We start from the raw sequence: 55467 nt of genomic DNA on the forward strand, positions 1-55467 counted from the left end.
CAGGATGACCGGGCGGGAGGTAGGGTGTGATTCTGAGCCTGACCCTCTTCGCCCTCGTCGTGCTGGCCGCGCTGTGGCTGGTCTTGCTGCCGCTCCGGGGTGGCGTGCCCGCCGACCCCGACGCCCCAGAGCGGGAACGGCTCACCGCCGAGCGCGACCGCCTGTACGCGGAGCTGGCGAACCTGACCGACGAGGCCCGGCGCCCCGACCTCGAACGCCGGGCAGCACTCACCCTGCGGGCCCTCGACGCCCTGCCGCCCGCTCCTCCTCCCCGGGAACGCGGGAAGCGGACGCGCACCGTCGCACTTGTGGGACTCGCAGTGGCTGCGCTCGTCACGGTCGCCGGGGCGGTGACCTTCGTGCCGCGCTGGCAGCTCGCCTCGCTGGGGGCGGGGGAGGCGCAGGACGTGCGCGACGTGCTCGCGTTGCCGGGCCTGCGGAAGAGGGCCGAGACGACCGGGGAGGGGGCCGCGTACCTCGCCTGGGGCCGGGCCGCCTTCGACTCCGCCCGGTACGCGCAGGCGGTGATCGCGTACGGGAACACCCTGAAGCTCGACCCCCGGCAGCCCGAGGCCCTGCGGCGGCTGGGCATCCTGCTCCTGACCCGGCCCGACCAGCAAGGAGCGCAGGCCCAGCAGCCCTCGCCCGAGGAGGCGCGGCAGGCCTTCCGCCTGATCCAGGCGGCGGCGCAGCTTGCCCCGAAGGAACCCGAGTCGCAGCTCCTCCTGGGCTTCGCGCTCGCCCGCTTCGGGCAGGACGCGGACGCGCTGACGGCGCTCGAACGCTACCGGACCCTCGACCCCAAGGGGCGGGACGCGGATGACCTCATCACCTCTCTGCGGGCGAGGCAGAACGAGAGCGACCCCGGCCTCAAGGTCTACGCCGCGAACTGCGCGAGCTGCCACGGCCCGAACGGGCAGGGGGGCCTGGGCCCCAGCCTGCGGGTTTCCACCCTGTCGCGCGACGCACTCAGAAGCGTGATCGTGAACGGCAAGGGCGCCATGCCCGCCTACCCGAACCTGAAGCCCGACGAGCTGAACGCCCTCCTCGACGCGCTGGGGCGGTGGCAGAAGGAAGGCGAGTAATTCCCACGTCGGCTAACGCTTGTCGTCCGGCGTGTACGAGTACAGGGACAGCAGGGCGGAGCTGATGTCCCGGAAGATGGGGGCGGCGAGTTGCGACCCCTGGTACTCGCGTTTGGCCCCGCGCACCATCACCGCCACCGTGAAGCGCGGTTGCGCCGCGGGGAGGAAGCCCGCAAAGGTGCTGGAAAACACCTTCCCGCTGTAGCGGCCGTCCACCGCCACCTGCGCGGTGCCGGTCTTGCCGCCTACATGGTACCCGGGCAACTCGGCCTTCCCCCGGATGCCGTCGTCGATCACCCCACGCAGCACCTCGCGCATCCGGGTCGCCGTCTCCCGGCGCAGCACCTGCCTCGCCCCGGCCACGTCGCCGGGGAAGAGGCGTGGGGGAACGTACCGCCCGTCGTTCGCCAGCACGTTGAAGGCCGCGACGAGTTGCAGGGTGGTGACGGTCAGGCCCTGCCCGAAGGACACGGTGGCCTGCGACAGGGCGCCCCAGTCCTCCGGGTCCCGCAGGAGGCCGTCCCCGGCGGGCAGGCCCAGCCGGACCGGCTGCCCGAAGCCGTAAGCGGTGAAGTAGCGGTACAGCAGCTCCGGGGGCACGCCCTCCACGAGCCGGGTCATGCCGACGTTGCTGGAGTAGCGCAGAATCTGCCGCGTCGTGAGCCGGGCCGGATGCGGGACGAGGTCGTTGATGGTGGCCCCCGCGTACCGGCGCCACATCGGCGTGTCGTAGACCGTGTCAGGTGTGGTGCGGCCCTCGTCGAGCAGGGCCGCCACCGTGAGCGCCTTGACCACGCTGCCCGGCTCGTACTCGTCCAGCGCCGCCCGGTTGCGCCAACGGTCAGCCGGGACCTGACGCCAGGCGCCCGGGTCGAAGCCCGGCACCGACACCACGGCACGCAACTCGCCCGTCCGGGTGTCCATGACGGCGGCCGACGCGAACTGGGCGTCGGTGCGCCTCACGGCTTCGGTCAGGACGGCCTCGACGGCGGCCTGCACGCGGGTGTCCAGGGTGAGGGTCAGCGCCTCGCCGCGCTGCAAACGCCGGTTCATCGCCCGCTCCGTGCCCTCCAGCCCGCCCGAGGCCCCCACGAAGCCGATGACCGGCGCGGCGAGAGAACCCAGGGGGTAACGCCGGGCGTCCAGGGCGCCGTGCGCCAGAACCTGCCCGTCGGCGCTGTGCAGTTCCCCGCGGGTGGGCCGGGTGGACGGGAGGGGTGTGGGGCCAGCGGGGACCGTGATCCGGGCGAAGGCCACCGCCAACACGGCGAAGGCGAGCAGACACAGGGCGGCCAGGATGGTGGCGCGGCGACCCAGGCGCTGGGGGCCAGCACGGGACGGAGATGGGGCCATAGGAGGAAGGTCTTTCTCAGGAGGGCCTGGACGAGGAAGGAAAACGCGTGGCGCCGGGAACGTCAGAGAAGGCGGACCATTCGCGTAGCCCGCGCCGGACGGCGGACGTCGAGGGAGTGTCGGTGTCGTGGAACAGGTGCCGAACCGTCGGTGAGCAGCGCAGGGACGCGGCGTGGGGGCTCACCACCGAGCGTAAGGGGGGTGGGTTAGCCGGGCGTGATAGGACGCGCCTCCTGCACCTCCAGCAGCGGCGGACGGCCGGGCCTGCTCGGCGGGTGGGCGGCCCGGTTGGGGGGCTGGTCATTTCACCAGTCCCGCGACCATGTTGATGGAAAAGGCGACGATCACCGTCCCGAACAGGAAGGCGAGCAGCGCGTGCTTGGTGATCTCGAAGCGCAGGCCCGTGTCGGTCACCGGCGTGTCCGACACCTGGTAGGTCATGCCCACCGTGAAGGCCAGGTACAGAAACTCGCGGTAACTCGGGTCACGCTCCTGGTTGAAGTCCACCCCGCCCTGACTGTCCCGGTAGTACAGGTGGGCGTAGTGCAGGGTATAGACCATGTGGAGCGTGCTCCAGGAGAGCGCGACCGCCAGCAGACTGCCGACCGTCAGGACCACCTCCAGGGACCCGCCCAGGTGGCCGGCCTCGGCCAGCCCGCGCCCCACGCCGACCAGACTCATGCTGCTGGCCGCGAGCAGCAGCAGCCGGGCGCTGGCCCGCGCGGGGTCCGCCCGGGTGGCGAGGTGCCGGGTCTCGGCCGCGTCCGCGCTCACCACGAGCCACACGGCGGGCACCAGGAAGACCAGCGCGGCGGCGTCCCAGGCCAGCAGCACCTGGAGAAACCACGGCCAGGCGTCCGGCAGCAGCAGGTACACGCCCAGCCCGGCCACGCTCATGGCCACCAGGCGGGCGCGGGCGCTGGCCGCCCGACGGGCCAGGCGGCTGGCGAGCGCGGTGCGTCCCCTCACTTCCGGCCCCCCGGCTGAACGAGACGGCTTCCCGACGGTACGGTGCGCCCTCGGAGCCAGGGCTGCGGCCCGACCCGGGTCACGGTCCGGCACCCCCGGCAAGCAGCCACTGGACCCCCTTGCCCAGCATCGCGGCGTTGAGCAGCAGGGCGAGGGTCATCAGCCGCAGGTACCGGTCGTCCGACGGCGCGGGCGAGCCGAACAGCCGCCCGGCGAGCAGCACCGTGCCCAGCGCGTAGAAGATCGCGCCGCTCCCGACGCGGCCCCCGAGGGCCAGGACCGCACCGACCGCCAGGTCGGACAGGCTGACCGCGAGGCGCAGCCGCTCGGCCTGACGTTGCCGCCGGGCTCTCCCCTTCACCCGGGCCTCCCGCCACGCGGCACCCGGCAGATGGACCCCGGCATGCCCTCACCGCCCCCACGTCACGAACAGGCCCGGGGCGACGAGCAACCTCACCGTCGCCGTGAGCCAGCACAGGACCTGCAAGCGCGGGGGCAGGGTGAAGCGGCCCAGCCCGTCCCGGCGGATGGCGAGGAGCATTGTCCGGGCCATGACCGGCGCGGCCACCACCCGTTGATGATCGCCGCCCGGTCCAGCGCCCGGAGGGGATCGAAGCCCCGCAGCGTCGCGCCCACCAGCACCCCAGAAAAGCCGCGCGCGGTGAGGGGGCGGCGCTCCAGCCCCCCCGGCCAGCACCGGCACCGCCAGCAGGCCGGCGCCGATGATGCCGAGGGCGAACAGGCTGAAGGCGAGCCGCCCGGCCACCGGGCTCAGGGCCTCGGCCACCTGCGCCGCCATCTGGATGTCCGTCCGGCCACTAGCGTGCAGCGTGATCGGCGCTGTCAGGATGATGAAAAAGGCCACCAGGTTCGGACAGGCCAGGCCGAGGAACGTGTCGATCCGGAGGCGCAGTTCCGGCGCCTCCGCCTGGTCCAGGGCGCGGCGCAACTGCGCCTCGCCAGCATGGGCGCGGACCTCCCGCGACGCCTGCCAGAAGAACAGGTACGGGCTGATGGTCGTGTCCGGCACCACGAGCAACCCCTTGAGCCCCCCAGTCCCCGGCGCGAGCCGCGGCCACACGGTGGCCCTCAGGGCCTCGCCCCAGGGCACCCTCACCACGGAGGCGAACAGCCTGACGGTGAGCCACTTCAGCGCCCGGAGGTCCCGCGCGTACGGCACGACCACCGGCAACCCCGCCGACAGCCGGGCGAACAGCGCCGCGTCCAGCAGGGCCGCGTCCATCGCGCCGATGTCCGCCCCAGGGTGGAGGGTGGGCACGACCACGAGGACCAGGGTCACGGCGTACAGGACCCCGGCGGGGAAGTGGCGCCGGGTGGTGCCGGCCAACCCGTGCCCCGTGACCCGCCCGATGCGGGCGCTGATCTCCTGGGCGCTCGTCATCCGGGGGGACGAGAACAGCAGGGTCCACAGCCGTCCGAACCCGAACTGCGCGCCCACCTGGGAGGAGGTGGCGAGGCCACTGGGACGGTCGTCCGACGCGCCGATCACGAGGCCGGGACCCAGCGAATGCCCGAAGGCGGGCCGCCGTGCGGTCTTCCACGGTTCCGGCGAGGCAGACGGGGAAGCGGTGGAATCGTTCATGCGGGCGACTTCCGGTGCAATCTGCTGGTGAGCGGGAGCACCCACCACAACCCCCCGATCAGCAGGCCCACCAGACCGGTCGCCAGGCGGGCCCACAGGGTTCCGAAGAGCGGCTGAAGCACCAGGTGGGTCGCCAGCACGAGCGCGAGGGAAAGCGGGACCAGGCCCACGACGACCACCCGGGTGGCGAAACGCTTGAAGCGCGGCCGGTCCCGCAGCGGCCAGTTCAGGCGGTGGTACGCCGCCACCGAGGTGAACAGCACCAGGCTGGCGAGCGCGCTCAGGAACGTGGCCCCGTACACCCCGCGCTCCGTGGCCACCAGCCGTGCAAAGCCCGAACTGAACGGCACGGTGATCAGGAAGGCGGTCAGCACCTGCGCGCCGGTGAGCAGCACCCGCGTCTCCTGCAACAGGTCGTCGAGGGATCCGGGGTCGTGGGTGGAGGGACCCGCCGGCGGTTCTCGTGACGTCATGCCGGCGGCTCCACCGGAGCCAGCACGGTGAGGCCCGGAGGGAAGGTCGCCGTGGGGGAAGGGAAGCGCTCGGCCCCAGACGCCGCCCCGGGTGCCCCAGCGGGGCGCTCCACCGTCAACACGACGGCGGGAAGGTGGTCAGGACTGTACGCTGCCCACCGGGCGCGGGCCGAGCTCACGGCGGTGTTCGACCCCCTCGGACCCGCCGGGGGACGGGCGGGCGCGGGCCGCCCCCGGGGAGGGCTGCTCCCCGGAAGGGACCCACACCGCGAGGTCGCCCCGGCCCGCGTGCTCACCGTCCCCCCGTCAGCCTGAGGGCGCGGGCGATGCCCTCGCGCTGGTCCCGGAAGGTCCCGGAAAACATCTGGTCGCCGACCCGGGTGACGGGCAGCGAGGACACGTCGGCACGCGCCAACAGCTCCGCGCGCGCCTGCGGGTCGTGGTTGACGTTCTTCTCCGTGAAGGGAATGGCGTGACGGGTCAGGAAGGCGCCCACCGCCCGGCTGGTCGCGCAGGCTCCCGTCGTGTACACGGTGACCGTGGTCATGTCGGCCCCCCGCCCACCCGCTTGCCCCCACCCCCGTGGAACCCCCGGGGGCGCGGCGGCTCCATCCGGCGCAAGCCCCGTGGAAGGAGCAGGGTCCGGGGCAGGCAGCGCTTCACCCCGCGCGCCTCCACCTCCTGGAAGGTCGGCTCTGTTCGACGAAGGAGAGGAACCTGAAGCACGCCGCATTATATGAATATTTGTGCAGATGTACAGTAGTTTGGAAGGGTTGGGGGCGATTTGGGCAGCCTTCAACCCCCGCTCCGGGAGGAATTCCTGTTGATGACCGGCCACCACTCAGCGAGGGACCTGCGCCCGACCCGCCGCTTGGTCCTGGACCCGCGCGTGCCCAGCCACAGACCCAGCAGGACCAGCGCGCTCAGCGCCGCGACCCACTCCCCCCACCGGACGTACGGCGTCCAGGTCCCGGCCTCCGCAAAGGACACGGGCAGCACCCCGGCGACCCCTCGCGACAGCCGGGCCGTGACCTGCCCGGAGGGGGCGATGGCCGCCGTCACCCCGTCGTTGCCCGCCCGCAACAGCCAGCGGCGGGTCTCGATGGCCCGCACGCGCCCCATCTGGAAGTGCTGCTCGCCGCCCACCGACGGCCCGAACCAGGCGTCGTTCGATACCACGGCCAGGACCCGCGCGCCGCGCCGCACCTGGGCGCGGGCGAAGGCCGGAAACGTCGACTCGTAACAGATGAGCGCCCCCACCCGCAGGTTCCCCACCACCAGCGGCGCCAGCGTGCGTCCGGGGACGGTGCCCGTCAGCGCCGGCAACCCCAGGGCGCGGAACAGGGCCCGGTAAACTCCGTCGAGCGCCTTGCGGCCCGGAAAGAACTCCCCGAACGGCACCAGCCGCACCTTGTCCTGCCGGCCCCGCACCTGGCCTTCCTCAAAAGCGTACACGCTGTTGCGGTACCCGTCCTCCTCGGTGGGGGCGCCCAGCAGCAGCGGCACCTTCAGGGCCGTCAGCGCGCGGGCCACCTCGGGAGAACTCGGCGCGGCCGGGGCGGCCGTCTCCGGCCACACCACCAGCCGCGCCGGGCCCGCCGTCAGGCCTGAGCGCGTCAGGGTCAGGTAACGCCCCAATTCATCCGTCGTGCGCCCCTGAGCCTTGGCCCGCGGATCGATATTGCCCTGGACCAGCAGTGCCCGCGCGCTGCCCGGTGGGTCGGGAGGCCGGGTGAGCCCGTAAGCGAGGCCCAGGGACAGCAGCGCCGCGCCGCCCAGCAGCGCGCGGGGTCGCCCGTCCGCCAGGGCCGCCGCCGTCAACGCGACGAGCAGCCCCACCAGCGCGAGGCCGCCCAGATCGGCGAGCTGCACGAGTGGGGTCGGCGCGAAGGCGTACCCCAGGCTGCCCCAGGTGAACCCGAACGGTCCCAGGGCGCGCGCGGCGTCCAGCAGCGTCCACGCGAACGGCAGGGCCCAGAGCGTGGCGGGGCCCATCACCCGGCGGGTCATGGCCGCCGTTCCAGCCCAGGTCAGGGCCAGCAGCCCCACCAAGATCGGGTACAACGCCGCCACGCCGGGACCGAAGAGGGGCGTCAGGCTGCCCGGCAACCACAGCAGCAGCACCCCGAAGAAGCCGGCCGCGAAGGTCAAGGTCAGGGCGAAGGCCCCTCGCGGCGGGGGGGCGGCCACCGCCCGGAACAGCCAGGCCAGGGGCAGCGGGGCGAGCCACGCGAGCGGGGAAGGCGGAAACGCGAACGACAGGGCCACCCCCGCCAGCAGGGCCAGCAGGAACCGGGCTCGGTGGGGCGAGGCTCTCCACCGGGTCAGAGGACGAGCACCCCCCGGTGCTGGGCGGCCCCCTCGGGCTCCACGTGGATGGTGACCTCGCTCCCCGGCACCTCCCGCTCAATCACTCCTTCCAGCCGGTCGCAGATGGCGTGGGCCTGCCCCACCGTGAGGTGCCCCTGGACCACCAGGTGGAAGTCGATGAAGGTGACTTGGCCCGCGTGGCGGGTGCGCAGGTCGTGCGCCTCCAGGGCGCCGTCGGCGTGCTCGGCCACCAGGCGGCGGATCAAGGCCTGCGTCTCGGGCGGCGCGGCCTCGTCGAGCAGGCTGCGCGCGGACGACCGCACCAGCCGCCCGCCCACCCACAGGATGTTCAGGGCCACCAACATCGCCATGAGTGGGTCGAGCACCGTCCAGCCGGTCAGCGCCACCAGCCCCAGGCCGACGAGGACCCCCCCGCTGGTCACCACGTCGGTGAGCAGGTGCTGACCGTCCGCGACCAGGGCGGGGGAGCGCAGCCGCCGCCCGCTGCGGACGAGGTAGGTGCCGTAGCCCGCGTTCAGCAGGGTCGCCCCGAGCGAGACGAGCAGACCCAGTCCCAGCGCTTCGAGGGGCTTCGGGGCCCTGAGGTCCTGGTAGGCGCTGTAGATGATGCTGACGGCGGCCAGGACGATCAACACGCCCTCGAACACGGCCGAGAAGTACTCAGCCTTGGCGTGGCCGTAGGGGTGGTCGGCGTCGGCGGGCTTGCGCGCGACCGAGAGCGCGAAGAGGGCGGCCGCAGAGGCGACGACGTTGATGATGCTCTCCAGCGCGTCGGAGTACAGCGCAACGCTGCCGGTCAGCAGGTACGCGCCCGCCTTGAGCGCGAGGATCAGCAGGCCCAGCAGCAGGCTGTACTGGGCCAGTCGGAGGGTACGGTCCAAAGTCAACCTCGTGGAAGACGGGCGGGCAGGTGTGACCGGGTTGGGGCTACGGCTTGCCGCTGATGGCGATGAGGGTGGTGTCCCCCTCCCGGGTGGCGTGGTACTGCAACAGGTCGCCCCCCTTGTTGAGGAACGCCGAGTAATTGCCGGGCAGGGCGTCGTCCGTCAGTTGCTGATACCCGGCGCGTTTGAAGGGGTCGAGCAGGGCCCTGGGGTGCCAGCCGGGCAGTCGGTACTGCTCGATGCGGCTGACGCCTTGCCGGACTTCCTGGCGGTACGTGCGGCTGTACGTCGGGCACTCCGGAATCAGACCTGCTGGCAGGGGGGCCAGCCCGTTCCAGAGCGTGCCTGGCCGCTCGATGCAGTACAGGTCCCCCTGCCAGCGCCGCTCCACGGCAAACCACCACCCGCCCAGACCCAGCAGCCCGATGAGCACCACGGCCGGCACGATGAAGACGGGCCTCATTCCCGCACGTGGTCCACCGCCCCGCCGATCAGGCTGTTGATGTGCTGGTCGAGCAGGCGGTAGTAGACGATGCGGCCCTCCTTGCGGAAGGTCACCAGTCGGTGGGCCCGCAGGAGTCGAAGCTGGTGGCTGACCGCGCTCTCGCTGATGCCCACCACGGCGGCCAGGTCGCACACGCACAGCTCCTCGGTGTTCAGGGCGCTGAGAATGCGGAATCGCGTGGGGTCGGCCACGACCTTGAGCAGGGCGGTGGCGTCCTCGATGCACCCCGCATCGGGCAGGGTGGCGCGGGCGCGGGCGACTGCCTCGGGGTGGACGCAGGTCACTTCGCACACGTCGTCTTGAGAAGCGGTTCTCATGTCCTGACCATAGCGCAGGGCAGCGGGCAGCACCGTCACCGCATCACCTCCCGCACATCCGCCGCCACGCGGTCCGTGTTCGTGAGCTGGGTGTAGTCCCAGACCAGGCGCCGCCGTCCCTCGCGGTCGATCAGGTACACGCCGGTGGTGTGGTTGATCTGGTAGGTCGTCTTGCTCTTGACGTCGGATTTCTGGTAGCCCACCCCCCAGGCGGCGGCGGTGTCGCCGAGATCAGGCTCCGGGAGAAAGACGCCCTTCGCGGAGGAGCTGAAGAACCGGACGTACTCGCGCAGTTTCTTCACGTCGTCCCGGGCGGGGTCGAGGGTCACGAGCACGGTGCGGAAGTTGGCCCGCTCCGCTTCCGGCAGGGCCTGGCGCACCCGCTCCAGGGAGGCCAGGGTGGTCGGGCAGATGTTCGCGCAGTGCAGGAAGCCGAAGAACACGGCGACCGTCTGACCCCGCAGCGAACTCAGGGCGAAGGGTCGGCCGTCCTCCCCGGTGCCCGTCAAGGCAGGCGCGGTTGTCTGCGGGTCGTACACGGTGCCGTAGAAGGGAAAGGGGCTTTTCAGCCGGGCGTAGGTCCACACGCCGCCCAGCAGCAGGCCGACGGCCAGCAGGGCCCAGAGCAGGGACTGCCAGACGGGGCGCCTCGCCGGTTGGGTGGGAGAGGGGAGGGTCACGTCGTTCATGGATGGAGGTGTCCTTCGTGCCCGGCGTGGGCGCCGGGCGGTTCCAGTTGTACGGTGCTGTGCTCGATGCCGTGCCGCTCGGCGACCTCGTGGACCTGGGCGAGCAGGCCGCCTTCGGGTCCGGGCACCACCAGATGCGCCGTGAGGTTGTGTTCGCCGCTGGTCACACTCCAGACGTGCAGGTCGTGAACCTCGGCGACCCCCGGCAGGGCCGCGAGATCCGCCCGGAGCACGTCCAGGTCCAGCCCCTCGGGCGTGCCCTCCATCAGCACGTTCACGCTGGCCTTCAGCAGCGTCCAGGTGCGCGGCAGCACCCACAGGCCGATCAGCGCGCCCAGCACGGGGTCGATCCAGGTCAGGCCGGTGAAGCGGATCAGCAGGGCCCCGATGATCACCGCGACCGAGCCGAGCAGGTCACTCAGCACCTCCAGGTAGGCGGACTTCACGTTCAGGCTGCCCTGACTGCCGCCCACCAGGATGCGGGCGCTGATCACGTTCACCAAGAGTCCCAGCACCGCCACGATCAGCATGGTGGTGCTCTGGATCTCGACCGGCTCGCGCAGGCGGCGGTAGGCCTCGAAGAGGATGTACATCCCGATAGCGAAGAGCGCCCCCGCGTTCACGGCCGCCGCCAGGATCTCGGCGCGGCGGTACCCGAAGGTGCGCCGACGGTCGGCCTGGCGCTGCCCGATGCGGATCGCAAACAGGGAGAGGGCCAGCGCCATCACGTCGGTGAGCATGTGCCCGGCGTCGGAGAGCAGCGCCAGGCTGCCCGAGAGGAAGCCGTAGATGACCTCGACGACCAGAAAGGTGCCAGTCAGCCCCAGGGCCAGGGTGAGTTGCCGGGCGCTCGCACTTGCCCCGTGGCTGTGCCCATGCTCACTCATGGGTCATGCCGTCCATTGGGGTTGCGGTCGCCTCGTCTTTTGGGGCCGTCGTCGGCGTCGGCGGCCGAACGCCCCGCCTGGCGAGCAGTGCGTCGATGGCCCCGATCTCCGACGTCTGCGCGGTCACGACCCGCCCGGCGAACGCCCGCACCTCCGGCCGGTTCAGGTCCCGCAAGGCCAACCGTGCCATCGCCACGCCTCCCTGGTGGTGCCGCCGCATCACCTGGAGGTACTGCCGCTCGGCCACACCCACGGGAAGGTACGCGAGTTCCTGAACCTGCTGGGGGGTCGCCAGGCCCATGCCCGTCCGGTCCATCCCCGCCAGCGGCGCCTCGGTTCCGGCCAGGGGTCGGCCCCAGGCCATCAACCAGCCCTGCATCTGCCCGATCTGGGCCTGCTGGGTGAGCAGGATGTCCTGCGCGAGGAGTTTCACCGCCGGGTCCGCCGCGCGCTTGACCATCGTGACGCTCATCTCGACCGCCTGGGCGTGGTGGGCGCTCATGTCGCGGGCAAAGGTCACGTCCGCGCTGCCCTCGGCGGGGGGACGGGGCCAGGCCAGGGCCAGCGCGCCGCCGAGCAGGGCCAGCCCCGCCACGCCGCCCAGGATCAGACGGTGCCGCTGTACGCGCCGCTGCATGACGCTCCAACCTCCGGGGCCTCGCCCCCCTGCTCGTACTTCTGGAGGAACTGTTTCACGCGAGGGTCGTTCACGTCCTGCACCTTGAGCTGGGCGTTCCAGGCGGTCAGGACCAATGGCGCCGTCTGCGTCTCGTGCGGGGAGAGCAGGGTGTAGGTGCGGCCGTCCACCACCCGCTTCAGGGCCTCGACCTGCTCGGCAGGCAGCCCCGGTTTGTAGGTGAGCCACACGGCGCCGTGCTCCAGGCTGTGCACGGCGTACTCGTCGTAGAGGGGTCGGTTGTATACCCCGCAGTTCTGCCAGGCGGGGTTGTGCGCGCCACCGGGTGGGGGCGTCTGGGCGTAATTGACCCGGCCCTCCTGGTGGGCGCCGCCCTCATTCTTGAAGGTCTGGACGCCCTCGATGTCGCCGCCCCCCTGGGAGCAGGCGGCGAGCAGCACGGGCAGGGTCAGCAGCAGCATTCTCTTCATGGGTTCTCCTTGGTGTGAGTGGAAGCACGGGACTCAGGGGCGGGAGGTCCGTCGTGGTGCGCCCGGCGTTCTCTCCACCCGGCCTGCAGCAGCAACCCGGCGACCCCGGCGCAGACCAGCATGTCCGACAGGTTAAAGATGGGAAAACGTCCACCGCCGAGTGTCCCGGACACGGCGTCCAGCAGCGGTGAGGTCAGGTAATCGACGACCGCGCCGCGTGTCAGGCCGTCGAGGGCGTTCCCGAGGGCCCCTGCCGCGATCAAGGCCAGCGGCCAGCGCTGGGCGCGGCCCAGGCGCCCCGACAGCAGCGCGGCCACGATCACCAGCCCCACGAGCAGGCGCAGGATCGCCAGGGGGGCCGGGAAGCTGCCCAGCATGCCCCAGGCCATGCCCGGGTTCAGGGTGAAGTCCAGGTGCAGCACGCCCGGCAGCAGGGTCCGGTCGACGCCGGGGGTCAGGTTTGCCACCGCCCAGCGCTTAAGCAGCCCCTCCAGGGCGAGCAGGGCCAGGATCGCCGCCAGCGGCCACCCGCGTGACCCCACGCTCACGACGCCAGCTCCAGCAGGTACAGGGCCACGAAGCCCGCGAAGAAGGCGGCGGTGATGAGGGGCGTCTCCTTCACCTCGTGCGCCTCGGTGAGCAGTTCCTCGGTCACCAGGAACAGCAGGGCCGCCGCCCCGAAGGACAGCACGATCTCCAGGGCGAGGCCGCTCAGCCCCTGGAGCAGCGACCCGCCCAGCAGCGCGCCCACGATCACCAGCAGGCTCAGCCCGGCCACGGTGAGGACCGTGCGGCCCCGGGGCGTGCCGGACTCCCCCAGGCTGGAGGCCACCGAGACGCCCAGGAACAGCAGTTCCAGCGTCAGGGCCACCACCAGCAGGGTGCCGACCCGCGCGCCCGCCGCGAAGCCCACCCCGATCAGCAGGCCGTCGATCAGCACGTCGATGCCGACCACGGTCACCAGCCCGACGTTCCCACCTGGGGCGGGCCCGCCCGCTGCCGGACGTTCCAGGCGCTCGGCCAGTTGCCGGATGACGAGCATCAGGCCCACGCCCAGCGAGAAGCCGATCACCACGCCGAGCGGCTGGTGGCCCCGGATGATCTCCGGCAGCAGTTCGCCCGCCACGGCGGCGAACACCACGCCCGCGGCGAAGTGCTGCACGAAGGAACGCAGCCGCTCGCCCGGCGTCCGGAAGGTGGCGGCCACCCCGCCGAACATGGTGGCTGCCACGGGAATCAGCGTAAGAGACAGGATTTGCGCGGTGAGAACGCTCAAGAGGGGGCGCTCTCTCCCCGCAGGGCCGCCAGAATCTGGGGGCGCTGGTCGTCGAAGGGACCGTAAAAGGCCTGCTCGCCGATGACGGTGACGGGGGCGATGCGGACCTGAGCCCTGGCCTGCATCTCGGCCAGGGCCTGCGGGTCCCCGCGCACGTTCTTCTCGGTGAAGGTGGCGCCCTGGTGGATCAGCAGCCGCTTGATGGCCTGGCAGTCCGCGCAGTTCGGGACGGTGTAGAGCGTGATCTCGAGCATGGTTCAGGCCCGGCTGGGGGTCGGGGCGGCGGTGACGCTGCGGGGGGCGGCGGGACCACTCCCCTTCCAGCGCAGCAGGCGCAGGGCGTTCGCCGTAACGATGGCGGTGGCGCCCGTGTCGGCCAGAATCGCCATCCACAGGTTGGTGTAGCCCAGCAGGGTCGTGACCAGGAAGATCGCCTTGAGGCCCAGCGCGAAGGCGATGTTCACCTTGATATTCTGCATGGTCGCCCGGGACAGCGCCACCAGGTCCGCCACGCCGGTGACCCGCTCACGCAGCAGGGCGGCGTCGGCGGTCTCCAGGGCCACGTCGGTGCCGCCGCCCATCGCAATGCCCACGTCCGACTGGGCCAGGGCGGGGGCGTCGTTGATGCCGTCCCCCACCATCGCCACCCCGCCCCGGGCCTTCAAGTCCGCGATCAGGCGCAGCTTGTCTTCAGGCAGCAGTTCGGCCCGCACGTCCATGCCCAAGTCGGAGGCGATGGCCTGCCCGGTGCGGGCGTTGTCCCCGGTGAGCATCACGGTCTGCACGCCCAGCCCGCGGAGTTGCGCGACGGCCTCCCGGGCGTCGGGCCGCGGCTCGTCGCGGATGGCGATGACGCCGAGGGGGGCCTGCCCGTCCAGCAGCACCACGGCGGTCCGGCCCTGCCCCTCGAAGGTCTCGATGCGGGCGCTCAGGTCGGCGGGGAGGGTCGTCAGGGTCGCGGCGTACCGGGGGGAGCTGACGCTCAGCGTGCGGCCCTCGACGGTGGCGGTCACGGCCTTGCCCGGGATGGCCTGGGCGTTCACGGCGGCGGGGAGGGTGAGCTTGCTCCCCTTCGCGGCGTCGGTGATGGCCTTGGCCAGCGGGTGGCTGCTGCCCGACTCCACGGCGGCGGCGAGGCGCAGGACCTCGCCTTGGTCTTGCCCCACCACGTCGGTCACGCGCGGCTTCCCGGCGGTCAGCGTCCCGGTCTTGTCGAACGCGACCGTCTTGACGCTCCCGATGCTCTCCAGCGCGGCCCCGCCCTTGATCAGCAGCCCACGGCGGGTTCCCGCGCTGATGCCGCTGGTGATGGCGGCGGGCACGCTCAGCACCAGGGCGCAGGGGCAACCGATCAGCAGCAGGGCGATCCCCTTGTAGAGCCAGGGGTGCCACTGGGCACCGAAGAACAGGGGCGGAACCAAGGCGACCAGGGCGGACACCGCCACCACCCCCGGGGTGTAGTACCGGCTGAAGCGGTCGATGAAGCGCGCGGTGGGCGCCTTGCTGCCCTCGGCCTCCTCGACCATATGGATGATCCGGGCGATGGTGTTGTCGCTGGCCGCCTTGTCCACCCGCACGGTCAGCACCCCGTCGGTGTTGATGCTGCCCGCGTAGACGGTGTTCCCGGCGCTCTTCACGACTGGGACGCTCTCCCCCGTCACGGGGCTGTCGTCGAGACTGGAGGTGCCGCTCAGGATGGTGCCGTCGGCGGGCACCCGCGCCCCGGGGTTCACCTGCACGGTCTGCCCGACCCGCAGGGCGTCGGCAGGCACCTCGCGGGTGCCCTGGCCCTCGACCAGCAGGGCCGTCTTGGGAGCCAGCGCCGCGAGCGCCTGAATCCCGGCGCGGGCCCGCCCGGCGGCGACGCCCTCCAGGAGTTCTCCCACCGCGAAGAAGAACACGACGACGGCGCCCTCGGCCGCCTCGCCGATCAGGATGGCGCCAATGGCGGCGAGACTCACCAGCGTGTTGATGCTGAAGTAGTCACCGAAGCGGGCACTCGCCACCGCCTTCTTCGCCAGCGGCCACACGCCCAGCAGAGTCGCGGCGATAAAACCGACGGTGGCGAATTGAGGCTCGATAAAGCCGAACAGCCAGGCCAGGGCGAGCAGCACGCCGGAGGTCACGACCAGCTTGCCCTGCCCGGTCGCGTACCAGGGCTGACCCGGTTTGGGAATCTCGTGGGTGTGACCATGACCCCCGTGGTCGTGATCGTGGCTGCCGTGATCGTGGTCGTGGTGGTCATGCCCCGCGTGGTCATGGCCCTCGTGGCTCTTGGCGGCGGACGGAGAGGCCGCTCCTCCCTGCAGGGAAGGGGTGTAGCCCAGGGACTGCAGGTTGCGCTCCAGCAGGGCGCGAGGGGTCTGGCGCTCGTCGAGGTCGAGTTCCAGGGTCTGCTTGCTGAAGCTGGTCTTCACGCCGCTCGCGCCAGGCACGGTGGCCATCATGCGTTCGACCTTCTGCACGCAACTCGCGCAGTCCATCCCGTCCACGAAGTAGGTCAGGTGGGAGAGGTCCTCCATCGGGGTGGGGGGGGCGGCACGGCTCAGCAATTCAGGCGCGTAGCCCAGCGCCTGGAGATTTCGTTCCAGGGTCGTGCGTGAAGTCCGGGTCTCGTCGAGGTCCAGGTCGAGCGTCTGCTTGTTGAAACTCGTTTTGACGCCGCTCGCGCCGGGCAGCGTGGCCATCATGCGCTCGACTTTCTGCACGCAACTCGCGCAGTCCATCCCGTCCACGAAGTAGGTCAGGTGAGCGGTCTCCGGCAAAGGGGCATCTGGGCGGGGGGGTGAGGCCGTCATGGGTTCAGTATACCTGAGTGGGCGTTCATATGTAAGTCTGTTCAGGCATAAAGCGGGGTTGACAGGAGACTCATTTCCGCCTCGGAAAGAAGAACGTACGCTGTCTGGACAGGAGGCACCCGATGACGATGCAGTCGCAGATCAAGCCAGGCATGCCGGTGAAGTGTGCGGACGGAATGGACCACGGCCAGGTGGACGGCGTGGACGGGGAGTACATCAAGCTCTCCGGGGGCGATTCCGCACAGCCGCACTGGCTGCCCATGAGTGCCGTGGACCATGTGGATCAGCACGTCCACCTGAACCTGGGCCACGAACAGGTCCACCAGGAGTGGCTGAGTGAGGACCCCCATCCCGAACACCGCCAGTGATCCGTCAAGAGATCAGTGCCCGGGGACGTCTGTCCGGACGTCCCCAGGCCATCCTGAGAGAGGTCGGCGGTGTCCCTTCTGCGGTCGGCGCAATAAAGGGGAGAGGTCGAACTCTCAACCGCCCTATTAAACCCACCGGATGACCGGAACCCTGTCGTTCGCCACGCTGACACGCTCAACGAGGCAAAGGTATGGTCCGGCCAGGCATCAGGTCTTGGTCCCCGGAGAGGCCATTCAGAGGTGAGGTTGTCGGTTGGCACTCTTCGACGCCTTGCAGAGGCCCTCAATCGTGGTGACGGCGGTGGTGCCCCCCATGCTCGTCATGCTGTCCCCGGTCATGCCGGTCCTCGTGGTGGCGGTCGCGCTCGTGATGCTGGTCGTGTCGCGGGACCACCGGTCGGTAGCCATGACCCCCACGGCCGTACTCGTCGTGGTACTCCCTGTCATGGTGCCGGTCCTCGTGGTGTCCCCCTAACAAGTTCCGCAAGAAACGTCCGATGCCCATACAAGCCTCCTTCACGCCTGGTGATGAATGGACCATTCGATCTGGCAGCGCCACACCTGGCGGGGAGCGGTCGAGCAGCTGGGCCTGGGTCTCATCGCGGGTTGCCGTCGGTGCGGGTATGAGTGGCGGGGAGATGCAGGCGGGCCCTGGCCGGCGCGATAGGGCGTGCCACGGGCCTGGGCCGCCACGAGGGTCCACCAGCAGCTTCGGCTGGCGCTCTGGAACGGCCCATGAAAGCTAGGTTTCAAGGTCGGGGCCCAGTGGCGGCGTGCTTACGCGGCGCTGTCCTTGTGCGCACGGCAGCCTGCCAATCCTGCTTTCCGCTTCCTGCAGGCGCCTCACGCCGTCTCTCCCATTCACGCCGTGTTCGAGGTGGGCACGCGAGGCACTCCGGTTCGAGGGGACCATGCCACTACTATAGCTGAACAGATGCTCATAGGTCTAGGAAACGAGGAGGGGCGTGCCCTCGGACTGCCTGGCGGTCGGGACCACAGGTGGTGTAGGTAGACAAGACCCTGACGCTGGGGATAAGGCTCAATCAGCGAACGTCGCGCCCCTGCTCTCGCCCAGCCTCCAGCTTCCTGCCGCCCGCGTCACATCTTCCAGCGCCGCGATCTGCTCCCCCACCGGGGCCTGCTCCAGGGCGGCAAGTTGGGCCACCGCCTCCTGACCCACCAGGCTCAGCGACTCCACCTGCCCGCGGGCCTCCTGCTGCTCGATGGTGCCCAACGCCTCGTGAACCTCGGTCTCCACCTGCTCCAGCGCCTCAAGCTGGGACGACGAGCGGCTCCGCTGCTCCACCTCCTCCACCAACGGCTCCAGGGCGGAGAGCTGGGCCTTGGCCCCCAGGTCCACCTCGGCCAGCCTGGCCGCGTTGACGTGCTCGACGGGGGTGGAGATCACCCGGTTGAGCGCCTCGGTGACGACCAGCTCCACGTGCCGGACAAACTGAAGCTGCTCCCGGCTGGCCGCCAGCAGCGCCCGCGTCTCTGCCGGGGAGGTGCCCGCCCCTTCCTCGCGCAGGGGCTGGGCGATGCGTTCCAGGGCGCGAGTGCTGCTGGGCTGGCTGCGTTCGACCGTGATGAGGTGTTCCAGGGCGGCGGTCGGCTCGATGCCCGCCGCGCCGACGTGCCGCGAGGACGACTTCGCGCTGGACCACCCCCTGCTGTTGAATCTCGCGGAGGGTCAGGGGTAACTCCGGGTGGGCATCCAGGTGAGCAGAAGAATGAACGGTGAAAGATGGATGCCCTCCTGCGGCTTCACGGGGGCACAGGTGAGCCACACCCGTCCATGTTGACTGAACGACTGCTCATACATGCACACAAAAGAGGAGTAAGGTCGCGCTTGGGCTGTCCTACTCCCCGGAGAGACCGGAGGGTGGAGGCGGGCCCAGGGAGGTCGGACCATGACGATGAGAGCACAGATTCAAGAGCACATGCCGGTGATTTGCGCGGATGGGCACCGGCACGGCGAGGTGGACCGGGTGGATGGGGACTACCTCAAGCTGACCCGGGACGACTCGGGGACGCACCACTGGCTGCCGCTGAGCGCGGTGGATCACGTGGACGAGCATGTGCACCTGAAGTTGAACCACGAGCAGGTGCATCAGCAGTGGCTGAGCGAGGACCCCCACCCAGAGCACCGGCAGTAAGCCAGCCGGGATGAGGGGGGCAACGCGTCCGTTGCCCCCCTGCGTCACCCCGTTCTTGCCGCCGGGAGGGTTTCCTTCCTTCGAGTGGAAGCTGGGGGGTGATCGTCCAGGCAAGCGTGACCGACCCGGAACGGCCAAGCGGGGCGACCGCCGTGAACCCGCGTCGGTCGCTCAACCGGACCCGGCGAGGCGGCACGCGCGAGTCGTGGAGGCCATGAAATGGGCAGGAACGCCTATTGTAACGGAGCACGAAGCAGACGCTCCACCGCCTGAACCCACCCTCCCATATCTTTCCGCCGACGGCGGAGACGCTGACCGCAAACGACCGTTACCGGGGCGGCAGGGCCCAGGACGTGCGTGAGGTGGGGCTCGCCGCCTAGAGCGACTTCGTGCTGTCCATGTTCGTCCCCAACTCCAGCATCTGGTACGGGTTGCACGTCGACCAGCGCAGCTGCATCCGGCGGGAACGGATTGATGCGCCTTCACAGGCCGTCTGGCGTCAGACCGGGTACCCTCTGTTCCAGAAAGAGGACCGACCTTGATGAACCGCCTTGCGTCCTTTACTGACCCCCGCATCCCGCTGGCGGCGGGTCTGTCCATGCTGGCTGCTGTGCTGCATGGCGGCGTGACCGGCGTGCATTTCACGGAGTGGTTCGGGTACGGGTGTCCTTCCTGGTGGCTACCGCCACGCAGTTCGTGTGGGGCGGCTTCCTGCTGCTGCACTTCCTCGGAGCCAAAGCCGCGCAGAGTGACCCCTTCCCGCGGGTGGGGCGCAGCCGGCTGGAAGTTCCGTACTCCTGGGCGGGCGTGATCGGGAACTCGCTCATCGCCGGGCTGTACTTCGTCACCCGCACGGTTGGCGTTCCCCTATTCGGCCCGGAGGCGGGTGAGGTTGAGGCGTGGGATGTGTTCGGACTCGTCACCCCCTGGAGCTGATGTTGATCGCGTTGCTGCTCGTGATGATCACAGGTAGGCGGCAGCCGACCAGACCGGGATGAGCCTGCCTGTCGGGGAAGAGGTTCTCCCCTTTCGCGAACCCGGAGGACTGCGGTGATGTCCTCCGGGCGAAGCGCGACGTTCTCGTCCTGGACAATTAAAGTGCAGGAGGGCGCGGTCGGCCTCCCGATACGAGCAGTAGCCGCCGGTAGACTGGCCGGGCATGGAAAGCAGCAGATGCTCTCGTAGCAGCCAAAGTCTTGGGCTAGAGGTGGAACTCGGCAACGAGTTCGCCAATGTGGATGGAGGAGGTGGACATGGGGGCTCCTACTAGGAAGGGGGTGGGCGCAGCGCGCCGGGTGTCAGGAGGCGCGCCCCTTCCGGGAGCGCGGCGCAGAGGGGCGACAGGGGCGCTCCACACATGGCTGCGGAATGCCCTGAACACAGCCATCACGCGCGGGCGGGCTGAGGTTGCAAGGTGGGTCGCTCGAAGCGCACCCGGTTGAGCAGCAGGGCGTTCACGGTGACGATCACGGTGCTGGCGCTCATCAGCAGGGCGGCCCACTCGGGACGCAGCAGAATGCCGTACGCCGGATACAGCACGCCCGCCGCGAAGGGGATCGCCAGGACGTTGTAGATTGCTGCCCAGAAGAGGTTCTGCTTGATCTTCCCGCGCACCCGCCGGGCGAGGTCGATGCTGCCCGCCACGTCCGCCGGGTTGTTCTTCACCAGCACCACGTCCGCCGTTTCCACCGCCACATCGGTGCCTGCACCGATGGCAAGGCCCACGTCCGCCTGCGCCAGTGCGGGCGCGTCGTTCACCCCGTCGCCCACCATCGCCACCTTGCGGCCCTGCCCCTGGAGTTCCTGAACCCTCGCGGCCTTGTCCCCCGGCAGCACCTCGGCGATCACGGTGTCCATCCCCAGTTGCCGGGCCACCGCCTCCGCTGTCCGGCGGTTGTCCCCGGTCAGCATCACCGTCTGAACGCCCAAACCGTGCAGGGCCTGCACTGCCGTCCGGGCCGTCTCACGGATGGTGTCGGCCACCGCCACCACGCCCAGCGCCCGTCCGTCCGCCGCGACATACATCGCGGTTTTCCCGTCCGCCGCGAGCCGGTCCACCTCCCCGGGCAGGGCACCGACGTCCACCCCCTCCCGGTCCATCAGCTTGCGGTTCCCGATCAGCACCCGCTGGCCCCGCACCGTCGCCACCACGCCGTGCCCGGGCACCGAGTCGAACGCGTCCGGACGCTGGATGTCCACCCCCCGGGCCTGGGCACCCCGGACGATGGCCTCCGCCAGCGGGTGCTGGGAGGGTTGGTCGGCGGACGCGGCCAGGCGCAGCAGTTCCGTTTCGTCTCCGCCCGGTGCGGGCACGAGGTCGGTGAGGGCGGGCTTGCCCTCGGTGAGGGTGCCCGTCTTGTCGAAGACCACGGTGTTCACCCCGGCAGTTGCTTCGAGTGCCGTGGCGTTCTTGAACAGCACGCCCTCCCGCGCCCCCTTGCCCACGCCCACCGTGATCGCGGTCGGGGTGGCGAGCGCCAGCGCGTCCGGGCAGGCGATCACGATGGCGGAGACGGCCGCCGTCAGGGCGAAGACGACGCCCTCACCGCCCAGGAAGTACCAGGCGAGGAAAGCGACCAGACCCGAGCCCAGGGCCACGAACACCAGGTACTTCCCGGCGAGGTCCGCCAGGCGCTGCGCCGGGGCCTTGCTGGCCTGCGCGTTCTGCACCATCTGCACGATGCGCGAGAGGGCGGTGTCGCTGCCGACGGCGGTCGCCTGGAAGGTGAAGGCGCCGTTCTGGTTGACCGTCCCGCCGGTGACCTTCGCGCCCGGATGCTTGGCCACCGGAATCGGCTCCCCGGTGATCATGCTCTCGTCGACGTAGGAACTGCCCGACACCACCTCGCCGTCCACCGGCACCCGGTCGCCGGGCCGCACGGCAATCTCGTCCCCAACCACCACCTGTTCCAGGGGGACCTCGACCTCCTGCCCGTTCCGAACGACCCGCGCGGTGGAGGGGGCCAGCTTCAGCAGGGCTTCCACCGCCCGTCCCGTGGCGAAGCGTGAGCGCATCTCCAGCCAGTGACCCAGCAGGGAGAGGGTGGTGAGCATGGCGGCGGCCTCGAAGAACACCTCGCCGCCCCCCAAGAAGAGGGTCGCGTAGACCGAGAAGAGCCAGGAGACCAGGATGCCCGTGGCGAGCAGGGTCATCATGTTCGCCTCGCCGCGCCTGAGGGCCCGCCACGCCGCGCTGATAAACGGCCAGCCGCCCCACCACACGACGGGCGTCGAGAGGATCAGGCCGAACCAGGCCATGCTCAGGCCGAAGGGCGGCATGGCGGTGAAGCCCAGCGACTCCCCGATCGGCGAGTACAGGATCAGCGGCACCGTCAGGACGAGCGAGATCACGAAGCGGCGCAGCATGTCGCCCACCATGTCCGCCCCGTGACCGGCGTGTTCGTCGTGGCCCATCTGCGCGTGCGCGCCCGCCCCGTCAGCCGTCATGGCGGCATGGTCGTGCCCCGCGTGCGCCGTCCCGGAAGACGCCTCCCGCCTGCCAGGCTTCATTGCCCCGTGATCGTGGGCTGCGGGGTGCGAGGCGCGGGCAGTCATGGCCGGGTGGCCGTGCCCAGCGTGCCCCGTCTCGGCGGGGGTGTCCCGGCGGCCCTGTGAGTGGGTGGGAGGGTCGTGGTGCGTGGACGTCGCGGCCTGGGCCAGCATCGCCGCGTGGTCGTGCCCGGTGTGCCCGTGGTCCGCGTGCCCGACGCGGGGATGCCCCGGCTGCACTGCGGACGGCGCGCAGTCCTCGCAGTCGCAGTCGTACCCGGCGGCGTGCAGGCGGCGGCGCAACTCGGGCTCGGTCACGGTGCCGGGGTCGTACCCGAGGTGGGCGACGGCGCGCGTGCGGTCGATGTGCACGCTCTGCACGCCCTCGATGGCGGAGAGGCTGCGCTCGAGGTCGGCGAACTCCGAGCCGTCGTAGCAGTTGCGGAACGCCACTTCCAGAACGCTGGAGGTCTGCGTGCTGGCTCCAGTCTGGCCGTGGTGGTGCGTCTCGTGCTGTCGCGTCATTGTTTCCCCCTGCCTCCGCCGCTCATCTGCTCACGGCGTGATCGCCCCGCGCCGTGAGGGTAGGGGGCGAGTGTTCAATTCCTGTAAACCTGCCGACCGCCGGCACTGCCTCGCCAGCCGTGACGAACCGTCCGGCAGTGCCTGTTTCGTCCGCGAATCGGCGACGTTCTGGGGTCGTCCAGTGAGGATGGAGCCGGTCGTGGCCTCAGCCTTTCGGGAAAGTGCGGTGTGTTCTGTCGCCGCAGTGCCCCGACTTGACCCTATACCCTCCTGGGGGGGATGTCAAGGCTGGGTTGGGGGTGGGTAACTATGATAGGGCGGGTATAGGGCAGAAAACGTTCTGTATTCAAGCGCTCATCGGCAGCTCAGTTAAAATCCCCCCAGGGGGATAGCGGGTGGAGGGCGAGGACGGGCGGCAGGCGCGGCACGACGCGGTCCGACCTCGGGGATGAGCCGAGCCCGCGTGTGCTGGAGCGCAAGGCCAGATACCTCCGGTTAGGGTCTCACGTCTTGGCCGTGCGTCCTGGAGCGTCCAGATGTCCCAGATGTCAGGGCTCTGAAGCCAGGTTGAATCCGTTGGCTGTCACCGAGCTGTACCCGCAGGAGACCTACGGCATCCCGTTCGGCGTGATCACGAGCGACAGCCATCGGCGTGGGTTTTCGGCGGGTGCGACGCCCGTCTGCCCCACCCTCGAGGGCACCGACTGGGCCCACGGGTCTTCCGTCCGTGCCTACAGTGCCCGGGCGATGGCCTCCACCGCGCGCAGCCCCTGGCCGAAGCGGGCCATTGCCTCGCGGTGCCGCTCCAGCTCGCTGTACGGCAGGTACCGCATGTTCAGGTGCGACACCGCCTGGAAGGCGGGGCGCCGCAACTGGTCGCGCACGTCGGCCTCCCGGGCGTCGGGGGCCACCAGGTAGAGGCCCTGGACCGCCCGCTCGGGGGCGCCCAGGGCCAGGTCGAGCATCCGCACGATGCCCGAGTAGATCGAGGTGGTGTGCTCCACCTCGAAGGCGGCCGCCGGGGCGAGCGTCCCGCGCTCAAACCACACCACGTCGATCAAGCGCACCGCGTCCGCCCCGGGCGTGCCAGCAATCCCGGGCGGCAGGGTGTCGAGGCACCCGTCGCCCAGGCGGCCGTCCCCATAGGCCCGCGAGCGGTCGTTGGCAGCGATCCACACCTCGAAGCCCAGCGCCCGGCCCAGGTCGCGCAGCCAGCCCTGCACCTCGGTGTGGGTGCGGTCCCCCTCCCGCGCCGTAGCGAGTGCCTTGCTGGTGCTGGCCGACTCCTCGCGCACCCGCGCCAGGTCCGCCTGCCAGACTCCCATGGCTGCCCCGTCGTCCTCGCGGGGCGGGGGCGTGTACCGCCCGCTGCCCAGGTCGAACAGCAGCCCCGCGACGGCCCCCAGATCGTTGGACAGCAGGCCCCGGTGCGCCTCGTTCAGCCGCAGCATCCCCTCCCGCAGGGCCAGGTACTCCTCCCACTTCCCGAGCTTCACCTTCGCGCCGGTCAGGGCGTTGTAGCCGTTCACGATAGCGGTGTTGAAGGGCGGCATGTGGGTGGGGTGCAGGAAGTACAGCAGGTTCGCGGCGGCCGGGCCCAGCCCCTTGATGGCCCGGCGGTCGAGGTCGCGGATGGCCCGGATCAGGTCGCCGGGGCCGGTGCAACACGCGCAGGTGTCGAGAAAACGCCCGAAGGCCTTCTGGTTGTCCGGGCTCTCGTAGATGTCGGGGATGCGCAGCTTGGGCTTCCACAGGAAGGCGTGGTCGGCGCCCTTGAAAATCTGGCGTTGCTCGGCGATGGAATGCACCACCGTCTCCAGGGAAGAACCCCGGTACTGGGTGCCGAAGCTCCCCGCCTCGATCTCCTTCACCACGGTCTGAAGGCCACGGCGGATGGAGCGAAAGTTCTTGAGGCGTTCCTCCCACAGGAACCAGGTGCGGTAGGTGCCGCCAGAATCGTCGCGCCAGTGCCGGATCAGCGTCTCGAGCGTCTGCATGAGGATGGTGTAGCACAGGCATTTCCAGCGGCCGGGCGAAAGTGGGGGAGGGTGTGGTCTCCGGTCGCCGGGTCCGGGCGTCCTCCCCCTTCTCGTCCGGGGAACCCTCGTTCCTGCCACCTGCCCACGACCACGCCGCGGTTGAACGCATCACGGCTGCCAGCCTCTTCTTTTACATGGTCTTGAGGCTTGGGTGACCTTTACACGAATTGAACACAACGCTGCCTACGCTGACAGGGCGACGATTTCTTCACACCGCCGCGCCGCCCACGGCCGCCCGCCCTCACGTTCACGACCAGGAGAGTGACCATGCCGCAGAACACCGCCCGGATGCTCCAGACCCACCCCAACCCTGCGAGCGTCTTCGACCAGGGGGCACTTGCGGAGTGCATCGACGCCTGCTTCGAGTGCGCGAACATCTGTACCTCGTGTGCCGACGCCTGCCTGGGGGAGCAGGGACACCTCTCGCACCTCGTCCACTGCATCCGGCTCAACCTCGACTGCGCCGACGTGTGCGGCACGACCGGCCGGGTCCTCTCGCGCCTGACCCAGCCCGACCAGAACGTCCTGCGCGCCCAGCTTCAGGCCTGCCTCGCCGCCTGCCAGGCGTGCGGGCAGGAATGCGAGATGCACGCCCGCGACATGAACATGCAGCACTGCGCCGTGTGCGCCGAATCCTGCCGCCGCTGTGAACAGGCCTGCCAGCAGCTCCTGGGAAGCATGAGCGCATGAATAAACTGATCCTGACCCTGGCCCTGATGGCCCTTCCCGTGAGTTCCGCCCAGGCGGGCGGCAGCCAGGGCGGCACGGCGGCCAACATGTCCACGACCATGATCATCCAGATGCAGACGGACATGCGTGCCCGGATGCAGCCCATGCTGGAGGATCTGCGCCGCCTGTCCGGCACCGCCTTCGACCGGGCCTTTTTCTCCATGATGATCCCCCACCACCAGAGCGCCATCGAGATGAGCCGCGCCGCGCTGCCGAGGTTGCGTGACCCGCTGGTCCGCGCGTGGGCGCAGGGGATCATCGACGATCAGCAGAAGGAGATCGCCGAGATGCAGGCCGAGTTGCAGCGCCTGGGGGGCGTGGACACGGCGCGGCAGAACCGGATGCGTCAGGCCATGTCGGGCATGGGGCAGATGATGACGCAGATGATGTCCCAATCGCAAAGCCCCGACCACGCGTTCCTGGAGATGATGACGCCCCACCACGGCTCGGCCAACGAGATGGCGAACATCGCCCTGCAAAACGGTCAGACCGACCATGTGCTTGACATCGCCCAGCGCATCATCATGACGCAGGCCGACGAGATGCACGACTTCAGGGACTGGCTGCGCACCCACCAGTAAGGCGATTCCCTCCGGGGCACCTGCCACACGTGGGCGGGGGCCCCCTCGTGTGGTGCACACGGGTCCTGCCGTCGGGGGATCCGTCCGACGCTCCCCGTCAAGGACACCAGCCTGGCCTGAGAAGGGGCCCGGTGCGCGGGAGGCTGGAGTTCCCCGAACCCGGGCGTCGCCAGGCCGTGGCAGGGGGCGAACTCCCCACCGTCCGCCCTGCCGCCTTAACACAAAGGCAACACGAGGTCCGTACCGTGTCCGGGTGACCTTTTCACGCCTCCTCTGGCCCGCCCTGCTGCTCGCCCCGGTGGCGGGCGCCGCCCCCTACGCGCAGCAGACCAGCTTCGGCACCCCGTCCCCGCTGATCCAGGCCGCGCAGGCCCGGACCAGCGTGAAAGCCACCTGGGAGGCGCTGCCCCAGCCCCGCGGCGGCCAGCTCGAGAGCGGCGTGGTGGAGGTGGCGCCGTTCAACGAACTCGTCCCCAGTTGGAACGTGACGGGACCAGGAGAGAGCCCCCTGACGCTGGAGGTGCGCGTGCGTCGGCCCGACGGCCGCTGGACGCCGTACTTCGGGTTCGGGACCTGGCGGGCGGCGGGACCCCGGGCCAGCCTGCCCGTGACCCGCACGGCGGACGGCACGGTGAACACCGACACCCTGACCCTCCCCTACCGCGCCGCGGCCTTCCAGTACCGCGTGACAGTGGGGGCGGGGCTTCAGGTACGCCTGCTGTCGTTCAACACGTCGGACAGCGCCCTGCGCCTGCGGGACCAGGGCCGGGGCGGGCAGGCGATCTCCTGGAACAGGATTCTGGCGGTCCCCGGGCTCTCGCAGATGATCTACCCGGGCGGGGGGGAGGTCTGGTGTAGCCCCACCAGCGTCTCCATGATCCTGGGCTTCTGGAACCGCCCCGTGCGGGTGCCCGATGCGGCCAGGGCCACCTTCGACACCCGCTACGACGGCTTCGGGAACTGGCCCTTCAACACCGCGTATGCCGCAACCCAGGGTTTGCAGGCCTTCGTGACGCGCCTGGGCAGCCTGCGCGACGCCGAGGCGTACCTGGGGCAGGGTCTGCCGCTCGCGGTGAGCGTGCGCTTCAAGGCAGGCGAGCTGCCGGGTGCGCCGCTGTCCTGGTCGAACGGGCACCTGATGGTGCTGACCGGCTTCGACGCGCAGGGCAACCCGGTGGTGAACGACCCGGCGGCGAGGAGCGATGCGGGCGTGCGGCGCACCTACCCGCGCGCCGTCTTCGAGCGGTTGTGGCTCGGGCACGCGGGCGGCATGGCGTACGTGATGGCTCCTCTCCCCGGAGTCCTGTCTCAGGACGGGCCGAAGTAGTCGAGCCGCATGGCCTGTCTCACGGCCCGCATCGTTTCGGCCGCCACCTCCCGCCCGCGCCCCGTGCCCTCCCGCACGACCCGCTCCACGTCGCCCCGGTGCCGCGCGAACTCGGCCCGCCGCGCGCGGATAGGCGCCAGGGTCGCCTCCAACACCTCCAGCAGGTGCCGTTTGACCCGCACGTCCCCCAGTCCCCCGCGGCGGTAGTGCGCCTTGAGGGCCGCCACCCCGGCCCGGTCCGGGTCAAAGGCGTCGAGGTACGCGAATACCGGGTTCCCCTCCACGGTCCCCGGGTCCTCCACCCGGAGGTGGTTCGGGTCGGTGTACATTCCCCGCACCTTGCGGGCCACCTCGTCGGGCGGGTCGGACAGGAAGATGGCGTTGCCCAGGGACTTGCTCATCTTCGCCTTGCCGTCGAGTCCGGGGAGGCGCGCCACCTCTCCCAGCAGGGCCCGGGGCTCGGTGAGCACGGGAGCGTAGAGGCGGTTGAAGCGCCGCACGATCTCCGCCGTCTGCTCGATCATGGGGAGCTGGTCCTCCCCCACGGGAACGAGACGCGCGCCGAAGGCCGTGATGTCCGCTGCCTGGGAAACGGGGTACACGAAGAAGCCGGCCGGCACGGACTCGCCGTACCCCTTCTGGGCGATCTCGGTCTTGACCGTCGGGTTCTGACGCAGGTGCGAGACCGTCACGAGGTTCAGGTAGAGCACGGTCAGCTCGGCGATCTCGGGCACCTGGGACTGGAGGACGAAGGTGGCGACCTCGGGGTCGAGGCCCACCGCGAGCTCGTCGAGGGCCACTTCCATCACGTTGTCGCGGACTTTCTGCGGGTGCTCGAAGTTGTCGGTGAGGGCCTGCACGTCGGCGAGGAGGACGTAGGTCTCGTACTCGTGCTGGAGGGCGACGCGGTTGCGCAGGGAACCCACGTAGTGGCCGAGGTGGAGGGGGCCGGTGGGCCGGTCTCCCGTCAGGATGCGCTGCTTCATGTGCGGTCTCCTTGAACCCAAAAGAAAAGGCGCCCAGGACGTCCCCGGCGCACGCGAGAACACGCGGAGGTCACCTGTCACCAGCGGGGCCACCGCGTGCCGTTCAAGCTCATGGCGGTCACTGGAGCAGGGCCCGGGTCGGTCCGCCGTCGGTGCGGCCCGGGTCCTCACCGCCTCCGGCGTGGCCTGGGCCGTTGCAACTTCATCCCCTCCCCGGTAAATCGGCGATGCCAGAACGCGAACTGCCGTTGCCGCTCGGGGGTGGCCGCCTCGCGCGCCAAACCATAGGGGTCGTTCAGCTGCGGGGGCACACGCTCCGGGCGCGGGGTGCTGGTGCCGGTGACCTGGTCGAAATCCTCCCAGGTGCTCCAGCTGGGGGCCTCCCGCTGCTGCTGGCCCGCACTCCAGGCGAGGTCACGCAGATGCTGTTCGCGGGCGACGTGCAGAACGACCGAGCTGTTCACCCGCGTGGCCGCTTCCACCTCCTCCAGGAGGGCCAGGGCCGGCCTCCTGGTGTCGTAATCCAATCCCGAGAGGGCTTCCAGCGGGGAGGAAAGGTGAAGGTGCGCGCTGGGGTGATGCGCTCGCCGCTCCTCCACCTGGGTGTGCCACTGGGCGAACACGATCAGGTCGACCATTCGCAGCACGGGCACGACCCGGGCGTTGAAAAAGCCGCTGAAGCGGTAATGACGGGGCAGGGTCAACAGGAAGCGCGCCGCGTGGTAGGCCGCTTCGTCCGTCCCGGGGGCCGCGTCGAAATACTCCCGCCAGCGGTCGAGCGCCACGTCGGGCTGGCCCAGTTTCTGGTGAGCCACCCCCAGCTCCCGCAGGCAGTCGAGGTCTCCCAGGGCCGCGCCCTTCTCCAGGGTCTTGAGGCCCTTGTTCACGTCGACAGCCGTTCCGTACCCGCGCAGGAGGCTGGCGCCCAGCCGGGCATGGGCTTCGGGCAGACCCGCCTTGGCGGCGGCCTCGTAGTACTTCAAGGCCTCGTACCTGGACTTGGGAACGCCCCGTCCCAACTCGTGCGCCTGACCCTGCTCGTACAGTTCCCGCGCCCGGTGTTGCCCCTGGAACTTCACCCGTTCGCGGGCGTCACGCTTGATGGGATCGGTGAGGAAGGTGGTGGCGCCGTACAATCCCTGGAGGCGCAGTTCCAGCAGGGTGTCGATGGCGAAGGTCGGGGGAATTCGGAAGAACTCGCGGCCCCGGCTCACCCGGTAGTCCGAGAGGGCCGCGTGCATGTGCTGTTCGGCGCCGTGGACGTCCTCGAAGTTGGCCTCGTAGGCGACGATGAAGTCGGTGGGGACGCCGCTGGCCCCGGCGAGTTCACGGGCCCGTTCGGCGGCGTCCCGCGTGGTCAGGCCGACCTTGACCAGCCCCGGCATGCTGGGGTTGAGCAGGACATACAGGGTTCCGGCCTGGTTCAGGGGCAATCACCGTGTCTTCTGCCTGGCATAGGTCGTCTCCCAGCTTGACACGCCGTGGCGCGTGTCCGGTCAGCTTGCCCCACGGCCAAAGCCTGCGTTTCGGTACTGGCCCCCGGCGTCAACGACGAGCCACGAGGGGAGCGGGGAGCAACGGGTGTGGACCCTTGCCTCCGGGTCGGCCTCGCGGCCAGGAGCAGCGGGCCGCACGCGTGCGGCCCGCTGGGGAGGACACTCCCTCAAGTGTACTTGAGGGCTTCCATCAGCTCCTCGACGATCTCCACGCTGTCGCCGCGAGTCGAGGCGGTGGCGACATGCGCTTCGAGGTGGCCGCGCAGCACGACCTCGCCCGCCCCGGACAGGGCGCCCTGCACGGCCTTGATCTGCCGCAGCACGTCCACGCAGTACGCGTCGTCCTTTTCCAGCATGGCGACGATGCTGTCGAGGTGGCCCCGGGCAATCTTCAGCCGTCGGGCGGCGCGTTTGCGCGCGTCCTCGGGCATGCACAGGTGGCCCGAGGACGGACTGCCCGGGTGGCAGGTGGCGGGGTCGGCGTTCGCGGTGGTCACGTTAGCCGCGCACCTGGGCACCGTAGCCCTCTTCGGCCACTGCCGCGATCAGGGCCTGGGGGTCGGCCTCGCCCTGCACGGTGGCCGTCCCGCCCTGGAGATCGACGCGGACGTCCTGCACGCCGGGGACGCCCTTGAGGGCGTTCGTCACGGCCTTCTCGCAGTGTCCGCAGCTCATACCGGTCACGGTCAGTTGGGTCGTCATGCCCGCATCCTATACCCTACCGGGGAGGGTGTCAAGGTGGGGCGCCGGACTGGGGAGGATAAGGGGCGGGTTACACCCCTTAAAGCCCTTGTCGAATCTTCCCTGTTGCCGTATGCTCTTCGTATACCCCCCTAGGGGGGATAGGAGGAAGGCATGAGCAAAACCATCGAGCTGGGTGTGCAGGGGATGACCTGCGCCAGCTGCGTGGGGCGGGTCGAGCGGGGCCTGGGCAAGGTCGAGGGGGTGCAGCGTGCCAGCGTGAACCTCGCCACCGAGCGGGCCACCGTCACCTACGACCCGGAGCAGACGGGGCCGCAGGCCTTGATCGCCCGGGTCAAGGACGTGGGCTACGAGCCGGTCGTGGGCGAAATCGAGCTGGGCGTGCAGGGGATGACCTGCGCGAGTTGCGTGAGCCGGGTGGAGCGGGCCCTGAAGAAGGTAGACGGGGTGCTGGACGCCAGCGTGAACCTCGCTACCGAGCGGGCCACCGTGAAGTACCTGCCGTCGAGCGTGAGCGCGGGGCAACTCAAGGCGGCGGTGAAGGGCGCCGGGTACGAGGTGCTGGAGGCTCAGGCGGGTCGGGACCGGACCGACCTTGAACGTGAAGCGCGCGAGCACGAGATTCATGGGTTGCGCCGCGCGGTGACGTTCAGCGCCGTCTTCGCCCTTCCCCTCGCCATCCTGGCGATGGTCCCGATGCTCGTGCCCGCCGTGAACACCTGGCTGATGCAGAGCTTCGGCCACGGGGTCATGACCACCCTGAACTGGGTCATGCTGGCCCTCGCCGTGCCTGTGCAGTTCGGCCCCGGGATGCGCTTCTACCGTCTGGGTTGGAAGGCACTCCGGAACAGGTCGCCGGACATGAATTCCCTGGTCATGATCGGCACCTCGGCCGCATTCTTCTACTCGCTGGTGGTCACGCTCGCGCCGCAGGTCTTTCCCGAAGGCACCGCGCACGTGTACTACGAGGCCGCCGCCGTCGTGATCACCCTGATCCTGCTGGGCAAGTATTTCGAGGCCATCGCCAAGGGGAGAAGCAGCGAGGCGATGAAGAAGCTGCTGAGTCTTCAGGCGAAGACGGCGCGGGTGGTTCGGGGCGGCCAGGAACTCGAACTGCCGACTGACGAGGTGCTGATCGGCGACCTGATCTCCGTTCGCCCCGGCGAGAAGGTGCCGGTGGACGGTGAGGTCACCCTGGGCAACTCCTTCGTGGACGAGAGCATGATCACCGGCGAACCGATCCCCGTCGCCAAGCAGACCGGCGCGGCGGTCGTCGGCGGCACCATCAACCAGAACGGCGCCTTTCAGTTCAGGGCGACCAAAATCGGGGCGGACACGGCGCTCGCGCAGATCATCAAGCTGGTGGAGAGCGCCCAGGGCAGCAAGCCCCCGATCCAGGGCCTCGCGGACCGGGTCGTCTCGGTGTTCGTCCCGATCGTCATCGGCATCGCCGCCCTGACCTTCCTGATCTGGATGGTGGTGGGCGGGAGCACCGCCCTCTCGTTCGCCCTGGTCACGACGGTCGCGGTGCTGATCATCGCCTGCCCCTGCGCGATGGGCCTGGCGACTCCGACGAGCATCATGGTGGGCACCGGCAAGGCCGCCGAATTGGGTGTCTTGTTCCGCAACGGCGCGGCACTCGAAGGCTTGCAGGGCGCGAACGTGGTGGCGGTGGACAAGACCGGCACCCTGACCAAGGGCAAGCCCGAACTCACCGATCTGGTGACGGCCCCTGGATTTGACCGGACGGAAGTGCTGAAGCTGGTTGCGGCGGCCGAGGAGCAGAGTGAGCACCCCATCGCCCGCGCCATCGTGGACGCGGCGAAGCGGGAAGGCATCGCCATCCTTCCGCTCGAACGCTTTGAGGCGGTGCCCGGCTACGGTCTGGAAGCGCACGTGGAAGGCCGCCTGGTGCAGGTGGGTGCCGACCGTTACATGGGCAGGCTCGGGCTGAACATCGGCGAGTTCGCTGCCCAGGCCGAACGGCTCGGGGACGAGGGCAAGAGCCCGCTGTACGCTACCATTGACGGCCAGCTCGCCGCCGTGATCGCGGTGGCCGACCCCATCAAAGAGGGCAGCCTGGAGGCTGTGCGTGCCCTGCATCGGCAGGGCCTCCAGGTCGCCATGATCACCGGCGACAACGCCCGGACCGCGAACGCCATCGCCCGGCAGCTCGGCATTGACGAGGTGCTGGCCGAGGTGCTGCCCAGCGGTAAGAGTGACGCCGTGAAAGAACTCCAAGCGAGGGGCCGCAAGGTCGCCTTCGTCGGGGACGGCATCAACGATGCTCCCGCCCTCGCTCAGGCGGATGTGGGTCTCGCCATCGGGACTGGAACGGACGTGGCCGTCGAGACCGCCGACGTGATCCTGATGAGTGGTGACCTGCGTGGGGTGCCGAACGCCCTGGCACTGAGCCGCGCCACCCTGCGGAACATCAAGCTCAACCTCTTCTGGGCCTTCGCGTACAACATCGTCCTGATCCCGGTCGCGGCGGGCGTCCTGTACCCGGCTTTCGGGTGGCTCCTCAGCCCGGTCCTGGCGGCGGCGGCGATGGGCTTTTCCAGCGTCTTCGTGCTCAGCAACGCGCTGCGGCTGCGCGGCTTCCGGCCCCCGGTTCGTCCCGATCCCGTTCCCACCCGCACGGGTGCGGCCACCCCGGCGCGCGTCTAACCTCCCGGAGCCGCACCCGCGGGTGCGGCCCACTCCGCCTCGAAAGGAGTGCCGTTCCATGGCGAAGCTGAACGTGGCCGACCTGATCCGCGACCTCCGGACGAACGCCGGACCGGACCTCTGCCGCGCAGGGTTCCTCGAACGCTCGCGTAGGCGCGCCGCCTACCCGGGCGAGCAGGGCCTCCCGCTCCTCGGGGTGGGCAGTTCCTGTGGCAAGCCCGCCTTCGCCCTGCCCTACCCGCTCACCTGGACGGAGGAGAGCACCCTGGCCCTCGAAGCCCTCGCCCGGCGCTACCACAGCCACGTCACGTACGGTCATCTCGCCCACCTGCGGCACACCGCCACCGGCAAGGAACTTGCGGCCATCCAGGACTGGACCCCCTTCGGGGTGGTGTACCTGCGCGCCGAATACGATCATGCCGCCGAGCTGCTGCGCGACCTCGTCGACACCCTCAAACCTCAAGACGCCCCTAGCGGGCAGGAAAGGACCACCCCGTGACCAAACTCTCCATCGGCCCCTGGATCGCCGCCCAGAAACTTCCCAGCCCGGGGCTTGCCCGCGACCGCGCCGCCTTCCTCGAGCGCGTCAAGGTGCGCGCCGAGTCGCCGAGCGTCGCCGGTTTCCCTCTGCTGGGCACCGGCGGTTCCTGCGGCAAGCCCGCCTTCGCCCTGCCGTACCGGGTGACCTGGGACGAGGAGAACACCCTCGTGCTCGAGGAGGTGGCGCGCGAGTTCGGCTGCTTCGTGGAGTACGGCGTGTACCCGCACCTCAAGCTCGAGGACGGCGGGCAGGAGGTCGCGGCGGTGCAGGACTGGAGCACCTTCGGTACCGTGTACCTGCGGCCCGGCTACGAGCAGGCCGAGGAGCTGCTCGTGCGCCTCGCCGAAGTGCTCGCGCCCCGACACGCGTTGGCCTGAGGCGCGGACGCCCAGGCACAGGCGGCCCTTTACGACGAGGGGCCGCCTGTTGGGTTATGGACGGTGGGCCCCGCTCCCCCGCCCTGCCGCCCGGGCTCGGTGCTTACCACGGACAGGTACGCGCGCAGCACCCGGCGCGCTTCGAACGTCACGTCGCTCGCGGTGTCCTCGCTCGTCGAGGCCAGGTGAACGAGGGCGTGCGTGACCTCAACGCACACGGCGGCGACGACCTCAAGTTGCCCGGCCGGCAGGTGTGGGACACGGGATGTCAGCAGCGCGAGCACGCGCCGCGCGACCTGCGCGTTGAAGTGCCGCTCGGCCCGCACAAATTCGGGTGAAGTGTAGGCGTGTGCGAGCACCCGAAACAACCCGGGGTGCTGGCGGTCCATCACGGCCAACGCCTCGAAAAAGGCGTTGATCCACTCCTCGGTGGAGCGGCGGCCCTCATCCGCCGTGAGCGCCCCGTCCAGCCAGGCGAAGAAGCTGGCGTCGAAACGCTCGCTCAGCGCGTACAGAATGGCTTCCTTGTTCGGAAAAAATTGGTAGAGCGAGCCGACCGACACGTCCGCCTGTTCGGCAATGGCCGTGGTGGTCGCGGCGCCGTAGCCGCGCTGCGCGAAAACGTGAATGGCGGCGTCGAGGATTCTGGCGACGCGACGCTGGCTGCGGATCTGTCGCGGTGTGCGACGGGGTTGGATGGCACCGGTGTGGGTCATGGTGAGCGCCTCGAAACGCGAATTGAAAACGTGAAGCAAGCTTCGCATATTGAGAGAAGCCCCGGGCCAGCCGGGGCCGGGGTTCAAGCCAAGGAGTTGTCATGACCACCCAGCGCTCACCCGCCACCTTCCCTCCGACCGATGCCCGGCGCCATCCGCGCTTCGACTGGGCGGTCGTCGCCCTCGCCAGCCTGATGCTGTTCGGCGTTCACCTCGACGCCTGGGCGCACCACCGCTTCGCCCTCGAGACCTTCTTCACGCCCTGGCACGGCCTGCTGTACAGCGGGTACGCCCTGCTGGCCCTGCTCCTCGTCGTCCGGGCGTGGCGAGGCGGGGGGGTGCGCCCGGGCACTATGCCCGCCGGGTACGAATGGTCCCTGGTCGGCGCGGGGCTCTTCGCCCTGGGCGGCCTGGGCGACCTCCTCTGGCACACCCTGTTCGGCATCGAGGTGGACGTCGAGGCGCTGCTCAGTCCGCCGCACCTGCTGCTGGCCCTGGGCGCCGGGCTGATGGTCACGGGACCGCTACGGGCGGCTCTCGCCCGCAGCGAGACGCGGGCCCCGTGGCCTGCCCTCGCGTCCCTGGCGCTGCTGCTGTCCCTCCTGACCTTTTTCACCACCTACGCCAACCCGCTCGCCGAGGCGGGGGAGCTGATGGGTGACCTCGGGCCGGCCCTCGGTGTGGCGGGCGTGCTGGTGCAGGCCGCCCTGCTGAGCGGCGTGGTGCTCTTCGCGGTTCGCCACTTCGAGCTTCCCCGGCTCGGGATCACCCTGCTGGTGACCCTGAGTTCCGCGCTGATGCTGCTCGTCCACGCCGACTACGCCCTGCTCCCCGCGCTGATCGTGACCGGCCTGCTCGCGGACGGGGGGTACGCCTGGCTGCGCCCCTCGGCGGGGCGGGCCCACGCCTTTCAGGCCTTCGCCGCCCTCGTTCCGGCCACGCTGTTTGGGCTCGTGCTGGCCACCCTCGCCCTCGGCGGCAGCCTGGTCTGGAGCGTGACGCTCACGGCCGGTGCCGTCACCCTCGCGGCCTTGGCCGGGTGGCTGCTCGGCCTCGCCTTTCTGCCCCGCAGGGAGCGCCCATGACTGGGCTCACCCTCGGCGCCTGGATCGCCTCGCAGGCTTGCCTGGCTGGTGCCCGGGCCGGGACCGTCTCGCCTTCGTGGGGCGCACCCGGGGGCAGCAACAGCCGCCGGCTTCCCCCGGTGAGCCTGGGCGGCAATTGCGGCGCACCCCGCTGCGCCCTTCCCCGCGTGCTCACTCGGACGGCAACACAAGGCGGCCGGAGAACGTGGCCGCCGAGTTCGGGTGCCTCGTCGAGCACGGCGTGCACCCGCACCCGGAGGTCCGCAAGAACGACGGGGAGGGGACGGCGGTGCAGGGCTGGACGACCTTCGCGCCCGTGTCCCCGCGGCGAGGGAACGGGCGGGCGGAGACCCTGGCGGTGCGGCTCACGGAGACCCTGACCCCGTCAGCCGCCTGAACGGTTCCAGGAGGGGCGCACGGCCAGCGACGTTGCTGACCGTGCTGTTCTTGGGAAGAGAACGCTTCATCGAGAAGTCGTATCGCGTGCCCCACAACCGGGTCGGGCGTTGTCCACACCGTTCACAATCCGGTGGGACGTTTCAGGCGGAGGCCACCCACCCCCGAAAGGTGAACCCGGTGTAGAACAGGCTGACCCTGGAGAACCCGGCGTCTCGCAGGAGAGCCTCGTCCTCCTCCGGCGTGAGGATGTGCAGGTGCGCGTCCACGGCCGCGCGGGCATGTGCCGCCTTCTGGGGCTCGACACCCGAGGCCACCAGGAAGGCGGCGTAGCGTGACAGCCAGACCTCGCGCTCGCCCTCCTCCTGCGGAAAGCTGAAGTGGCCCACCACGAACGGCGCACCCGGCTTGAGGCGGCGGCGGACTTCGGCCACCGTGCGTCGCCGTTCCTCCCGACTCAGAAAATGCAGGGTCAGGAGACACGTGGCGGCCTCGAAGGGCCCTGGAGGGGCATCGTCGACATAGCCGTGGTGCAGCCGCGCCCGCGGCGCCAGGGGGCCGAGCGTCTGTTCGGCGAGCCTCAGCATCTCGCTGGAGGGGTCCACGCCGTCGAAGGTCCAACCCGGGTGGGCCTGAGCCAGGGCGTTCAGCTCCAAGCCACCCCCGGCACCGAGCACGAGCACCCGGGCCTCCTCCGGGACGTGCTCGGCGAGCAGGAGCGTCGTCATGGTCAGCAGGCTGTGATAGCCGGGGACGTTGCGTGGTGGGCCTTCGGCGTAGCGGGCCACGGCCTCGGGGGTAGAGAATGCGGCCAACGGGGTGGTGCGCTCAGTCATGGTCGTTCCAGTGTGCCCTGGACGGCGGGGGGCGGAGTCACTTGACCATTGATGTCCCTGGCTTCACGCACCCAAGGAACCTCACGGGCCAGCGCACAGGTGACCCTGGTGACAGGATCGAACTGCTGGCAGGAGATCCTGGGAAACACGAGCGTTCTGCCGTGCCGGGTCTGCGAAGATTCCCGATGTTCCGGAGTTCGCCGCTGGAACCAGTTCGCGTCATGAACTCTGGCTGGCGTGTCGCAGATGCGTCCAGGACGATCCGTTACCCTCTCAGGGGCCGTGTACGCCTGGGCTCCAGCGACCCCGCTTTCCGGGACAGTTCTCCTCGTTGACAGGGCACGTTGAGGGGAGAACGCACAGAACCCTGCCCCCACTCCACCCCGTCCACGGCGGGGTGGCAGATCTTCACCCGGAGGACGCTCCATGACGACGTGGATTGATTTTCAAGATGGCCTGGCGGGCGCCATTTTCGTCGTTCGACCTGTCGTGTGGGGTCGCCGCCACACAGCTCTATCCCGAGAACGCCGACCGGTTCCTGCGCCTCGAAGCGCTTGCACAAGCCGCTCTGTCCCTGCCGGGGACGGCGGGTGGGCGCAGCCCCTCGGTGGACGAGTTTCGCCGGCTCGCCGACAGGGCCGGCGCGGTCTCGGGCTTTTCCATGATGGAGGACCCCTCGGACAACGCCTTTACCGAACACCTGATCGTGGAGGCCGGGGATTTCGTGGTGTTTCCCGGCATCGAGGAGGAGGCCGTCCACAGCGTGGAGCAACTGCTCGCGGCGGCGCTGACGCTGCTGCGGCGCGGAGCCGGGACGCCCGAACTCGGCCCTGTGGTCCGCTCGTGCGTGGCACTCCTCGCGTTGAGCAGGGAGGTGAACCGCCGCCGGGGTCAAGCCCCTGTGCCGGGTGAGCCCTCATCCAGCGTGTTCCTTCCGGAGGACGGCAGTTTCGAAGTCCTGAAGGCCGCCGTCACGTACACGGAGCGGGACCTGGCCGGCGTCCTCGCGGCCCTGGGGTTGCGCGTGAGCGACCTCGCGCCATTCGTCCTGCACCCGGCGGGCGGTCCGGTGGGTGCACCGGCGCTGGACGGTGGTCCGCTCGCCCGCCGGCCCCTGGTGATCATCGAGGACAGGTACGTCTTCTTTCCGGTCGGGCACGTGCTGAGGGCGGTGCGCCACCTGTTGCTGACCCCCAGCACCTTCACGGCGGCGCTCGAGACGGCGTACCACGACCTCGCCTGGCAGGGGGTGCGGCTCTCGCTGCGCCGCATGGGTCTCCTCGATCCCCTGGCGGCGTTCGCGGGCGTCGACCTGCCGCTCGTGCGCACCCGCGCCTTCCAAGTTGAGGGTGACAAGGTGTTGCACCTCGCGCTGGTCGGCGATCCTTTCCGCAACTACCGCCCGGATGACCGGTTCGAGCCCTCGGACCTGAGTGAGTTGCAACCGCACCTCGACGGGAGCTACGCCGCCCTGGAGGCCCTTTACCACGCCCTCCCCGAGGAGGAGCGGCCACAGGTCTTCTCGCTGGTCGTCTTCGAGGGTCTGGGCAACGCAACCCTGTTGCCCAGCCTCAGTGTCGAGACCCCATACGCCCTGAGTGTGGGGGTGTCCGATCTGGAAGTGATGTCGTACGACTTCGAGCGCGACCCGCTCGGCCTGCTGTACTTCGCGCAGGCGGTAGGCGACCTGTACCGCCGGCAGCGGGTAGGCATGGTGGGCACCCTCGACCTGTTCGACGCCTACCGCCGTCACGGGCGAAGCTTCTACCTCTCGGACCAGGCACCTCCGGCGGCGCTCTTCCTGATGCCGGGGGGCGCGGGGAACGTCCGGCGCGAGCGGCGGGCCGAACTCGCCGCCCATGGCGCGCCCTACGGCGGCGCCCTCACCAAGGTCACGAACGTCCACCGCGACCCCAGCATCGCCCTGTTCCACTCCCTGGACCTGCTGCGTGGCGGCCTGATCAACTGGCTCGCCGAGGGCGACGCGCTCCACCTCTGGGTGGTGGCCCAGTACGACGAGACGGTGGACCTAAATCTCCCCCTCGTCGCCGAGACGGCCGCGTTCTGGCTGTGGCAGCTGCTGCCCCACCTGGAGGCGGACCTGGGGCAGGCCGAACCCTTCCTGCTGCGGGTCGTCATTGTGGCCGTTCCCGCGTTGCCCCCTGCTTCCCACGCGCCCCTGCCTGGACTGCGCGTCCTGGCCGACCCTCAGGACCGCACCGTGGTGGTGCAGGTGGACGAGACCTTCATGGCCAACTTCACCACGCCGGACAACCTGCCCGAGCGCATCTGGATGCGCGCCGTGCTCGGTGCCCTGACGCAGGTCCTGGCCGCCCACGGGCGCCTCGCCGCCACACCCCCTGACCTGGACGCCGCCATCGCCAGCGCGATGGCGGACCCGGCGAAGAAGAAGATCAGCGTGCTGCCGGGCGGAACGACCCTGCTGTACGGCGGTGGCCTGCCCCGCGCCCGGGTCCTGCAAGACCACCAGGAGAGCCGGGCGCTGGACGTGCTGGCCGACGCGCTGAGTCCCGAATTCCCGGTGGGCACCCTGCGAGCGGGCGGGGACGCTCCCGCTCTCCTCAACGCCGCCGTGGTGCGGCTGTACGGCGAGTTCGTCCGCTTGGCGGGAACGCTCGACGGCCCCCAGGCGATCCCGTTCTTCGTGCGGCAACACGAGGCGACCATTCAGCAGACGGCGCACCGGCAGTTCACGTTCGACTTCACCCGCCGTTGCTACCTGGGTCATCCGGTGACGGAGCGGGTGTTGCGTGAACAGTACGGGCGCAACAACCGCACGGCCATCGCGTCGCGTTTCGTGATCGAGTACCTGGCGGCGCAGCCGCCGCAGGGCCGGGCGGCGCCGACCCTGGAACTGTACGACCGGCTGATCGCGCTCGCCGCCCTGATCCACGGCTTCGGCACAAACAGCGACCTCGCATACCACCGCCTGGCGCACGTCTCCGCTGAGATCCTGCCGTCCGGGCGACTCGCCTCCGAGCGGGGCGCGTACGAGCCCGCGCGCGCGGCGTTTGAGGCGAACATGTTCGGTGACGTCACCCGGGAGTCCCTGAGCCTGGCCCGCGCGTACCTGGGCGGCCCAGCGCCCCAGGATCACCTTCCCGACCGCAGCGAGCTGGACGCGGCCTTTCAAAGCGAAACCGGCTGGACGCTGGGCGACACGCTGACCTTCCTGGACGCCGTCAGTGCCCTGCCGGGAGAAGAGGGTGTCCTCCCCCGGCAGATGCCCCTGGCCGACTTCGTCCGGGCCGTCGCCCGGGAGCTGGGCTGGGACGAGGGGAAGGTGCGCGCGCTCCTCGACCTGTTCAGCCTGACGCCGCGCCCGAACTTCCTGCGCCCACCCTCCCCCTGGCGCCGCGAGGACGTCGAGCCGTGGCGCTTCAACCGGCGGCTATCGTACCTGCGCCGCCCGCTCCTCCTGTTGGGCGGCGAGACCTCCAGGGTGGTGTGGGGTCCACGGGCGGTGGAGTCCGCCTCGCACTACCTGCTGGACCTGCTGCAAAGTGGGCGGTTCAGGGCGAATAGCACCCCGCTGCGTCAACTGCTCGGGGAGGTCAACCGGCGTCGGGGCCAGGCCTTCAACCGGGAGGTCGCCGCGTTCCTGCGCACGCTGGGGTTCCGGCACGTCCAGGAGCAGGCGAAGGTATTCGGCCCCGTGCGCATGCGGGACGAGCAAGGCCTCGACCTGGGAGACCTCGACGTCCTCGTGCTGGACGAGAGGCGGCGTCGTATCTACTGCGTGGAGTGTAAGAACTTTGGGGTGGCGCGGACGGCCGCCGAGATCCACGCCCTGTTCGAGCAACTGGAGCGCGGGACGGCCACAGAAAAACCCATCGTGGTGCGGCACGGGCGCCGGGTCGACCACGTGCGGCGCCACCTCCCGGACATCCTCCACCACTTCGGACTCACGCCGGAGGGGTGGGAGGTCGAAGGGTTCATCGTCTTCAACCGCGACTCGGTCGCCTACTACCTCTCGTCGGCACCCCTACCCGTCCTGTCGTTCGAGCAGTTCGCGCTCCACATGCGGCGGCTGGTCAGCTTTGAGGGGCCGATGACGGCGGGGACACTTTCAGGACCGCTTCAAACGAAGTGACGGGCCCGGACGGAGCTCGGTTTCCGCACTGGGGGCGGGGCACGACCTCGTGAAGGACAAGTCGGTCACGGCCGGGGGACCCGGCCGTCCTCAGTCCAGACTCAACGGGTCGACGGGCACCCCCTGGACCGTCACCCGGTAATCCAGGTGAGGTCCCGTGCTGTTGCCGGTACTGCCCACGCGCGCGATGACCTGCCCGGCCTCCACGCGCGCTCCCACCTGGGCCAGGTTCTCGCTGTTGTGGCTGTAGCGGGTCAACATGCCGTCACCGTGGTCGACGACGACGGTCCAGCCCCACCCGCTCTGGGCGTCGAAACGGGACTCGGTCACCACCCCTGGCCGGGCGGCCCGGACAGGCGTGCCCACGGGCGCCGCCAGGTCCACGCTCGGGTGGCGTTCGAGAAAGGGGGTGGTGACGCGGCCCTGCACCGGCAGCACGGGCGTCACCCGAATGGACGCCGCACGCACCGTGGGGGTGCTCGTCTGGCGCGTGATCGTCCGCTGCGAGGGCAGGGTGAGGCGCTGTCCGACGAGCAGCGGGCGCCTGGGATCGAGCCCCGGGTTGGCCGCGAGCAGCGCCGTGAGCGTCGTGCCCTGGCGCCGCGCGATCAGGGAGAGCGTGTCGCCCCGCCGCACGGTCCACGCGTGCGGGGGCGGAGCGGACGGCAGGTTCAGGCGCGCCCCCGCGATCAGGGCCCCCGTCCGCAGCGTGGGGTTGGCCTGGACCAGGGCTTGCTCGGTGGTGCCGTGCCGCACCGCGAGTCGGGTCAGGGTGTCGCCCGGTTGCACCGTAACGGTCGCCGCCAGTGCGGAGCCGGGCCACAGCAGGGCGAGGGTCAAAAGTAATTTTGGTCGCATGAACGGGGGCAGCTTGCCCCAGTCCTGTAAAGATCATGTAAAGGCTGGTCGGAAAGAACCTTTTGCAGGCGAAGGTCACCCGTTGCCCACGAACGAAAAGCGCGTGCCCTGCTGCAAGGGCACGCGCCTGAACAAGAGAACGTTACGCGCCGCGCTTGTTCAACCACAGGCGGAAGTCGTACATCTCTCCGGCCTGCGCCGTGACGATGTCCCGCGCCAGCTTGAGGACGCGGGCGTCGCTGCTCTTCTCCAGCGCCAGCTGCGCCATGTCGATGGCCGAGGAGTGGTGGGGCAGCATGCCCTGCACGAAGCCCACGTCCGGGTTCCTGGCCTTTTTCACCGCGTCGGCCATGCCGCTCATGCCGCTCTTCATCATGTTGGCCATGCTCGCGTCGCTGCCCCCGTAGGCCTTCAGCAGCGTGTTCATCTGCGCGATCTCACGGTTCTGGTCCTTGATGATGGTGTTCGCCCAGGTCTTCACCGTGGCGTCCTTGCTCAGCGGCAGGACGGCCCGGGACATGTCCACGGCCGCCTGGTGGTGCGGGATCATCATGCTGAGGAACGCGCGGTCGAACGCCTTGCCCTGGAGCTTCTCGAGGCCGCTCATGTCCATCTGCATGGTCATCCCGGACATGCTGCCGCCGGACATCTGGCTGTGGTCCATGCCGCCCATGCTGCCCTGGGCAAGGGCGATTCCGGTTAACAGGGCGGCCGTGCCGCCGATCAAAAGAGAATTCCGCTTCACGACTACAGGCTAGAGCGGGTGTGTAAATTTCGTGTAAAGCGCGTCCAGGTAAGGAAAACCTAAGGTTCAGGTTGGTGCGAATAAACCCCCGAACGGGGGTGACAGCATTCCCGGTCTGGGTTGTTCCTGAGTCGATGCGAGCCTGACCTGGGGTGACAGGCTTTAGTGGGCAGAAGTGAGGCTTCCGCCCCAGCTTTACACGAGCTTTACAGGTCCTGCGTAGCGTCTGAGGACCGCTGGGCTGGCCCCGGCGACGGAGGTGGCATGGACCCAGTATTCCTCAAGATCGGCAGCTTCACGATTGCCTGGTACGGCGTGCTGATCACGCTCGGCATCGTCCTCGGCGTGTGGGTGGGCACGCGAATGGCCCGGCAGCGCGGCCTGAACGTGAACCTCTTCAACGACATGATCCTGTGGATGATCGTCTGGGGCCTCGTCGGCGCCCGGCTCGTCTTCGTGCTGACCTCATGGGGGCAGTTCGCGGGAACTCCCTTTCCGCGCATTCTCCTCGACATCGTCAACTTGCGGGCGGGCGGCATCTCCATCCACGGCGGCCTGATCGGCGGCATCCTGGTCCTGATCTACTACACCCGGCGGTACCGGCTCAATTTCTACGAGTACGCCGACCTGTGCGTGCCGGGGGTGGCCTTCGGCATCATCGGCGGGCGCATCGGCAACATCATGAACGGGACGGACACGGTCGGGCGGGTCACGGGCTGGCCTATCGGCTACCGCTGGCCCGACTCGGCGCGCGCCTTCCACGACGGCATGTGCGTGCGTAACCCCAACTCCGACATGGACCTCTCGCGCTACTGCCAGGAGATCGGCGGGCAGCTCGTGATGACGGCGCCCGTCCACTTCACCCAGCTTTACGGGGTGATCATCGGGATCATCCTCTCGGTCGCCGCCTTCTTCTGGCTGCGGTCGCGCAAGGCGGGGTGGGCCTTCTGGCAGTTCTGGCTGTGGTACTCCATCCTGCGCGCCGGGATCGAGGAGACTTTCCGCCTCAACCCCCTGCCCCTCAAGGTCTACCTCAACCAGGGGCTCCAGGCACCGGGCATCGGCCTGTTCACCGACACGCACCTGATCAGCATCCCCCTGATCATCGTCAGCATCCTGATGCTGCTGCGGATTCGCAACCGGCCGGACACGCGACCGGCTGGCCGCTTGGTCAGCCCCTCTTCCCCAACAACCAAACCCACCCCCGTGGAGCGCCCATGAACCGACCCACCTTTTCCCCCCTCCGTCCTGCCCGTGCCCGTTCGCGTCGGGTCCTGGGGTTGGCCCTGCCCGCCCTGCTCGCGGCCTGCTCCTCGCGGGACCTCGCCGGGGTGCAGAAGTCCACCTTCCAGGCCGGCGATCACCGCGAGGGCCGACTGGTGTACGCGCAGACGCCGCCCGCCGGGGGGCCCCACAACCCGTCCTGGCAGAACTGCGGCGTGTACACGTCGGCGCTGTACAACGAGTACGTCGTGCACAGCCTGGAACACGGCGCGGTGTGGATCACGTACGGGCCGACCCTGTCCCCGGAGGACGTCCGAACCCTGGCGGGTCTGGCCCAGGGCCGCACGCACGTCCTCGTCTCCCCGAACGGGCAGCAGACCGCGCCGGTCGTCTTGACCGCGTGAGGCGCGCAGCTCCCGGTGGACGGGGTCGGCGACGCCCGCATCCGGGCCTTCCTCGACAAGTACGAGCAGGGACCGACCACACCCGAGCGCGGGGCCGCCTGCACCGGCGGCTACTCGGGCACCCTGTGAAGGCGCCCGGGGGCCAGGGGGACACATGGCCACGGTGCTGATCGTGGACGACGACCCGGCGATCCTGGAGGTGCTCACGGCCTACCTGGTGGCGGAGGGCCACAGCGTGGAGACCGAGGACGACGGGCTGGCGGCGCTGCCCCGGCTCGCCCGCGCCGACGTCGCCATCCTCGACTGGATGCTGCCCGGCATGACCGGCGTGGAACTCACCGCCCACGCCCGGCGGGAGCACCCCCAACTGCCGGTCCTGCTCCTGACCGCCCGGGGCGAGGAGGAGGACCGTCTCAGGGGCCTGAACGCCGGGGCGGACGATTACGTCGTCAAGCCCTTCAGCCCCCGCGAGGTGGTGGCCCGCGTCCGCGCCCTGCTGCGCCGGGTCGGGGTGCAGGACCGCATCGAGGCCGGGCCGCTGGTGATGAACCTCAGGAGCCGCGCCGTCACGCTGCACGGCCAGCCGCTGGCGCTCTCCCGCACCGAGTTCGACCTGCTCGCCACCCTGGCGCAGCACCCGGGGCTGGTCTGGTCCCGCGAGCGGCTGATGGAGCGGGTGTGGGGCCCCGACTACCCGGGCGTGACGCGGGTGGTGGACGTGCACATCACCGCCGTGCGCCGCAAGCTGGGGGACGACGCGGACGCGCCCACCTTCATCGAGACGGTGCGCGGGCTGGGGTACCGTTTCCGGGAGGACTGACATGCGCCTGTTTCCCCGCCTGCTGCTCAACCACCTGATGTGCGTCGCGGTGACCGCCGCCGTGCTGCTCCTGGCGGCCGAGGTGACCGCCCAGCCCTTTATCCGGCACCACGTGGAGCAGATGGTCGACCTGATTGGGCCGCGGGGGACCAGCCTGCGCGGGGACCTGACCCACGGCATGCGCGATACCCTGACGCGCGCCCTGCTCGCGGCCCTGCCGCTGGCCCTGCTGGTCGCGACCGGGATCGCCTGGGCCTCCGCCCGGCGGGTCACCGCGTCGGTGCGCGCCTTGCAGTCGGGCAGCGGCGCCATCGCCAGCGGGGAGTACGCCCGGCGGCTGCCGGAGGCCGGGCAGGACGAACTCGCCGACCTCGCGCGCAGCTTCAACCGCATGGCGGGCACCCTGGAACGGGTCGAGCAGACGCGGGTCGAGCTGATCGGGAACGTCGCCCACGAGCTGCGCACCCCCGTCAGCGCCGTGCGCGGCTACGCCGAGGCGGCCCAGGACGGCGTCCTGCCCGCCGGACAGGCCCTTGCCGCCATCGCGCGGGAGGTGGCGGGGATGGAGCGGCTGGTGCAGGACCTCAGCCTGGTGAGCCGGGTGGAGGCCGGTCGGGTGGAGCTGAAGGTGGGCGACGTGCCCCTGGCCGAACTCTTCTCCCAGGCCCAGGACCGCTTCGCGCTGGCCTTTGAGGACCGTGGGATCGCGTTCCAGGTGGACGTGCCCCCGGGTCCCCTGACAGTCCGGGCGGACCCCGAGCGGGCGCAGCAGATCCTCGCCAACCTGTTGCGCAACGCCCTGCGGCACACCCCACCCGGCGGAACGGTGCGGGTGTCCGCCCAGGCCGAGGCGACGACGGTCGCCGTGTCCGTCGCCGACACGGGCGGCGGCATCGCCCCGGAGCACCTGGAGCGGGTGTTCGAACGCTTTTTCCGGGCGGACCCGGCCCGGACCCCGGGCGAGGGGAGCGGGGTGGGCCTGACCATCGCCCGGGGGCTCGCCCGGGCGATGGGGGGGGAGTTGGGCGTGCGCTCGGGACCCGGACAGGGCAGCACCTTCACCTGGACGGTGCGTCGGGCCTGACCGTGGCCCCCACCCTCAGCGGTCGAGGTACTTCTCGGCCGTCTTCAGCGCCGTCAGCGCCTCGTCCCGGGAGTATCCGCCCTCCATCAGGCGGCGCACGCTGGCCTCCCGCCGAACCGTGAGTGCCTCGGAGGGCTCCGAGGACTCGCTGGCGCTCACGTCCCGAAAGGGCTGTCGTTCGGTGACCGCTTGGTGGCTTTCCAGGTCCTTCACGAGGACGACGTGGTCGCCCTGCCACCGCAGCTCACCGACGTCCGCGAAGCTCAGGGACCGCCCCGCTTGCAACTCCTCCACGAACTCCTGGGCGTACCGGCGGGCGGTGGTCTCCTGAACGCCGGAGGTCTCCAGCTTCTCCTCCAGCGTGTGGAAGGCCTGGTCAAGGGTCAAGGTTTCGGTCACGTGACACCTCCATACGCCCGCAGCACCCTCTGGAGAGCGTGGTTCAGCATAGCAAAGTCGTCCTCCGGCCATTGCTGTGGGGGCCGCCGCCCGGCCAGCCGGGTGATGTCCATGTTCAGCGGGGACTCCGGCGCGCCGCTCACGGCGTACTGGGCGAAGGCGCGGGCGAAGATCTCCTTGGGTTTGAGCAGGTACGCCGCCAGGAGTTCGGTGTCGAGGTCCTCGCGACGTGCGGCCTGCAGGAGCTGCCACGTGGTGGACTCCTGGACGGCGGTGTCGAAGGCGGTCCACGCCCCAGCCTGGGCCGGGGTCCGGTTCGCGCCCTCGCTCGCCCAGCCCTGCTCGGCCCCGAGGACGCAGTAGTCGAGGGCGTGGCCCACCTCGTGCAGCAGGGTCAGCCCGGGAAAGAGTTTGGCGTCCGCCACCCGGGCGCCGAGGTGCGCGGCCCCGGCCTCGAACACGCCGTTCTCGTCACTCAGCGGCTCGGTGCGCACCCCGATGGCGGGCACCGCGGGCACGGGGTCGGGCACGCGCGCGAGCACCCGGTGCGCCTCCCCCAGCGCCTCCAGACGCGGGTGCCGGGGAGGCACGAGCAGCGGGAAGAGGGTCACGATGGGTACGGACGTCATGCCGTGGGCGTGACCTCCAGCGTCACGGTATGGGTGTCGACGCTCCTGGCCCCCACCTTGAGGATGAAGTTGAACTTGCCCTCGCTCGTCAGCTCGAACCTGAATTCGATCTTCGCGCTGGCCTCGAAGGACGCCTCCAGCCCGGCCAGGGCTTGCAGGCCCGTCCGGACGATGCGGGTGGCCTCTTTGAGATGGGCGGGCAGCGCGTCGAAGTGAGGCGCGGCCCCCCGGCGTTTGAGGACGAAGGTCAGGCGCTGCGTGTCGGCGCGGGTCATGTCCCCGGTAAGAAAGTCCTTGGGCACCAGTTTCGTGACCGGCTCCGGCACGCCCGCACCCCCGGAGCGTGACGTCACCGCCAACAGGTCCACCGTGACGCTGACCACCCGCAGCCCGGTGTCATTCTCCGCCAGCGCGACGATGGTCTGCAGGTCGGCCAGCACGGTCTGGGCCCGCAGCGAATCCGGGAGGGTCATGGGGCGCTCCATTCTGGACAAAGGGTCATCTTGCGTGACTGTAGCGGCCCCCGGGTACCGCGTGGGAGGCCTCACCGCCGGGGTGTCGAGGACGGCTGCTCCCCCGCGCTTTTGCCGTTTCCTTACACTCGCCCCCTACACTGCCGCCATGCGCCTGCTGCTCCCCGAAGACGACCAGCGGCTGCGGGCACCGGTGGCGGCGGGCTTGCAGGAACCCGGGCACGTCGTGCAGGAGGTCACGTCGGCGGGGGAGGGCCACACCTCGGCCGCCGCGGGCGAGTCGGGCGCCCTCATCCTGAACGTGATGCCGGGGGGGAGAACAGGACGGGGGCTTCGGGGTCGCCCGGCCCCTGCGGGAGGAGGAGGGCGCCACCCCGATCCTCGTCCTGACCACACGGGCCGATGTGGATTCCCGGCTGACGGCATTGAATACCGGCGGGGACGACCACCTGAGCCTGCCCTTCGATTTGCGCGGGTGGCGCGCGCGCCTCTCGGCCCTGGTCCTCCGCTCGGCGGGGCGGCGTTGCTGGGCCACCCCGCTGCCGGGCGGCTGCCAGGTGCATGTGCTGAGGCGCCGAGTGACAGGTCCGAACGGTCCCCCTCATGCCCAGAGGGTTCGAGCTGCCCGAAGGCTTCGCCCTCCACCCGGAGCGGGCCCCCTCGCGCGAGGAGTTGCTGGGCCGGGTGTGGTCGGGCCAGCCCGAGGTGGAGAGCCGGGTGGTGGGCGTGGATGTGGGCAACCTGCGCCCCAAGCCGGGGGAGGGCGTAATCCTCACCGTGCGCGGGCACGGCGACCGCCTCGGTGAGGTGGGGCCTTGACCTTCCGCTGGCGGCTCACGCTGACCTACGCCGCCCTGCTGGGCCTCCTGCTCCTGATCGCGGGCGCCCTGAGCTACGCCGCGTTCCGCCACACGCTCTACGCCGGGCTGGACGACTCCCTGCGGGTCTACGCGCAGAAACAGGCTGAGATGGACCTGAGTGCCGGTCGGAAGTCGCCGCATAAGGAAAATCCCGCCCTGGACGCCATCAACCGCCAGCAACCCGTCCGCATGACGGTGTATGGCGCCGGGGGCCAGGAGGTGGACTGGGGGCCGTCCCGGGTGGGCTTCATTCCCGGGGCGGGAACGTTTCAGGTCGGTTCGGAGCGCGTCTTCGTGTTGAAGACCCCGGGGGGCTGGATTCAGACCTCCCAGTCGGACCAGGGGGTGCGCGCGGCGTTGGGGCAGATTCTGCGCCTGGAGCTGATGGGCGTGCCCCTGCTGCTGCTGCTGGCGCTCCTGGTCGGCTACCTCCTCGCCGACCGCGCGCTGCGGCCGGTCGATCAGGTCTCGGACCTCGCCGCCCGGATCGCCCGCAGCGGCCAGCCGGGCGAGCGGGTGCCCGTCGCCCCCGGCTCGGACGAACTGGCCCGGCTGACCCGCACCATCAACGACATGCTGGGCAAACTGGACGCGCTCCTGACCCGCGAGCGGCTCTTCGCGCATGCCAGCGCCCACGAGCTGCGCACCCCCATCAGCGTCATCCGCGCCACGGCCTCGCTGGCCCTGGAACGGGAGCGGTCTCCCGAGGCGTACCGCGAGGCCCTCGCCCAGGTGCGGGACGTCAGCGAGGACATGAGCGCCCTGACCCACCGGCTGATGGAGCTGGCCCGGGCCACCCGACCTCCCGGGGGCCACGTGGTGAACCTGGCGGACGTCACGCTGATGGCGACCGAACTCCACGCCACGGACGCCCAGAAGAAACACATGTCCCTGGAGGTGACGCTGAACGACGCCTCCACCACGGGGGACCTGGGCGCGCTGGTGCTGGCGGCGGGGAACCTGATCCAAAACGCCATCCAGTACGGCCCGCCGGGTTCGGCGGTCCACGTCTCCTGCGGGGCCGACGACGAGGTTGCCCGCCTGACCGTGCAGGACATGGGTCCAGGGATTCCGCAGGAAGAAATGCTGCGTCTGACGCAGCCCTTCCAGCGGGGGCAGGGGACGCAGAACCTCGGCGGCGCAGGGTTGGGGCTGGCCCTGGTCCAGGTCATTGTGGAGGCACATGGAGGCGGCCTGGAGTTGGCGAACCGTGCTGAAGGCGGCTTGCGCGCGGAACTGGTGTTCCCCCGGCGCGCGTGAGCCCACCCGGCCTGGGGCAGGCTGATTCCGGGCGGGCCGGGGTCCGCTGATGGCAGCGGGGGCCGGCGTGCTGGTCGGTGGGTTCCGGCTCTGGCGGCGGGCCTCCACCCTGTTGGCGCCTCAGGGTGCCCCTGCCTCCGGCCCGCCCGGGCGCCCCCCACGTCTCCGGGCCAGCAGGGGGAGCAGCGCCAGCAGCGCCACCCCGCTCCCCCAGCTCACCCAGTCGCCGTACCGGACGGAGGGCGTGCGGGCCGAGGAGACGCCAAAGGCGACCCGGTAGGCGCCCCGCTCTCCCCGGGGGGCGCGGAACTGGACCCGGCCCCAGGGGTCCACGACGGCGCTCACCCCGTCGTTCCCGGCCCGCAGCAGGAACCGCCGCGTCTCGATGGCGCGCAGGCGGCCCATCTGGAAGTGCTGCTCCGCCCCCGCTCCCCGGCCGAACCACGCGTCGTTGGAGATCACGACGAGCAGGTTCGCCCCCGCCCGCACGGCCTGCCGGCTCAGCGGCCCGAACACCGACTCGTAACAGATGCTGACGCCCGCCCGCAGGTCCCGCAGGGGCAGCACGTTCAGCAGCCTCCCGGGCGTCAGGCTGGTCAACCCGGCCATTCCCAGGCTCCGGAGCACCGGCGCGTAGAGGAAGCCCAGCACCCCTGAGAAGGGCAGGCTCTCCCCGAACGGTACCAGCACGCGTTTGTCCTGTCGGCCCGTGACTCCCCCGTCCACCCCGTAGGCGCTGTTGCGCGCCTGGCCCGGCACGTCGCCCGGAGCGCCCACCAGCAGGGGCACCCCCAGTCCCCGCAGGGCGGGCAGCACCCCCGGGTCGGAGGCGGGCAGCGGGCTGGCCGTCTCGGGCCACACCACCAGGTCCGCCGACCCCGAGCGCAGGGCGCCCCGCGTCAGGTCGAGGTAGACCCCCAGCTCGTCCAGGGTGCGCCCCCGGGCCTTGAGCCGCGGGTCGATGGCCCCCTGCACGAGCACGGCCGTGCGGGGGGCGGGGGGCACGGGGGGTGTGACCTGCCGTCCCCACAGCAGGCCCGCGCCCCAGACGGCCAGCAGCGCCAGGAGGGCCGGGGGCCGCCTGCCCCAGCCGGCCAGGACGCTGGCGGTCCCGGTCACCAGCAGGGTCAGCAGCGCGACCCCGCCGACGCTGGCAAGCTGGGCCAGCGGGGTCTGGGTCAGGGCGTACCCGGGCGCGCCCCAGGGAAACGCCAGGGGACCCCGGGCGCGCAGCGCCTCGAGGAGCACCCAGGCGAAGGGCAGGGCGAGCAGGGTGCGGGGTCCGAAGGCCGCCCGGGTGAGGGCCAGGGGCGCGGCCCAGGTCAGCGCCGCGGCGGGCAGGACCAGCACGGTGAGCAGGCCGCCGAGCGGCCCCAGCACGTCCGCCATGCTGGCGGGGAGCCAGGCGAGGTGCACACTGAAAAAAGCCAGGGCGAACACGAAGGCGTGCCCGAGGGCCCCGCGCCCCCCTGTGCTGCGGGCGAGGCGGCGGTGCAACGCGGCCAGCGGCAGCGGGGCGAGCACGGCCAGCGGTGATGGCAGGAACAGCAGGCCCAGCAGCAGGCCGCCCAGGGCGTCCCCCGGCCAGGCTGGCAGGAGCGGCGGGTTGAGGCGGGTCCGCCAGGCGCGGAAGGTGACGTGGTCGTCCACGCGCCGCACGCTACGGGAGCCGTGTTCAGGTGCGGTAAAGCTTTACACGACGCAAACACACCCCGCTTAAGCTCGCGGTGGAGGACCCCGACATGCCGACCTTTCCCTGTCCGCCCGCCCCCCGGCCTTCCGCGCCGCCGAGGTCCACGTGACGCCCCCACGCCCCCGCCGGAGACGTGGGGGGGCCTGGCTGGCGGCGGCCCTGGTGCTCGCCGCCGTGCTGGGGGCCGCCTGGCTCGCCCAGTCGCTGTCCGACCGGGGCCTCACCGGCAATCCGGCCATGAACCCCGCGATGCCGAGCATGCCCGGCATGGACCACGAGAACATGCCCGGCATGGACGGCGCCCCACCCACCACCCCCTGAGGCGCGTGGCCCCCCGACCGGGTGGCCCTCCCTGCCCCGCTGGAGAAAGACCTTTCCCCTGTGCCCCACCCCTTGTTTCGCGCAAGTGATTTCCACCTGAGGCGCCGCACGGCCAGCCTCGCCTTCGCCGCCCTGCTGGCCTTCGCCTTGCTCGCGGTGGCCCTGGCCGGGGTCATCATGCCCGCCCGTCCCGCGCCTGTCCCGGTGGCGCTGCCCCTCCGGGGGGACCTGCGCAGCGCCGACGGCCGGGTGCTGGCCGGGGGTGACCTGCCCCGGCGCGTCTACCCGCTGGGGACCCTCGCCGCGCCGGTGGTCGGCTTCGTCGGCGCCTCGGGCGGCCTCGAGGGGCTCGAGCGGGTGCAAGACGCCCGACTGCGGCGCGGCGAGGACCTGACCCTCACCCTGGACACCCGCGTGCAGGCGGCGGTCGAGGGCGCCCTCACCGACGCGCTGGAGCGCACCGAGGCCGAGTACGCCTCCGCCGTCGTCATGGACACCCGCTCGGGCAACCTGCATGCCGTGGCGTCGGTGCCCGGCTTCGACGCGAACGCCTGGCGCGCGGTGCCGCCGGGCCGCTGGCGCAACCGGGCCGCCCTCGACGAGTACGAGCCGGGCAGCGTCGTCAAGGCTCTCACCGTCGCCGCGCTCCTGAACGAGGGCCGCACCACGCCGGACACGAGCTACGACACCCCGATGTGGCGCCGCTTCGCCGGGGCGACGATCAACGACCTCGTGCCGCACCCCGCCGCCCTCAGGACCCGCGAGATTCTGCGCTACTCCAGCAACGTCGGCATGACCCGGCTGGTCGAGGGGGTGCCGCCCGAGCTGCTGCACCGTTACTTCAGCGCGTACGGCTTCGGCCAGCCGGTGCCCCTGGGGCTGCCCGCCGGAGACGGCCTGTTGCGGGACCCGGCCGACTGGAGCCCGCTGAGCCAGGCCACCATGTCCTTCGGCCAGGGCCTGACCGTCACCACCCTACAACTCGCCGCGGCCTTCAACGTGCTCGCGAACGACGGGCGGTACGTCACGCCGCGACTCCTGCTGGACGCCCCGACCACCTCCCGTCCGGTGCTGGCCCCGCAGACGGCCGCCCGCATGCGCGAACTGCTCCACCGGGTGATCGACGACGGCATCCGGACGAAGGCGGAGTTGCCCGGCTACCACGTGGGCGGCAAGACCGGCACGGCCCAGGTCGTGGTGGACGGCCGCTACAGCGCGTCCGTGTTCTCCTCCACCTTCGCGGGCTTCCTCCCGGCGGCGAGGCCGCGCTTCACGGTCGCGGTGATGGTGCGCGGCGCGAAGCGGGAGTACCAGGGGTCCCAGCTCGCCGCCCCCATCTTCCGTGAGATCAGCTCCGCCCTGCTGTCCCTCTACGCCGTGAGGCCGGAGACATCCCCCCCCGCCGCCGGGCGGTGAGCGCACGCCGCGCCACCCCGCTGTCGAAAGCTTCACGGGCCGCTCCACCCGGCGTCTGCCAAGCTGCGGACCCATGCGCGCGCTCCTCACCCTGCTGCTCTCCTGCACCAGCCTGGCCGCCGCCGTCAACGTGACGGTCCTCCCGGGCGATACGGTTCCCCGGCTCGCGGCACGATACGGCATCACCCCGCTGGACCTGCTGCTCGCCAACCCGGGCCTTCAGCCGTTGGACCTGCGCGCGGGCCTCAGCGTGGCGTTGCCCCCGGGGGCGGCGGACACGGGGCCGGACCTGCCGGTCCCGGCCGGGGAACCCGCCGTTTCCGCCCCGCAGGGCACCACGACCTGGACCGTGCGGCGGGGAGACACCCTCTCGGCGGTCGCCCGCCGGCACGGGCTGACCCTGGCCGGCCTGCTGGCTCTCAACCCACAGGTGGACCCAGGGCGTCCGCTGATAGTGGGGCGCGTGCTGGTGGTGCCGGTGGTCTCAACCCCAGCTGATGGGGTGGCCCCAGAGGCAGCGCCCAGCTTGCCTTCGTTCCTGGCCGCCTCGCCCGCGACTCCGCCCACCAGCGGCGTGCCCGGGGCAACGTCGTCTGCCTTACCCGCGCAGGTCGTCCCGGTGGTTCCCCCGCCTCCCCAGGAGCCGATATCGCCAGGGCCCACGCCTGCCTTCCCCGGACCTCCCACCCCTGTCGTCCCGGCCCCCGGGACCGAGGCCGCACCTCCCCAGGGACTGCCGGTGAGCGGTGCCCGGCTGACGAGTTCCTTTTCCCCGGCGCACCCGGGGGTCGACCTGGCCGCGCCGCGGGGGACGGCGATCCACGCGGTCGCCGCGGGTGTGGTGGTGGAGTCGCGCTTCGACGCCCGCTCGGGGTGGGGCTGGACCGTGCTGCTCGAACACGAGGGGGGCTTGCGGACGCGCTACAGCCACAACAGCGCGAACGTGGCGCAGGTCGGGGAACAGGTCCAGGCCGGGCAACTCATCGCCCGGGTCGGCAGCACCGGCCGCAGTACCGGGCCGCACGTGGACTACCGGGTGTACGTCGCGGGCGTGGCCGTCGACCCGCTGGCCCTGCCGCCGGGCCCCTCGGCCCTACGCTGACCCCCGGTCACTCCGCGTCTGCCACCGCTGCGACCCCCCGGGGTCCTGCGCGGCGGCCCTTCCCCCGTCGCTGCGGGAGTGGAAGTGCGCCCCCGGTTTCGCCAGAGTAGAAGGCGTGCCACCACACGGCGCCGGCTGAAGCCAGCTTCACCGTCTCCCCGGTGGGGTCACCCCGAGTTCACGCCGGGCCGCTCCCGCGAACCCGTGCGGGCGTGGGTGAAGGTCTCAAGTCGCGTCCAGGAGGCTGTGCAGGATGGGCCGCACGCGCCCGGCGAGCAGGTCGATGCCCAACGGCGCGATGGTGTCCTCTGCGCAAAGACGTTCGATCTCCGCGGCGCACCACGCCCGCAGCTCCTCCGATAACCTGCCGGCACGGGCCAAGAGTCGCGGTACCGTGGCGACGGCCGACGGATCACGGTCCGTCGTCAACCAGGCGGCCAAAGCCACGGCGAACGCTGGGTCGTTTCGCAAGCGCCGGATCAGCGGCGGTGTCATACTTTCAGAGGCGATCGTGGGAACGGCCGCGCAGTGCTCGAACGTGCCTTTGAGCGCCTCGATCAAGTTCTCGGGTGTGGCGTGCAGGCCCATCAAACGGAAAGTGAGCCGGTAGGACGCTTCCGCCTTGCTGGACGCGTACCAGTCGTAGGCGCGGTGAACGACAGGGCTGTCCGGCCAACCCTCCGTCAGGGCCATCAGGACGCTTTCCCGAGGGGGGTCATCGCCGAACGCCGTGGTGAGCCGGTCCAACACAGAGGCGTTGCCTCTGAAG

Annotated in this window: 58 protein-coding genes and 1 pseudogene (2 of these 59 only partly in view); 24 read left to right on the plus strand and 35 right to left on the minus strand. The window is 70.5% G+C overall.

Features of this window, described 5'->3' with window-relative positions:
* A protein-coding gene (locus A7B18_RS01585; protein ID WP_102124980.1) for a cytochrome c-type biogenesis protein crosses the window boundary here: on the plus strand, positions 1–30 show its end. Its footprint begins 441 nt before the window's first position; 30 of the gene's 471 nt are visible here — the last part of the coding sequence; its start codon lies beyond the left edge, outside the window; it ends in the stop codon at positions 28–30.
* Positions 27–1085, plus strand: a complete 1059-nt coding sequence (locus A7B18_RS01590; protein WP_102124913.1) for a c-type cytochrome — start codon at positions 27–29, stop codon at positions 1083–1085. The genes A7B18_RS01585 and A7B18_RS01590 overlap by 4 nt, the downstream gene beginning before the upstream one ends.
* Positions 1086–1097: 12 nt before the next feature.
* Here the strand turns inward: A7B18_RS01590 and A7B18_RS01595 are convergent, their stop codons facing one another.
* From A7B18_RS01595 to A7B18_RS01680, 18 genes are all read right to left on the minus strand, one after another.
* A complete protein-coding gene (locus A7B18_RS01595) occupies positions 1098–2438 on the minus strand; it encodes a peptidoglycan D,D-transpeptidase FtsI family protein (protein WP_102124914.1) in 1341 nt (446 codons plus the stop codon).
* A 300-nt stretch (positions 2439–2738) separates the two neighbouring features.
* Positions 2739–3407: a DUF1345 domain-containing protein gene (locus A7B18_RS01600; RefSeq protein WP_102124915.1), complete on the minus strand. Its 669-nt coding sequence runs from the start codon at positions 3405–3407 to the stop codon at positions 2739–2741.
* A 79-nt stretch (positions 3408–3486) separates the two neighbouring features.
* Positions 3487–3768: a hypothetical protein gene (locus A7B18_RS01605; RefSeq protein ID WP_102124916.1), complete on the minus strand. Its 282-nt coding sequence runs from the start codon at positions 3766–3768 to the stop codon at positions 3487–3489.
* Positions 3769–3816: 48 nt separating this feature from the next.
* Positions 3817–5010 carry an NRAMP family divalent metal transporter gene (locus A7B18_RS01610; protein WP_219722081.1) on the minus strand — a complete coding sequence of 398 codons (1194 nt, stop codon included), beginning with the start codon at positions 5008–5010 and terminating at the stop codon, positions 3817–3819.
* Positions 5007–5483 carry a DUF6328 family protein gene (locus A7B18_RS01615; RefSeq protein ID WP_102124917.1) on the minus strand — a complete coding sequence of 159 codons (477 nt, stop codon included), beginning with the start codon at positions 5481–5483 and terminating at the stop codon, positions 5007–5009. The genes A7B18_RS01610 and A7B18_RS01615 overlap by 4 nt, the downstream gene beginning before the upstream one ends.
* A 292-nt stretch (positions 5484–5775) precedes the next feature.
* Positions 5776–6030: a glutaredoxin family protein gene (locus A7B18_RS01620; RefSeq protein WP_102124918.1), complete on the minus strand. Its 255-nt coding sequence runs from the start codon at positions 6028–6030 to the stop codon at positions 5776–5778.
* Positions 6031–6278: 248 nt separating this feature from the next.
* On the minus strand, positions 6279–7751 hold the full coding sequence (gene lnt / locus A7B18_RS01625; protein WP_245872692.1) for an apolipoprotein N-acyltransferase: 1473 nt from the start codon (positions 7749–7751) through the stop codon (positions 6279–6281).
* 56 nt (positions 7752–7807) lie between these two features.
* On the minus strand, positions 7808–8695 hold the full coding sequence (locus tag A7B18_RS01630) for a cation diffusion facilitator family transporter (protein ID WP_102124920.1): 888 nt from the start codon (positions 8693–8695) through the stop codon (positions 7808–7810).
* Between the two features lie 46 nt (positions 8696–8741).
* A complete protein-coding gene (locus A7B18_RS01635; protein ID WP_245872693.1) occupies positions 8742–9143 on the minus strand; it encodes a hypothetical protein in 402 nt (133 codons plus the stop codon).
* Positions 9144–9157: 14 nt separating this feature from the next.
* Complete coding sequence (locus tag A7B18_RS01640; protein WP_102124981.1) at positions 9158–9520, minus strand: ArsR/SmtB family transcription factor; 363 nt, start codon at positions 9518–9520, stop codon at positions 9158–9160.
* A 35-nt stretch (positions 9521–9555) separates the two neighbouring features.
* Positions 9556–10209 (minus strand): SCO family protein, encoded by a 654-nt coding sequence (locus A7B18_RS01645; RefSeq protein ID WP_102124922.1) that lies wholly within the window; start codon positions 10207–10209, stop codon positions 9556–9558.
* A complete protein-coding gene (locus tag A7B18_RS01650) occupies positions 10206–11096 on the minus strand; it encodes a cation diffusion facilitator family transporter (protein ID WP_102124923.1) in 891 nt (296 codons plus the stop codon). Before A7B18_RS01650 ends, A7B18_RS01645 begins: the two co-directional genes overlap by 4 nt.
* Positions 11089–11733: a DUF305 domain-containing protein gene (locus tag A7B18_RS01655; RefSeq protein WP_102124924.1), complete on the minus strand. Its 645-nt coding sequence runs from the start codon at positions 11731–11733 to the stop codon at positions 11089–11091. The genes A7B18_RS01650 and A7B18_RS01655 overlap by 8 nt, the downstream gene beginning before the upstream one ends.
* The gene (locus A7B18_RS01660; RefSeq protein ID WP_102124925.1) at positions 11703–12203 is read right to left on the minus strand and encodes a thioredoxin-like domain-containing protein; all 501 of its coding nucleotides are present in this window, start codon (positions 12201–12203) and stop codon (positions 11703–11705) included. Before A7B18_RS01660 ends, A7B18_RS01655 begins: the two co-directional genes overlap by 31 nt.
* Positions 12200–12751, minus strand: a complete 552-nt coding sequence (locus A7B18_RS01665) for a signal peptidase II (protein ID WP_245872694.1) — start codon at positions 12749–12751, stop codon at positions 12200–12202. The genes A7B18_RS01660 and A7B18_RS01665 overlap by 4 nt, the downstream gene beginning before the upstream one ends.
* On the minus strand, positions 12748–13434 hold the full coding sequence (locus A7B18_RS01670) for a ZIP family metal transporter (protein ID WP_245872695.1): 687 nt from the start codon (positions 13432–13434) through the stop codon (positions 12748–12750). Before A7B18_RS01670 ends, A7B18_RS01665 begins: the two co-directional genes overlap by 4 nt.
* A gap of 41 nt (positions 13435–13475) precedes the next feature.
* On the minus strand, positions 13476–13733 hold the full coding sequence (locus tag A7B18_RS01675; RefSeq protein WP_102124927.1) for a glutaredoxin family protein: 258 nt from the start codon (positions 13731–13733) through the stop codon (positions 13476–13478).
* A 3-nt stretch (positions 13734–13736) separates the two neighbouring features.
* On the minus strand, positions 13737–16277 hold the full coding sequence (locus A7B18_RS01680; protein ID WP_102124928.1) for a heavy metal translocating P-type ATPase: 2541 nt from the start codon (positions 16275–16277) through the stop codon (positions 13737–13739).
* Positions 16278–16399: 122 nt separating this feature from the next.
* On the opposite strand from A7B18_RS01680, the gene A7B18_RS01685 reads away from it, so the two are divergent.
* Positions 16400–16645, plus strand: coding sequence for a DUF2171 domain-containing protein (locus A7B18_RS01685; RefSeq protein ID WP_102124929.1), 246 nt, complete (start codon positions 16400–16402; stop codon positions 16643–16645).
* A gap of 234 nt (positions 16646–16879) precedes the next feature.
* Here A7B18_RS01685 and A7B18_RS21790 read toward each other — a convergent pair whose 3' ends face one another.
* Positions 16880–17053: a hypothetical protein gene (locus A7B18_RS21790; protein WP_180969973.1), complete on the minus strand. Its 174-nt coding sequence runs from the start codon at positions 17051–17053 to the stop codon at positions 16880–16882.
* 631 nt (positions 17054–17684) lie between these two features.
* Positions 17685–18086 carry a hypothetical protein gene (locus A7B18_RS01695; RefSeq protein WP_102124931.1) on the minus strand — a complete coding sequence of 134 codons (402 nt, stop codon included), beginning with the start codon at positions 18084–18086 and terminating at the stop codon, positions 17685–17687.
* Positions 18087–18183: 97 nt separating this feature from the next.
* Between A7B18_RS01695 and A7B18_RS21795 the strand changes: the two genes are divergently transcribed.
* From A7B18_RS21795 to A7B18_RS01705, 3 genes are all read left to right on the plus strand, one after another.
* Positions 18184–18345: a hypothetical protein gene (locus tag A7B18_RS21795; protein ID WP_180969974.1), complete on the plus strand. Its 162-nt coding sequence runs from the start codon at positions 18184–18186 to the stop codon at positions 18343–18345.
* 210 nt (positions 18346–18555) lie between these two features.
* On the plus strand, positions 18556–18801 hold the full coding sequence (locus A7B18_RS01700; protein WP_180969975.1) for a DUF2171 domain-containing protein: 246 nt from the start codon (positions 18556–18558) through the stop codon (positions 18799–18801).
* A gap of 675 nt (positions 18802–19476) precedes the next feature.
* A complete protein-coding gene (locus A7B18_RS01705; RefSeq protein ID WP_146009421.1) occupies positions 19477–19737 on the plus strand; it encodes a hypothetical protein in 261 nt (86 codons plus the stop codon).
* A 450-nt stretch (positions 19738–20187) separates the two neighbouring features.
* Here A7B18_RS01705 and A7B18_RS01710 read toward each other — a convergent pair whose 3' ends face one another.
* Together A7B18_RS01710 and A7B18_RS01715 are read right to left on the minus strand one after the other, a co-directional pair.
* Positions 20188–22815 carry a heavy metal translocating P-type ATPase gene (locus A7B18_RS01710; RefSeq protein ID WP_102124933.1) on the minus strand — a complete coding sequence of 876 codons (2628 nt, stop codon included), beginning with the start codon at positions 22813–22815 and terminating at the stop codon, positions 20188–20190.
* 731 nt (positions 22816–23546) lie between these two features.
* Positions 23547–24812 (minus strand): type II restriction endonuclease, encoded by a 1266-nt coding sequence (locus A7B18_RS01715; RefSeq protein ID WP_102124934.1) that lies wholly within the window; start codon positions 24810–24812, stop codon positions 23547–23549.
* 309 nt (positions 24813–25121) lie between these two features.
* Between A7B18_RS01715 and A7B18_RS01720 the strand changes: the two genes are divergently transcribed.
* The 3 genes from A7B18_RS01720 to A7B18_RS01730 all read left to right on the plus strand — a co-directional run bounded on the left by A7B18_RS01720 (position 25122) and on the right by A7B18_RS01730 (position 27491).
* Positions 25122–25544, plus strand: a complete 423-nt coding sequence (locus A7B18_RS01720; RefSeq protein ID WP_102124935.1) for a four-helix bundle copper-binding protein — start codon at positions 25122–25124, stop codon at positions 25542–25544.
* Entirely contained in the window at positions 25541–26164 is a 624-nt protein-coding gene (locus A7B18_RS01725; RefSeq protein ID WP_102124936.1) for a DUF305 domain-containing protein, read from the plus strand. Before A7B18_RS01720 ends, A7B18_RS01725 begins: the two co-directional genes overlap by 4 nt.
* A 253-nt stretch (positions 26165–26417) precedes the next feature.
* On the plus strand, positions 26418–27491 hold the full coding sequence (locus A7B18_RS01730; RefSeq protein ID WP_102124937.1) for a peptidase C39 family protein: 1074 nt from the start codon (positions 26418–26420) through the stop codon (positions 27489–27491).
* Here A7B18_RS01730 and trpS read toward each other — a convergent pair.
* The 4 genes from trpS to A7B18_RS01750 all read right to left on the minus strand — a co-directional run bounded on the left by trpS (position 27473) and on the right by A7B18_RS01750 (position 30675).
* Complete coding sequence (trpS, locus tag A7B18_RS01735) at positions 27473–28477, minus strand: tryptophan--tRNA ligase (protein WP_102124938.1); 1005 nt, start codon at positions 28475–28477, stop codon at positions 27473–27475. The genes A7B18_RS01730 and trpS overlap by 19 nt on opposite strands.
* A gap of 167 nt (positions 28478–28644) precedes the next feature.
* The gene (locus A7B18_RS01740) at positions 28645–29910 is read right to left on the minus strand and encodes a GIY-YIG nuclease family protein (protein WP_102124939.1); all 1266 of its coding nucleotides are present in this window, start codon (positions 29908–29910) and stop codon (positions 28645–28647) included.
* Positions 29911–30140: 230 nt separating this feature from the next.
* Positions 30141–30404, minus strand: a complete 264-nt coding sequence (locus A7B18_RS01745) for a metal-sensitive transcriptional regulator (protein ID WP_102124984.1) — start codon at positions 30402–30404, stop codon at positions 30141–30143.
* A gap of 67 nt (positions 30405–30471) precedes the next feature.
* On the minus strand, positions 30472–30675 hold the full coding sequence (locus tag A7B18_RS01750) for a CopZ family metallochaperone (protein ID WP_102124940.1): 204 nt from the start codon (positions 30673–30675) through the stop codon (positions 30472–30474).
* A 153-nt stretch (positions 30676–30828) separates the two neighbouring features.
* Here A7B18_RS01750 and A7B18_RS01755 point away from each other — a divergent pair, with 153 nt between their 5' ends.
* From A7B18_RS01755 to A7B18_RS01765, 3 genes are read left to right on the plus strand one after another with little or no spacing between them, the layout of a single operon-like run.
* A complete protein-coding gene (locus tag A7B18_RS01755) occupies positions 30829–33345 on the plus strand; it encodes a heavy metal translocating P-type ATPase (protein ID WP_102124941.1) in 2517 nt (838 codons plus the stop codon).
* A 58-nt stretch (positions 33346–33403) separates the two neighbouring features.
* Positions 33404–33844, plus strand: a complete 441-nt coding sequence (locus A7B18_RS01760) for a hypothetical protein (RefSeq protein ID WP_102124942.1) — start codon at positions 33404–33406, stop codon at positions 33842–33844.
* Complete coding sequence (locus tag A7B18_RS01765; protein ID WP_102124943.1) at positions 33841–34263, plus strand: hypothetical protein; 423 nt, start codon at positions 33841–33843, stop codon at positions 34261–34263. The genes A7B18_RS01760 and A7B18_RS01765 overlap by 4 nt, the downstream gene beginning before the upstream one ends.
* Before the next feature lie 29 nt (positions 34264–34292).
* On the opposite strand, the gene A7B18_RS01770 is transcribed toward A7B18_RS01765, so the two are convergent.
* Positions 34293–34979, minus strand: coding sequence for a TetR/AcrR family transcriptional regulator (locus A7B18_RS01770; protein WP_180969976.1), 687 nt, complete (start codon positions 34977–34979; stop codon positions 34293–34295).
* 101 nt (positions 34980–35080) lie between these two features.
* On the opposite strand from A7B18_RS01770, the gene A7B18_RS01775 reads away from it, so the two are divergent.
* Complete coding sequence (locus tag A7B18_RS01775; protein WP_245872696.1) at positions 35081–36064, plus strand: hypothetical protein; 984 nt, start codon at positions 35081–35083, stop codon at positions 36062–36064.
* Positions 36065–36269: 205 nt separating this feature from the next.
* On the plus strand, positions 36270–36461 hold the full coding sequence (locus A7B18_RS22385; RefSeq protein ID WP_245872697.1) for a hypothetical protein: 192 nt from the start codon (positions 36270–36272) through the stop codon (positions 36459–36461).
* A 142-nt stretch (positions 36462–36603) separates the two neighbouring features.
* Here A7B18_RS22385 and A7B18_RS01785 read toward each other — a convergent pair whose 3' ends face one another.
* Positions 36604–37296, minus strand: coding sequence for a class I SAM-dependent methyltransferase (locus A7B18_RS01785; protein WP_102124945.1), 693 nt, complete (start codon positions 37294–37296; stop codon positions 36604–36606).
* A 451-nt stretch (positions 37297–37747) separates the two neighbouring features.
* Between A7B18_RS01785 and A7B18_RS01790 the strand changes: the two genes are divergently transcribed.
* Positions 37748–41410 (plus strand): hypothetical protein, encoded by a 3663-nt coding sequence (locus A7B18_RS01790; RefSeq protein ID WP_180969977.1) that lies wholly within the window; start codon positions 37748–37750, stop codon positions 41408–41410.
* Between the two features lie 90 nt (positions 41411–41500).
* Here the strand turns inward: A7B18_RS01790 and A7B18_RS01795 are convergent, their stop codons facing one another.
* Both A7B18_RS01795 and A7B18_RS01800 read right to left on the minus strand, forming a co-directional pair.
* The gene (locus A7B18_RS01795) at positions 41501–42250 is read right to left on the minus strand and encodes a peptidoglycan DD-metalloendopeptidase family protein (RefSeq protein ID WP_245872698.1); all 750 of its coding nucleotides are present in this window, start codon (positions 42248–42250) and stop codon (positions 41501–41503) included.
* A 160-nt stretch (positions 42251–42410) separates the two neighbouring features.
* Positions 42411–43013: a DUF305 domain-containing protein gene (locus tag A7B18_RS01800; RefSeq protein ID WP_245872699.1), complete on the minus strand. Its 603-nt coding sequence runs from the start codon at positions 43011–43013 to the stop codon at positions 42411–42413.
* 264 nt (positions 43014–43277) lie between these two features.
* Here A7B18_RS01800 and lgt point away from each other — a divergent pair, with 264 nt between their 5' ends.
* The 4 genes and pseudogenes from lgt to A7B18_RS01820 all read left to right on the plus strand — a co-directional run bounded on the left by lgt (position 43278) and on the right by A7B18_RS01820 (position 46545).
* Positions 43278–44234: a prolipoprotein diacylglyceryl transferase gene (gene lgt, locus A7B18_RS01805; protein WP_102124948.1), complete on the plus strand. Its 957-nt coding sequence runs from the start codon at positions 43278–43280 to the stop codon at positions 44232–44234.
* Positions 44231–44770, plus strand: a pseudogene (locus A7B18_RS01810) (DUF3105 domain-containing protein). The gene lgt and the pseudogene A7B18_RS01810 overlap by 4 nt, the downstream one beginning before the upstream one ends.
* A 25-nt stretch (positions 44771–44795) precedes the next feature.
* Positions 44796–45461, plus strand: a complete 666-nt coding sequence (locus tag A7B18_RS01815; RefSeq protein ID WP_102124949.1) for a response regulator transcription factor — start codon at positions 44796–44798, stop codon at positions 45459–45461.
* A gap of 1 nt (position 45462) precedes the next feature.
* On the plus strand, positions 45463–46545 hold the full coding sequence (locus A7B18_RS01820) for a sensor histidine kinase (protein WP_102124950.1): 1083 nt from the start codon (positions 45463–45465) through the stop codon (positions 46543–46545).
* A gap of 15 nt (positions 46546–46560) precedes the next feature.
* Here A7B18_RS01820 and A7B18_RS01825 read toward each other — a convergent pair whose 3' ends face one another.
* Genes A7B18_RS01825 through A7B18_RS01835 form a run of 3 tightly spaced genes read right to left on the minus strand, consistent with a single transcriptional unit; the run spans position 46561 to position 48046 of the window.
* Positions 46561–46944 (minus strand): hypothetical protein, encoded by a 384-nt coding sequence (locus A7B18_RS01825; RefSeq protein WP_102124951.1) that lies wholly within the window; start codon positions 46942–46944, stop codon positions 46561–46563.
* Complete coding sequence (locus A7B18_RS01830) at positions 46941–47573, minus strand: hypothetical protein (RefSeq protein WP_102124952.1); 633 nt, start codon at positions 47571–47573, stop codon at positions 46941–46943. The genes A7B18_RS01825 and A7B18_RS01830 overlap by 4 nt, the downstream gene beginning before the upstream one ends.
* Complete coding sequence (locus tag A7B18_RS01835) at positions 47570–48046, minus strand: hypothetical protein (RefSeq protein ID WP_102124953.1); 477 nt, start codon at positions 48044–48046, stop codon at positions 47570–47572. The genes A7B18_RS01830 and A7B18_RS01835 overlap by 4 nt, the downstream gene beginning before the upstream one ends.
* A 603-nt stretch (positions 48047–48649) precedes the next feature.
* Between A7B18_RS01835 and A7B18_RS01840 the strand changes: the two genes are divergently transcribed.
* Positions 48650–48865 carry a winged helix-turn-helix domain-containing protein gene (locus A7B18_RS01840; RefSeq protein WP_102124954.1) on the plus strand — a complete coding sequence of 72 codons (216 nt, stop codon included), beginning with the start codon at positions 48650–48652 and terminating at the stop codon, positions 48863–48865.
* Positions 48862–50166 carry a sensor histidine kinase gene (locus tag A7B18_RS01845; RefSeq protein WP_102124955.1) on the plus strand — a complete coding sequence of 435 codons (1305 nt, stop codon included), beginning with the start codon at positions 48862–48864 and terminating at the stop codon, positions 50164–50166. Before A7B18_RS01840 ends, A7B18_RS01845 begins: the two co-directional genes overlap by 4 nt.
* 120 nt (positions 50167–50286) lie before the next feature.
* On the opposite strand, the gene lnt (A7B18_RS01850) is transcribed toward A7B18_RS01845, so the two are convergent.
* Complete coding sequence (gene lnt, locus A7B18_RS01850) at positions 50287–51816, minus strand: apolipoprotein N-acyltransferase (protein WP_102124987.1); 1530 nt, start codon at positions 51814–51816, stop codon at positions 50287–50289.
* Between the two features lie 148 nt (positions 51817–51964).
* Here lnt (A7B18_RS01850) and A7B18_RS21175 point away from each other — a divergent pair, with 148 nt between their 5' ends.
* From A7B18_RS21175 to A7B18_RS01860, 3 genes are all read left to right on the plus strand, one after another.
* Entirely contained in the window at positions 51965–52180 is a 216-nt protein-coding gene (locus tag A7B18_RS21175) for a hypothetical protein (RefSeq protein WP_146009422.1), read from the plus strand.
* Positions 52181–52240: 60 nt separating this feature from the next.
* Positions 52241–53596 carry a peptidoglycan D,D-transpeptidase FtsI family protein gene (locus tag A7B18_RS01855; RefSeq protein WP_245872700.1) on the plus strand — a complete coding sequence of 452 codons (1356 nt, stop codon included), beginning with the start codon at positions 52241–52243 and terminating at the stop codon, positions 53594–53596.
* 73 nt (positions 53597–53669) lie between these two features.
* A complete protein-coding gene (locus A7B18_RS01860; RefSeq protein ID WP_102124956.1) occupies positions 53670–54698 on the plus strand; it encodes a LysM peptidoglycan-binding domain-containing M23 family metallopeptidase in 1029 nt (342 codons plus the stop codon).
* 225 nt (positions 54699–54923) lie between these two features.
* Here the strand turns inward: A7B18_RS01860 and A7B18_RS01865 are convergent, their stop codons facing one another.
* On the minus strand, positions 54924–55467 hold the 3' end of the coding sequence (locus A7B18_RS01865) for an NACHT domain-containing protein (protein WP_245872705.1). The gene runs 4313 nt beyond the window's last position; the window shows 544 of its 4857 coding nt (coding positions 4314–4857); its start codon lies beyond the right edge, outside the window; its stop codon occupies positions 54924–54926.

The sequence above is a fragment of the Deinococcus planocerae genome, assembly GCF_002869765.1.
GTDB lineage: Bacteria > Deinococcota > Deinococci > Deinococcales > Deinococcaceae > Deinococcus > Deinococcus planocerae.

What these genes read in the sequence shown, in the direction of transcription:
- A7B18_RS01725 (WP_102124936.1), top strand. Translation starts at nt 25,541, where the DNA reads ATGAATAAACTGATCCTGACCCTGGCCCTGATGGCCCTTCCCGTGAGT.
- A7B18_RS01790 (WP_180969977.1), top strand. Translation starts at nt 37,748, where the DNA reads ATGGCCTGGCGGGCGCCATTTTCGTCGTTCGACCTGTCGTGTGGGGTC.
- A7B18_RS01720 (WP_102124935.1), top strand. Translation starts at nt 25,122, where the DNA reads ATGCCGCAGAACACCGCCCGGATGCTCCAGACCCACCCCAACCCTGCG.
- A7B18_RS01645 (WP_102124922.1), bottom strand. Translation starts at nt 10,209, where the DNA reads ATGAACGACGTGACCCTCCCCTCTCCCACCCAACCGGCGAGGCGCCCC.
- A7B18_RS01660 (WP_102124925.1), bottom strand. Translation starts at nt 12,203, where the DNA reads ATGAAGAGAATGCTGCTGCTGACCCTGCCCGTGCTGCTCGCCGCCTGC.
- A7B18_RS01650 (WP_102124923.1), bottom strand. Translation starts at nt 11,096, where the DNA reads ATGAGTGAGCATGGGCACAGCCACGGGGCAAGTGCGAGCGCCCGGCAA.
- A7B18_RS01750 (WP_102124940.1), bottom strand. Translation starts at nt 30,675, where the DNA reads ATGACGACCCAACTGACCGTGACCGGTATGAGCTGCGGACACTGCGAG.
- A7B18_RS01770 (WP_180969976.1), bottom strand. Translation starts at nt 34,979, where the DNA reads ATGACCCACACCGGTGCCATCCAACCCCGTCGCACACCGCGACAGATC.
- A7B18_RS01655 (WP_102124924.1), bottom strand. Translation starts at nt 11,733, where the DNA reads ATGCAGCGGCGCGTACAGCGGCACCGTCTGATCCTGGGCGGCGTGGCG.
- A7B18_RS01700 (WP_180969975.1), top strand. Translation starts at nt 18,556, where the DNA reads ATGACGATGAGAGCACAGATTCAAGAGCACATGCCGGTGATTTGCGCG.
- A7B18_RS01615 (WP_102124917.1), bottom strand. Translation starts at nt 5,483, where the DNA reads ATGACGTCACGAGAACCGCCGGCGGGTCCCTCCACCCACGACCCCGGA.
- A7B18_RS01835 (WP_102124953.1), bottom strand. Translation starts at nt 48,046, where the DNA reads ATGACCCTCCCGGATTCGCTGCGGGCCCAGACCGTGCTGGCCGACCTG.
- A7B18_RS01860 (WP_102124956.1), top strand. Translation starts at nt 53,670, where the DNA reads ATGCGCGCGCTCCTCACCCTGCTGCTCTCCTGCACCAGCCTGGCCGCC.
- A7B18_RS01820 (WP_102124950.1), top strand. Translation starts at nt 45,463, where the DNA reads ATGCGCCTGTTTCCCCGCCTGCTGCTCAACCACCTGATGTGCGTCGCG.
- A7B18_RS01760 (WP_102124942.1), top strand. Translation starts at nt 33,404, where the DNA reads ATGGCGAAGCTGAACGTGGCCGACCTGATCCGCGACCTCCGGACGAAC.
- A7B18_RS01680 (WP_102124928.1), bottom strand. Translation starts at nt 16,277, where the DNA reads ATGACGGCCTCACCCCCCCGCCCAGATGCCCCTTTGCCGGAGACCGCT.
- A7B18_RS01710 (WP_102124933.1), bottom strand. Translation starts at nt 22,815, where the DNA reads ATGACGCGACAGCACGAGACGCACCACCACGGCCAGACTGGAGCCAGC.
- A7B18_RS01745 (WP_102124984.1), bottom strand. Translation starts at nt 30,404, where the DNA reads ATGCCCGAGGACGCGCGCAAACGCGCCGCCCGACGGCTGAAGATTGCC.
- A7B18_RS21790 (WP_180969973.1), bottom strand. Translation starts at nt 17,053, where the DNA reads ATGGCTACCGACCGGTGGTCCCGCGACACGACCAGCATCACGAGCGCG.
- A7B18_RS01830 (WP_102124952.1), bottom strand. Translation starts at nt 47,573, where the DNA reads ATGACGTCCGTACCCATCGTGACCCTCTTCCCGCTGCTCGTGCCTCCC.
- A7B18_RS01775 (WP_245872696.1), top strand. Translation starts at nt 35,081, where the DNA reads ATGACCACCCAGCGCTCACCCGCCACCTTCCCTCCGACCGATGCCCGG.
- trpS (WP_102124938.1), bottom strand. Translation starts at nt 28,477, where the DNA reads ATGAAGCAGCGCATCCTGACGGGAGACCGGCCCACCGGCCCCCTCCAC.
- A7B18_RS01685 (WP_102124929.1), top strand. Translation starts at nt 16,400, where the DNA reads ATGACGATGCAGTCGCAGATCAAGCCAGGCATGCCGGTGAAGTGTGCG.
- A7B18_RS01675 (WP_102124927.1), bottom strand. Translation starts at nt 13,733, where the DNA reads ATGCTCGAGATCACGCTCTACACCGTCCCGAACTGCGCGGACTGCCAG.
- A7B18_RS21795 (WP_180969974.1), top strand. Translation starts at nt 18,184, where the DNA reads ATGCGTTCCAGGGCGCGAGTGCTGCTGGGCTGGCTGCGTTCGACCGTG.
- A7B18_RS01595 (WP_102124914.1), bottom strand. Translation starts at nt 2,438, where the DNA reads ATGGCCCCATCTCCGTCCCGTGCTGGCCCCCAGCGCCTGGGTCGCCGC.
- lgt (WP_102124948.1), top strand. Translation starts at nt 43,278, where the DNA reads ATGGACCCAGTATTCCTCAAGATCGGCAGCTTCACGATTGCCTGGTAC.
- A7B18_RS01610 (WP_219722081.1), bottom strand. Translation starts at nt 5,010, where the DNA reads ATGAACGATTCCACCGCTTCCCCGTCTGCCTCGCCGGAACCGTGGAAG.
- A7B18_RS01785 (WP_102124945.1), bottom strand. Translation starts at nt 37,296, where the DNA reads ATGACTGAGCGCACCACCCCGTTGGCCGCATTCTCTACCCCCGAGGCC.
- A7B18_RS01840 (WP_102124954.1), top strand. Translation starts at nt 48,650, where the DNA reads ATGCCCAGAGGGTTCGAGCTGCCCGAAGGCTTCGCCCTCCACCCGGAG.
- A7B18_RS01755 (WP_102124941.1), top strand. Translation starts at nt 30,829, where the DNA reads ATGAGCAAAACCATCGAGCTGGGTGTGCAGGGGATGACCTGCGCCAGC.
- A7B18_RS01815 (WP_102124949.1), top strand. Translation starts at nt 44,796, where the DNA reads ATGGCCACGGTGCTGATCGTGGACGACGACCCGGCGATCCTGGAGGTG.
- A7B18_RS01620 (WP_102124918.1), bottom strand. Translation starts at nt 6,030, where the DNA reads ATGACCACGGTCACCGTGTACACGACGGGAGCCTGCGCGACCAGCCGG.
- A7B18_RS01640 (WP_102124981.1), bottom strand. Translation starts at nt 9,520, where the DNA reads ATGAGAACCGCTTCTCAAGACGACGTGTGCGAAGTGACCTGCGTCCAC.
- A7B18_RS01715 (WP_102124934.1), bottom strand. Translation starts at nt 24,812, where the DNA reads ATGCAGACGCTCGAGACGCTGATCCGGCACTGGCGCGACGATTCTGGC.